This window comes from Bacillus sp. JJ1773 (assembly GCF_036962035.1).
Taxonomy (GTDB): Bacteria; Bacillota; Bacilli; order Bacillales; family Cytobacillaceae; genus Cytobacillus.
Genome location: NZ_JBALNX010000054.1, coordinates 1 through 55,279 on the forward strand (window position 1 = coordinate 1; position 55,279 = coordinate 55,279).

General features: G+C 37.4%; 54 protein-coding genes, 1 pseudogene and 1 riboswitch. Of the genes and pseudogenes, 17 read left to right on the forward strand and 38 right to left on the reverse strand.

Features of this window, described 5'->3' with window-relative positions:
* Nucleotides 1-465: 465 nt before the first annotated feature.
* The 7 genes from V7127_RS16655 to V7127_RS16685 form a co-directional block, all read right to left on the reverse strand.
* Nucleotides 466-897, reverse strand: coding sequence for an HTH domain-containing protein (locus V7127_RS16655; RefSeq protein ID WP_335487893.1), 432 nt, complete (start codon nt 895-897; stop codon nt 466-468).
* Nucleotides 898-1,073: 176 nt separating this feature from the next.
* Nucleotides 1,074-1,433 (reverse strand): hypothetical protein, encoded by a 360-nt coding sequence (locus V7127_RS16660; protein ID WP_335487895.1) that lies wholly within the window; start codon nt 1,431-1,433, stop codon nt 1,074-1,076.
* 167 nt (nt 1,434-1,600) lie between these two features.
* Nucleotides 1,601-1,936, reverse strand: a complete 336-nt coding sequence (locus tag V7127_RS16665) for a hypothetical protein (RefSeq protein ID WP_335487898.1) — start codon at nt 1,934-1,936, stop codon at nt 1,601-1,603.
* 183 nt (nt 1,937-2,119) lie between these two features.
* A complete protein-coding gene (locus V7127_RS16670) occupies nt 2,120-2,923 on the reverse strand; it encodes an alpha/beta fold hydrolase (RefSeq protein ID WP_335487900.1) in 804 nt (267 codons plus the stop codon).
* Nucleotides 2,924-3,550: 627 nt separating this feature from the next.
* A complete protein-coding gene (locus tag V7127_RS16675; protein ID WP_335487980.1) occupies nt 3,551-3,829 on the reverse strand; it encodes a DUF3658 domain-containing protein in 279 nt (92 codons plus the stop codon).
* Complete coding sequence (locus V7127_RS16680) at nt 3,819-4,586, reverse strand: DUF1835 domain-containing protein (RefSeq protein WP_335487903.1); 768 nt, start codon at nt 4,584-4,586, stop codon at nt 3,819-3,821. The genes V7127_RS16675 and V7127_RS16680 overlap by 11 nt, the downstream gene beginning before the upstream one ends.
* 205 nt (nt 4,587-4,791) lie before the next feature.
* A complete protein-coding gene (locus V7127_RS16685; protein WP_232699274.1) occupies nt 4,792-5,079 on the reverse strand; it encodes a hypothetical protein in 288 nt (95 codons plus the stop codon).
* Between the two features lie 234 nt (nt 5,080-5,313).
* Here V7127_RS16685 and V7127_RS16690 point away from each other — a divergent pair.
* Nucleotides 5,314-6,134: pseudogene (locus V7127_RS16690) on the forward strand (tyrosine-type recombinase/integrase); the annotation flags it as partial.
* A gap of 180 nt (nt 6,135-6,314) precedes the next feature.
* Here the strand turns inward: V7127_RS16690 and V7127_RS16695 are convergent.
* A complete protein-coding gene (locus tag V7127_RS16695) occupies nt 6,315-6,971 on the reverse strand; it encodes a Type 1 glutamine amidotransferase-like domain-containing protein (RefSeq protein ID WP_335487906.1) in 657 nt (218 codons plus the stop codon).
* Nucleotides 6,972-7,216: 245 nt separating this feature from the next.
* Here V7127_RS16695 and V7127_RS16700 point away from each other — a divergent pair, with 245 nt between their 5' ends.
* Nucleotides 7,217-7,429, forward strand: a complete 213-nt coding sequence (locus tag V7127_RS16700; protein WP_335354414.1) for an alpha/beta hydrolase family protein — start codon at nt 7,217-7,219, stop codon at nt 7,427-7,429.
* Between the two features lie 373 nt (nt 7,430-7,802).
* On the opposite strand, the gene V7127_RS16705 is transcribed toward V7127_RS16700, so the two are convergent.
* Both V7127_RS16705 and V7127_RS16710 read right to left on the reverse strand, forming a co-directional pair.
* A complete protein-coding gene (locus V7127_RS16705; RefSeq protein WP_335354416.1) occupies nt 7,803-8,537 on the reverse strand; it encodes a YjjG family noncanonical pyrimidine nucleotidase in 735 nt (244 codons plus the stop codon).
* A 472-nt stretch (nt 8,538-9,009) separates the two neighbouring features.
* Complete coding sequence (locus tag V7127_RS16710; protein ID WP_335487909.1) at nt 9,010-10,485, reverse strand: aminotransferase class I/II-fold pyridoxal phosphate-dependent enzyme; 1,476 nt, start codon at nt 10,483-10,485, stop codon at nt 9,010-9,012.
* A gap of 372 nt (nt 10,486-10,857) precedes the next feature.
* Here V7127_RS16710 and V7127_RS16715 point away from each other — a divergent pair, with 372 nt between their 5' ends.
* Nucleotides 10,858-11,307: a YfmQ family protein gene (locus V7127_RS16715; protein ID WP_335355578.1), complete on the forward strand. Its 450-nt coding sequence runs from the start codon at nt 10,858-10,860 to the stop codon at nt 11,305-11,307.
* 177 nt (nt 11,308-11,484) lie between these two features.
* On the opposite strand, the gene V7127_RS16720 is transcribed toward V7127_RS16715, so the two are convergent.
* The 6 genes from V7127_RS16720 to V7127_RS16745 all read right to left on the reverse strand — a co-directional run bounded on the left by V7127_RS16720 (nt 11,485) and on the right by V7127_RS16745 (nt 17,636).
* Nucleotides 11,485-12,918 (reverse strand): PLP-dependent aminotransferase family protein, encoded by a 1,434-nt coding sequence (locus V7127_RS16720; protein ID WP_335346335.1) that lies wholly within the window; start codon nt 12,916-12,918, stop codon nt 11,485-11,487.
* A 127-nt stretch (nt 12,919-13,045) separates the two neighbouring features.
* Nucleotides 13,046-13,240 (reverse strand): hypothetical protein, encoded by a 195-nt coding sequence (locus V7127_RS16725; protein ID WP_335346336.1) that lies wholly within the window; start codon nt 13,238-13,240, stop codon nt 13,046-13,048.
* A 1,444-nt stretch (nt 13,241-14,684) separates the two neighbouring features.
* A complete protein-coding gene (locus V7127_RS16730) occupies nt 14,685-14,936 on the reverse strand; it encodes a staygreen family protein (protein ID WP_335487912.1) in 252 nt (83 codons plus the stop codon).
* 49 nt (nt 14,937-14,985) lie between these two features.
* Nucleotides 14,986-15,756, reverse strand: coding sequence for a hypothetical protein (locus V7127_RS16735; protein WP_335487915.1), 771 nt, complete (start codon nt 15,754-15,756; stop codon nt 14,986-14,988).
* Nucleotides 15,757-16,255: 499 nt separating this feature from the next.
* On the reverse strand, nt 16,256-16,963 hold the full coding sequence (locus V7127_RS16740) for a hypothetical protein (protein ID WP_335487918.1): 708 nt from the start codon (nt 16,961-16,963) through the stop codon (nt 16,256-16,258).
* A 277-nt stretch (nt 16,964-17,240) separates the two neighbouring features.
* Nucleotides 17,241-17,636 (reverse strand): Hsp20/alpha crystallin family protein, encoded by a 396-nt coding sequence (locus tag V7127_RS16745; RefSeq protein WP_335487921.1) that lies wholly within the window; start codon nt 17,634-17,636, stop codon nt 17,241-17,243.
* A gap of 175 nt (nt 17,637-17,811) precedes the next feature.
* Here V7127_RS16745 and V7127_RS16750 point away from each other — a divergent pair, with 175 nt between their 5' ends.
* Both V7127_RS16750 and V7127_RS16755 read left to right on the forward strand, forming a co-directional pair.
* On the forward strand, nt 17,812-18,051 hold the full coding sequence (locus V7127_RS16750; protein ID WP_335346341.1) for a hypothetical protein: 240 nt from the start codon (nt 17,812-17,814) through the stop codon (nt 18,049-18,051).
* 17 nt (nt 18,052-18,068) lie between these two features.
* Nucleotides 18,069-18,305 (forward strand): hypothetical protein, encoded by a 237-nt coding sequence (locus V7127_RS16755; RefSeq protein WP_335346342.1) that lies wholly within the window; start codon nt 18,069-18,071, stop codon nt 18,303-18,305.
* 57 nt (nt 18,306-18,362) lie between these two features.
* Here V7127_RS16755 and parC read toward each other — a convergent pair whose 3' ends face one another.
* From parC to V7127_RS16855, 20 genes are all read right to left on the reverse strand, one after another.
* Nucleotides 18,363-20,810: a DNA topoisomerase IV subunit A gene (gene parC, locus V7127_RS16760; RefSeq protein WP_335355098.1), complete on the reverse strand. Its 2,448-nt coding sequence runs from the start codon at nt 20,808-20,810 to the stop codon at nt 18,363-18,365.
* A complete protein-coding gene (parE, locus tag V7127_RS16765; RefSeq protein ID WP_335487924.1) occupies nt 20,810-22,786 on the reverse strand; it encodes a DNA topoisomerase IV subunit B in 1,977 nt (658 codons plus the stop codon). The genes parC and parE overlap by 1 nt, the downstream gene beginning before the upstream one ends.
* Nucleotides 22,787-23,141: 355 nt before the next feature.
* Nucleotides 23,142-23,555, reverse strand: a complete 414-nt coding sequence (locus V7127_RS16770; protein ID WP_335346968.1) for a CoA-binding protein — start codon at nt 23,553-23,555, stop codon at nt 23,142-23,144.
* Nucleotides 23,556-23,682: 127 nt separating this feature from the next.
* Nucleotides 23,683-25,020: a 5'-deoxyadenosine deaminase gene (locus V7127_RS16775; protein ID WP_335346967.1), complete on the reverse strand. Its 1,338-nt coding sequence runs from the start codon at nt 25,018-25,020 to the stop codon at nt 23,683-23,685.
* Nucleotides 25,017-26,186: a M20 family metallopeptidase gene (locus V7127_RS16780; protein ID WP_335355096.1), complete on the reverse strand. Its 1,170-nt coding sequence runs from the start codon at nt 26,184-26,186 to the stop codon at nt 25,017-25,019. Before V7127_RS16780 ends, V7127_RS16775 begins: the two co-directional genes overlap by 4 nt.
* A complete protein-coding gene (locus tag V7127_RS16785; RefSeq protein WP_335487927.1) occupies nt 26,186-26,809 on the reverse strand; it encodes an urea carboxylase-associated family protein in 624 nt (207 codons plus the stop codon). Before V7127_RS16785 ends, V7127_RS16780 begins: the two co-directional genes overlap by 1 nt.
* A 15-nt stretch (nt 26,810-26,824) precedes the next feature.
* A complete protein-coding gene (locus V7127_RS16790; RefSeq protein ID WP_335346964.1) occupies nt 26,825-27,508 on the reverse strand; it encodes a cyclase family protein in 684 nt (227 codons plus the stop codon).
* Between the two features lie 87 nt (nt 27,509-27,595).
* Nucleotides 27,596-29,404, reverse strand: a complete 1,809-nt coding sequence (gene ade, locus V7127_RS16795) for an adenine deaminase (protein ID WP_335355095.1) — start codon at nt 29,402-29,404, stop codon at nt 27,596-27,598.
* A 3-nt stretch (nt 29,405-29,407) separates the two neighbouring features.
* Nucleotides 29,408-29,686 carry a EutN/CcmL family microcompartment protein gene (locus V7127_RS16800; RefSeq protein ID WP_335487930.1) on the reverse strand — a complete coding sequence of 93 codons (279 nt, stop codon included), beginning with the start codon at nt 29,684-29,686 and terminating at the stop codon, nt 29,408-29,410.
* Between the two features lie 13 nt (nt 29,687-29,699).
* The gene (locus V7127_RS16805) at nt 29,700-30,434 is read right to left on the reverse strand and encodes a hypothetical protein (protein WP_335487934.1); all 735 of its coding nucleotides are present in this window, start codon (nt 30,432-30,434) and stop codon (nt 29,700-29,702) included.
* 2 nt (nt 30,435-30,436) lie between these two features.
* Entirely contained in the window at nt 30,437-30,721 is a 285-nt protein-coding gene (locus V7127_RS16810; RefSeq protein WP_066288284.1) for a BMC domain-containing protein, read from the reverse strand.
* Between the two features lie 23 nt (nt 30,722-30,744).
* Entirely contained in the window at nt 30,745-31,200 is a 456-nt protein-coding gene (locus tag V7127_RS16815; protein ID WP_335346960.1) for a BMC domain-containing protein, read from the reverse strand.
* A 25-nt stretch (nt 31,201-31,225) separates the two neighbouring features.
* Complete coding sequence (locus V7127_RS16820) at nt 31,226-32,212, reverse strand: hypothetical protein (protein ID WP_335487936.1); 987 nt, start codon at nt 32,210-32,212, stop codon at nt 31,226-31,228.
* Between the two features lie 13 nt (nt 32,213-32,225).
* The gene (locus V7127_RS16825; protein WP_335346958.1) at nt 32,226-32,489 is read right to left on the reverse strand and encodes a BMC domain-containing protein; all 264 of its coding nucleotides are present in this window, start codon (nt 32,487-32,489) and stop codon (nt 32,226-32,228) included.
* 107 nt (nt 32,490-32,596) lie between these two features.
* The gene (locus V7127_RS16830; protein WP_335355093.1) at nt 32,597-33,934 is read right to left on the reverse strand and encodes a UbiD family decarboxylase; all 1,338 of its coding nucleotides are present in this window, start codon (nt 33,932-33,934) and stop codon (nt 32,597-32,599) included.
* A complete protein-coding gene (locus V7127_RS16835; RefSeq protein WP_335487939.1) occupies nt 33,931-34,521 on the reverse strand; it encodes a UbiX family flavin prenyltransferase in 591 nt (196 codons plus the stop codon). The genes V7127_RS16830 and V7127_RS16835 overlap by 4 nt, the downstream gene beginning before the upstream one ends.
* Nucleotides 34,514-35,104, reverse strand: coding sequence for a cysteine hydrolase family protein (locus V7127_RS16840; RefSeq protein WP_335346955.1), 591 nt, complete (start codon nt 35,102-35,104; stop codon nt 34,514-34,516). Before V7127_RS16840 ends, V7127_RS16835 begins: the two co-directional genes overlap by 8 nt.
* A gap of 95 nt (nt 35,105-35,199) precedes the next feature.
* Entirely contained in the window at nt 35,200-36,669 is a 1,470-nt protein-coding gene (locus V7127_RS16845; RefSeq protein WP_335346954.1) for a dihydroorotase, read from the reverse strand.
* A 46-nt stretch (nt 36,670-36,715) separates the two neighbouring features.
* The gene (locus V7127_RS16850) at nt 36,716-38,044 is read right to left on the reverse strand and encodes a nucleobase:cation symporter-2 family protein (protein WP_335355090.1); all 1,329 of its coding nucleotides are present in this window, start codon (nt 38,042-38,044) and stop codon (nt 36,716-36,718) included.
* Between the two features lie 258 nt (nt 38,045-38,302).
* Nucleotides 38,303-38,653, reverse strand: a complete 351-nt coding sequence (locus V7127_RS16855; protein WP_335346952.1) for a Na-translocating system protein MpsC family protein — start codon at nt 38,651-38,653, stop codon at nt 38,303-38,305.
* Nucleotides 38,654-38,802: 149 nt separating this feature from the next.
* A riboswitch (purine riboswitch) is annotated at nt 38,803-38,901 on the forward strand.
* A 297-nt stretch (nt 38,902-39,198) separates the two neighbouring features.
* On the opposite strand from V7127_RS16855, the gene V7127_RS16860 reads away from it, so the two are divergent.
* The 8 genes from V7127_RS16860 (at nt 39,199) to ade (V7127_RS16895) (ending at nt 47,887) form a co-directional block, all read left to right on the forward strand.
* Nucleotides 39,199-39,690, forward strand: coding sequence for a (2Fe-2S)-binding protein (locus V7127_RS16860; protein WP_335487942.1), 492 nt, complete (start codon nt 39,199-39,201; stop codon nt 39,688-39,690).
* Nucleotides 39,690-40,289: a nucleotidyltransferase family protein gene (locus tag V7127_RS16865; protein ID WP_335346950.1), complete on the forward strand. Its 600-nt coding sequence runs from the start codon at nt 39,690-39,692 to the stop codon at nt 40,287-40,289. Before V7127_RS16860 ends, V7127_RS16865 begins: the two co-directional genes overlap by 1 nt.
* A gap of 42 nt (nt 40,290-40,331) precedes the next feature.
* Nucleotides 40,332-41,207: an FAD binding domain-containing protein gene (locus tag V7127_RS16870; protein ID WP_335487945.1), complete on the forward strand. Its 876-nt coding sequence runs from the start codon at nt 40,332-40,334 to the stop codon at nt 41,205-41,207.
* A complete protein-coding gene (locus V7127_RS16875; RefSeq protein WP_335487948.1) occupies nt 41,204-43,525 on the forward strand; it encodes a xanthine dehydrogenase family protein molybdopterin-binding subunit in 2,322 nt (773 codons plus the stop codon). Before V7127_RS16870 ends, V7127_RS16875 begins: the two co-directional genes overlap by 4 nt.
* Nucleotides 43,526-43,530: 5 nt before the next feature.
* A complete protein-coding gene (locus tag V7127_RS16880) occupies nt 43,531-44,346 on the forward strand; it encodes an XdhC family protein (RefSeq protein ID WP_335487952.1) in 816 nt (271 codons plus the stop codon).
* Entirely contained in the window at nt 44,343-44,657 is a 315-nt protein-coding gene (locus V7127_RS16885) for an XdhC family protein (RefSeq protein WP_335346946.1), read from the forward strand. Before V7127_RS16880 ends, V7127_RS16885 begins: the two co-directional genes overlap by 4 nt.
* Before the next feature lie 83 nt (nt 44,658-44,740).
* Nucleotides 44,741-46,105 (forward strand): NCS2 family permease, encoded by a 1,365-nt coding sequence (locus V7127_RS16890; protein ID WP_335487955.1) that lies wholly within the window; start codon nt 44,741-44,743, stop codon nt 46,103-46,105.
* A gap of 30 nt (nt 46,106-46,135) precedes the next feature.
* Nucleotides 46,136-47,887, forward strand: coding sequence for an adenine deaminase (gene ade / locus V7127_RS16895; protein WP_335487958.1), 1,752 nt, complete (start codon nt 46,136-46,138; stop codon nt 47,885-47,887).
* Between the two features lie 46 nt (nt 47,888-47,933).
* Here ade (V7127_RS16895) and V7127_RS16900 read toward each other — a convergent pair whose 3' ends face one another.
* Nucleotides 47,934-49,655 carry a glycosyl hydrolase family 18 protein gene (locus tag V7127_RS16900; RefSeq protein ID WP_335487961.1) on the reverse strand — a complete coding sequence of 574 codons (1,722 nt, stop codon included), beginning with the start codon at nt 49,653-49,655 and terminating at the stop codon, nt 47,934-47,936.
* 191 nt (nt 49,656-49,846) lie between these two features.
* Here V7127_RS16900 and plsY point away from each other — a divergent pair, with 191 nt between their 5' ends.
* Nucleotides 49,847-50,431: a glycerol-3-phosphate 1-O-acyltransferase PlsY gene (plsY, locus tag V7127_RS16905; RefSeq protein WP_335355333.1), complete on the forward strand. Its 585-nt coding sequence runs from the start codon at nt 49,847-49,849 to the stop codon at nt 50,429-50,431.
* Between the two features lie 156 nt (nt 50,432-50,587).
* Nucleotides 50,588-51,361, forward strand: coding sequence for a sensor histidine kinase (locus V7127_RS16910; RefSeq protein WP_335487965.1), 774 nt, complete (start codon nt 50,588-50,590; stop codon nt 51,359-51,361).
* A 14-nt stretch (nt 51,362-51,375) separates the two neighbouring features.
* Here the strand turns inward: V7127_RS16910 and V7127_RS16915 are convergent, their stop codons facing one another.
* A complete protein-coding gene (locus V7127_RS16915; protein ID WP_335355336.1) occupies nt 51,376-51,516 on the reverse strand; it encodes a hypothetical protein in 141 nt (46 codons plus the stop codon).
* Nucleotides 51,517-51,801: 285 nt separating this feature from the next.
* Here V7127_RS16915 and V7127_RS16920 point away from each other — a divergent pair, with 285 nt between their 5' ends.
* Together V7127_RS16920 and V7127_RS16925 are read left to right on the forward strand one after the other, a co-directional pair.
* Nucleotides 51,802-52,956: a CapA family protein gene (locus tag V7127_RS16920; protein ID WP_335487968.1), complete on the forward strand. Its 1,155-nt coding sequence runs from the start codon at nt 51,802-51,804 to the stop codon at nt 52,954-52,956.
* Between the two features lie 103 nt (nt 52,957-53,059).
* Entirely contained in the window at nt 53,060-55,150 is a 2,091-nt protein-coding gene (locus V7127_RS16925; RefSeq protein WP_335487971.1) for a methyl-accepting chemotaxis protein, read from the forward strand.
* Nucleotides 55,151-55,279 lie beyond the last annotated feature (129 nt).

The following is a 55,279-nucleotide window of genomic DNA, read 5'->3' on the forward strand; positions in this document are numbered from 1 at the left end:
TTTAAAAATAAGGAAAAATAAATTTGTTCACTTATAAATTACCACTTTTTTTGGAAATAGCCTTGAAAGGCGGTCTTATATACCATAGGTAAAAGAAAACTTAAACTATGGACAAACCAATATGTAATTATTTTTTTATTGTCTTTAGTAATGTTCGCTTCTTTTTATATGATTACAGCAGGTTTCCCCAATTTCGCCGTATCAACCATATGTGATAATCCTGCGATTGCAAAAGATATTGTTTATCACCCTTATCAACAGTTAATTTGTATTTCATGTCAGACATTATAAGGGAAAAATCACAAAGGATAGGTGTGAAGTAGAAAATACTCTCAATCTATCCTTTTTTGTACTACAAATGACCTCAATTACCACAATATTGTGGTATGCTTTCTTCAACTAAAGCACCCGTTACTTTAAGTACAGTTCTTCACAAAGTCAATAAAATAATGGATTAGTTGAACTTCAATTATTCTGGTTGTTATCTGAAAACAATTTGAAAAGAAATAAAACTACAACTGCTAATCGGTAGCGTTTTTCAAATGCTAAAGAATCGAAGTCTCTCATAAATTCATCTACATCTTTTTCTTCTATTTTTGCATATAAAGCCAGTGTATTCGCTGAAATTTGAAAGTTATCATTCAAAATTTCAATGATTGCTTTGACTCTTTCATCTGCTGTCACGAGTGTCATTCCGTCTGATAATAAGCCAATCATTGACACAATATGCCCTATCTTTTCGTGAGGTAAATGAGCTAAATCAGCTTTATGATTTGAAAACTCTAAAACTGTTTTTTCATCAAGACCACTAATTAAACCAAAAGTGTTAGGAGTTATTTTATAATCCTCAAGAATGATTTTTAAATTATCTCTTGGGTCTCCACTTTTTATATCCATTTTATTAAATCCTCCCGAAAATATATGTGTTTATACGTCACTACTTCTATACCAACTGTTTAAATTCCTCTTGAAGTAACCTGCCTCGTTTGTTGAACAAGAAAAAGAGATGCCGCTACTACCTTCATTCTTAAACTCTTGTCCCCAGTACTTTAAGTAAAACTATTCACAAATCATCATTTACTTCTTAAATCAAAACTTTCGCCTGTATCGTTCCATTCTACTTTTATCACTAACTCATCTTCTGCACTCGTAGAAGGACTATTAACACTTAATGATTTGTTGTAATATACACCTTCTTTATTTAATGTAGCATCATTCGCACCGAAATCTAATACTCCGTTATTCTTTGATTCCACATAATAACGAAAAGTGTCAATTCCCTCTAAGTTATTTCCTTTGTTATTAAGCTGAATTTGATATGTTTCTTCTCCATTAGTTTGATGAACGGTTACTTCAGCTAACCAATTTTCACCTTCGCCAACAAACGTTAAGTCATTCTTATTCGTTTGGCACGCAGATAATAGAGATACCAAAAATATGATTAGTACAAATAATTTTTTCAAAATATTATCTCCCCTGTAAACAATAATTTGTTTTAGCATATTTTTTCACTAACCTGCCCCGATAGTACAATAACTTCAACAAAAATAAGCATTAATCCTTATTGGATTAATGCCCCCCGTTAGCACAATAAGACCCATTATGCTTTAACATTTGATTTTATATTTTCAACAATTACGAGTAAAAAATATAAAAGAATGAATACGATAGAACTGCCCAGATATAATTCGAAATTTGATGAAAACATTTCTATTGTCCAACCATCTTCTGGCAACAAAAATGCAGCTAAAAAATTGGAGATCCCTATACCATCATTCACTTCAGAAATTATACTTGTTGTGTAATTTTGACCTAAAGCAACACTTGAAAGAATGGTGAATGCTATCATTGGTATTACTGCTTGAGACATTTTCAGTGTTCTCTTTGAAATAAAAACTCCGACTATAATTCCGTACAACAATATAATGAAAACCATAAAGTCCCTCCCTAATTATTCCCTTAAAGTTAGTACGATATAAATGCCTATAAGTTCCAATTTTAGATTGTTCTTGTTGAACTAACCTTCTCGTTAGCACAACAAGAATAAAGATGCTGCCGCTGCACCCTTGTTTAACTCTTGCACCCGTTAGTGCAACAAGGAACTCAATTTTATAACAAGTTACACAAGTCGAAAATTTTCCGATTCAAGTCTGTTTAACCAGTTATGAACTAATGCATTAAATACATCGGTTTGTTCGATTTGTAGGTTGTGACCAGCCATATCAAGAACTGAAAAAGTTGCCCTCGGATAATCCTCAATAAGTCGCCAGACATCGTGATATCCGACTATATGGTCTTGGTGACCTGTTATAATTAGCGTGGGATATTCCAGTTTAGACGAAATATCGAAAGTAAAGCCATATCCGTTTTGACGGATGTAGTTCAGGAATTCTTCATTTGTTTGTTTAGAAGGAAGTAAAATTTCATTTCTAAACCTCTCCCATTCAGTTTGACCTTGCACTACCCCCATTGAGCAAAATTCCTCAGCATCCTCTGGAGACAAAAGAGATATCAAGTTGCTATCTCTTTTTATAATGGTCTGCTGTGGTACTACTCTGTCATTGAATTCAGGTATTGTCATTGGCGCAATCAGTAGTAATCCACGAACTGTATTCTGTCGTAAACTGGCTATACCTCTCGCAATGTACCCTCCATATGAATTACCACAAATAATAAACGGTTTACCAGGGATAAGTTGGTCTAAAAGATGTAATATTGCTTCTAACATATCATCAGAGTTATGAATAGATGGTTGTGGCTCGGATTGCCCCATTCCTGGCATATCTATGTATATTCTTTTCCATCCGCTTCGTTTCTCAAATAACGGTTCCATTGCATGTAACATTACTTGATGGTCAAGTGTCCAACCATGCAACATAACGATAGGATATCCTTCTCCAATTACCTTATGGTAAATCGACATGTATTCTTCCCCCTTTTCCTGTAAACGAGATTAATCAATAAATCAAGCATATACAAAATTGTAAAAATAATGAAGGGAATTATTCAATTAACCTAGGGTAAATCATTGCACTTGTTAGAATACCTAATCCGAAAGAACTTACAATATATCCGATTAACTTTCTATCCAATTTCATCCCCCCTTACCCAAGGATTGCACCCGATAGTCTAAGTAGTTTTCTTCACAACGTCTACCCAACATATTGAAGAATTAACCGATATAATGCTATGCAAAGTCCTAAAATACTTGCTTTCATTTTAGAAGGATGGTTTCTTTTGCTACGAAACAAGTAAAAGAAAATTACTATAAATCCCAAGGGTATCCATAACTGAAAGACACCTTCTTTTGTACTTTGGGAATAAATTGGAGCAATATATGTGCTAATTAGAAAATAAAAGAATACTGTAAACCGTCGTGTTTCTAATTGCCTGCTCCACCTTAACAAAAAGAAAATAATTATTATTGCGATTATTGTAATGTATAAAGGAGGTAGAACAATAGCACCGTTACCAAATTTGAATTCCATTCCAGATTCCCCTCCTTTTTTAGTTATCCACCCGTTAATTTAAGTACAATCCTTCACAAAGTTTAGTGGAGTAACTCTTCTTTCAATTTCACTTCATATAGTCGCATTGCACTTAAATCCCCTCGATATGCAAATATTTCTTTTGCAATTAAATCACGGAGTCGATATTCTATCCATTGATCTCCAGTGTATTGCTGCATATGACCAATAACTTCACCAATCAAACGTGCCGCTTTCATATAATCATGCTTACCTTGTTCTTTATGTAATTTCTTTGCACATTGAATTATAAAATCATCATCTCGTTCGACATCTGAATGCCAAAGCTCTTCATTCTCCAGTTCTCAAAAGACTTTCACTCAACAGTAAATTACGCCCTTCGTCAAGAAGAGCATAACGTTTTGCACAATTCATCGGTCTAAGCTCAAATTGCTCATAAAATTGAAGCAGTTTTTCTGGAGCTAGTTCTCCAGATGTACGAGGATACTGTTCCTCTTCTAGCATAGGGTATGTATAGAGCTCATGAAATGCTTTAAATGTGTTGAGTTCGAACACTTCATTTACTTTATTCTGTAATAAATAAAGGACAATACGCAGTCCTATTTGCTCAGCGGCGTTCTCACATGTCCAAATAATTATCTGTTGATAAGGTGCTATTCCATTTATTTTCTCTATTCCCTTTAACAAACCCTGTTTATATTCTTCAAGATCATTGAAGTCATCGCGATAGTGTTCCTTAAACCATTGAAAACGATTTTCTATCCCCTTTTTTGTATGTAGTGATTCTATTGGACCAACTGATAAAATATGAGGCAATACAATGATTTCTTCTGTTTTTGCGTATGGAGTATTGCGAAATGCAAATTTTAAGCTACCTGCGGGCGAATCTCCAAATACAATATGTACCGTTTGTCGATGTTCTATTTTCTCTTCATTACTCGAAACTTTAATCAATGATTTCTTCATTGATTGTAGAATTCTAATCATTCCATCTTCTTCATATTGTTCAGCACGTATAAATATTAAATTTAGAAGAGCCTTTGCCTCACGTTCATCAAGTTTTGAAATAGCTTGTTTTAATTGATTTATATTCTCCATTTTCCCTCTCCTTTTTTCTCTTAATGATAGCTCATTATGTTAATAACTGAGCGTAAAAGTAAGAATTTTTTGTATAGCCTTGTTCAAGTAAACTGCTTCAATAGTAGAAGAAGCGACAGCTTTGTTAAGCTATCGCTACCCGTTAGTTATACATAAAAACTTACACATTAATTGCATATTATATAAATGATGTGACAATAAGTCATTATTTCTTACCTTTTCGTTCTAAAAGTATAGGTGCTATATTTAGTAAGATAGAAACAATTGTCAAAAACCATAATGCCCTTTCCATACCAGGTACTACATCCATTAAAGCTGCCCAATCTTCCACTTCTACCCACACCGATACAAGACTGTATTCTGCACAAAGTGTTAATGCTGTAAATGATAATCCCATCGCCATAGCAAGCTTATAATCCTTTCCTACTTTATACATATAAAGATTTATAAAAGTTGCTACTATTGCAATAACCCCAAATATCATAAATAACATTACTAACCTCCATATATTTTTATTTTTGTCGTTTAATAATACTAATGTGCATCATCTCAATTTTTTGCATTACTTTTTTATTAGACATTAATACGTCAAATCTTATTTTATAGTAAATGCTCTTCCTTTTGTGATTTCTTATTGAACAAACCTGCTCCAATAGTTCAATACCTTACGTTTCCATTTCTACAATCAAGGCAATAATTCCTCCAATACGAAAAGGAGGAGATATTTTTGTTATTATCAAGAACTTGGGAATTATATGAATCGGATAAAAAGATCGAAGGATTCTCCCCTCACACATTAAAAGCATATAAGCTCCAAACTAAGCTACTTATCCAATACTTTGACGATGTGAATATTGAATCATTGACTCTTGATCCGCTGAAAGAATACTTAGCAAAATCCAGTGAACACCTCAAGCCCTCAAGTCTGGCTTGCTCAACGAATTCGATTTATTAAATCGATATTTTGTTGGTCGCACGAAGAAGGGCATATACCGAAAAATCCTACTGCAAAAATCAAAGAACCTAAACAAGGAAAACGGATTCCAAAATTTTTAACAGAGAGAGAAATAGAACACTTAAGGGAAGCATGTATTACGCCAATGGAAAAGGCATTATTTGAATTTATGTTTTCAACAGGTTGTAGAATAGGGGAAATTGTTTCTCTAGATAAAAATTGTATTAATTGGTCCAATCGTTCAGCCATTGTACTTGGGAAAGGTGATAAGGAAAGGGAGGTCTACTTTAATATACGGTGTGAAATCTGGCTCAAACGATACTTGGATCTTCGCCAGGATAAAGACACAGCTATTTTTGTTACTGAACGGCACCCACATAGAATGAGTATTGGACAAATGAGATATATCATAAAACGAATATCAAGTCGAGCAGGGATCAACAAAGAAATTCATCCACACCAACTGCGCCACAGCTATGCGACACACCTATTGAACAACGGAGCTCCTATTGATGTTATTCAAAGTTTACTGGGACACGAATTATGCTCAGCTAAGTGGAAGCGTTAGAAGAGAATTTTACAGAAAATATTTTTTAATAATGGATGGCAAAAAGCAACGGACACTCCGCTGCCTTTTCACTTTCGCACCCGTTAGTTGAAGTAGAAAAAATAGACGCATATTCAACACTCGCGCCAGTTCTCCTTCACTAAATTTAAAATAGAGACGGTCCATAAAGAAATTAATTCAATTAAGCCATAGCGATTCGCTACAACTAGAGCGTCTCATCCAATTTCTGAATCTTTGAGTCGGAAATTAAATAAACATTGCCAAAAACGTCGATTTTGTCTCCTTTTACACGTACAGCGCAATCTTTGTTCGACGCATAAATATTTATTTCTTCCGATAGGGGAGATAGTTCGCTTTGAACCAGTGCAATGTTATTTTCAAGATCAAAATGAGACAGGACGGAAAAATTGTCAAGACCGATTCCGTCGTAAACAGAGCTCATTTCAACTTCATATCCAAAGTTTTTCGAGCATAACCATTTAGCGGACATGTTGATTGCTCCAGCGCTTGTTCCCATCACAACGGCGCTGCTTTTTTTAATCGAATCCGATAATTCATATTCCATCAAAAAACCATTTTGATTAAGAATATTGCCACCCAACAAGAAAATGACGGAAGCATTTTGAATTATCGTTTGGGCATCTTCCTTCTGTACGCGGTAATTAATTAAATGATACTCATCAAACATAATGCCAGCCTGATCGAGCCACGAGCGTTCAGTAGCACCATCATCTTCATAAATAGATGGATTCGAGCTAATCATAGCAAGCGATTTTCTATCAGTTATATCCTCCTGTAACACCCTACCCAGATTCTCTGGAAAAAAATTGTTAAACCAACCTAAATAATAGTGAGTTTTCATAAGTACCCCCTCAGCAAAGTGTAAATAACATTTATTCCTTACGTCACTCATTCTGTTTTCTTGTCACTCTCAATATGCCCGATTGTTAAACACAATTTAAACAACACTCTTCAACTCCCTCAGTTTAATTCGATTTTCTCCCGAATGCTCGCTTATTCGCAGAATTTCATCCGCCAAGGATATTATTCTTTGGCTGTAGGAATTGAATTGAGGACTTTAAGGATGATTATGGGGGGCCACCTTGGCTGTTTCCGGAAAAGTACATGAAGCGCTCGCCAATCAAGTATGTGGCCAATGTTCGAACACCGCTCTTGATCATTCATAGCACCCTCGATTTTCGAGTTCCTATTGAACAGGGTGAACAATTTTATACTGCCCTGAAGTTTCAGGGACGTAACGTGCGCATGATCCGCTTTCTCAATGATACCCATGAGCTGTCACGTTCTGGAAACCCCTGACATCGGGTGATTCGACTGGAACATATTCTAAGCTGGTTTCAGAAACACCTTAAGTTGACTACCGGTACAAATAATGAATAAGGAAATAAAACAAAGAAGACGTTCAGACCGCGCCTGACGCCTTTCTTAATATTAATATCTTGTTGGAAGGGAACAACATCGTAGTACAGTGAAATGACGAAACTTCATTCAAGTTATTTTATGAAACATTCTAGATGAGCGCTTATCCTTACTCTGAAGTGACCCCAATTGTTAGACACCATCTAACAATTGGAGGTGCAGTTTTTTTCATGCTCTTTTTCTTGGAATAGAGGTTGCACTACATGTTACAGACTTCTATTCCCTATCTTATGAGGAGATTATTGCACAGTTTTTATATGGTTACTATGTGGTTGGTTTGATCTTTCGTTGAGCATTGACTAGTTTCCTTTACAATCTTTATAAGATCTGTTAACTCACGGATTTCATACGTTGGCTTAATACCTATATCGTTTTCCTTAAGATGCGGATTGAACCAACAGGTGTCAATCCCGTAATTAATTCCCCCTTGAATATCAGAGGTCAAGGAATCGCCTACCATCAACACCTTAGCCTTTTCTGTAATCTGTAGCTTCGAAAACGCATAATCGAAAATACCTTTTTCGGGCTTTTGGAAGCCAGTCTCTTCAGAAATAATTACCTGCTCAAAAGTATTACGAAGTGGAGAACTTCCAATTCTTGCTGACTGCACTTCCGTGAATCCGTTGGTTATTATAGCTAGCCGATGATCGGTAAGATTTTCACATAATTCTACAGCTCCATTTACAAGATGAATTTCCTCGCACAATAATCCAAGATAAACACTGCTGAATAGCTCTGCATTGATTTCAAGATCATTTTTAAGGAACAATCTCCTAAATCTTTCTACTCCTAGTTCAGATATAGTGATAAGCCCCTGCTCCAACTCGCTCCATAGTATCCTGTTGATCTCTTCGTAGCTTGCTTTATAATCTGACAACCCCGTAGGTAATCCAAACTCTACAAAAGCATTATGCAGTGCTTTTATTTCTGCCATACTAAAGTCTAACAATGTATTATCCACATCAAACAATATAATTTCGTATTTCATAGGTGCCTCCCTTAACTTAGCTTGAATTATATCCTCTTTTACGGCAAACCAGTGAGTGTTTGGGCTTGGTGTTTTAGCCCAGTATTTAACGAGTTCAATATCTTCCTCTTTACGTTCATTTGTTATCTTAACCAGTTCTTCTAATTCCTTTTTTGTAACATCTGAATCATCTGCAGGCGGGGCATCCACCTTATAGGTGTTCCCGTCTTTAAACTCAAGCGCGCTCCAATTTCCTGCTGTAGGTGCCATTGGATTATCATGAGTCCATCTCATTCCTTCATTACATATCTGTTCTTTTTTCTGCATGTCTTCGGTATCTATCACTTGGTTTTGACTTGTTGCTTGTTCTAAATTACATGCTGATAATACTAAAACGCAAGAAATTAAATGGAACGATCCGAGAACGATATTCTTGTTGCTTCATGTTGTCCACTTCTTATTTTGTAGTATATTCGCTGCCACTTATCGTTTTTTATTGAATAGCTAAATGTTCTTTAATTACCCGTATCTTTTTTAGTTCAACATCTTCTGCACCTTGAACAGGAAGTCCTGCTTCGATATTTGTCTTGGTATATTCCAAATTTTCTTTCGTGATAATTTCTCCTGGAATAAAGATAGGAATCCCCGGTGGATATACCATGATAAATTCAGCGATAATTCTACCTTCAGAATCATCAAATGGAATGACTTCTGTATCCATATAAAAAGCATCCCGCGGTGTTAACGCTAGTGAAGGGATTTTCGGCAGCAGTACAGAACTATCGATCATTTGATTAACCTGACTTTTAAACTCCATTGAAAGCTCCTTCAATGAAAAGACTAGTGTAGACAATTCCTCTTCAGAATCACCTGCTGTTACAATACAAAGAATGTTATAAAGATCAGACAATTCAACTTCAATATTAAATCTTTCTCGAAGCCACTTTTCCACTTGATAGCCAGTTAATCCTAGTTCTTTTACAGAAATGAGAAGCTTCGTTGGATCCATTGCAACTGCAGCACTAGACTCTAATATTTCGTTCCCCATGCAGTAAAGATGTTCGATTTTATTGATCTTCTTACGTGTTTCCTCTGCTTTCCGAATTGTATCCTCGAGCAAAGCTTGTCCTTCAGTAGCTAAGGATTTTCTAGCAACATCTAAAGAAGATAATAATAAATAGGAAGTTGAAGTAGTTGTCAGCATACTTAATACTGATTGTACGCGCTTGGGGGAAACAAGAGTTCCTCGTAAATTTAATATAGAGCTTTGTGTTAAAGAGCCACCTAATTTATGGACACTTGTTGCTGCCAAATCAGCACCTGCCTCCATTGCGGAAAGCGGCAACTCCTTATGAAAATGAATATGTGCTCCATGCGCTTCATCTACTAGTACAGGAATATCCTTCATATGGGCAATTTCTACGATCTTTTTCAAATCGCCAGATATTCCATAATAGGTTGGATTGATAACCAGAACGGCTTTAGTATCCGGATGTTGGGCTATAGCCCTTTCAATCGAATCTGGTGTAATACCATGTGAAATACCAAAGTTTGGGTCAACTTCAGGATGAATAAAAATGGGTATAGTACCAGAGAACACAATGGCGCTCATGATAGATTTGTGAACATTTCTCGGTACAAGTATCTTTTCCCCAGGACCGCATACGGACATAATCATCGCCATAATAGCTCCACTAGTCCCCTGAACAGAAAAGAAAGTATAATCTGCCCCAAAGGCTTTGGCAGCTAATTCTTGTGCCTGTTTGATAATACCTTTAGGCAGGTGCAAATCGTCCAAAGGACTAATGTTTATTAAATCAATTGCTAAAGCATTCTCTCCGATAAACTCTCTGAATTCTGGATCCATACCATTTCCTCTTTTATGACCTGGTATGTGAAATTGAATAGGGCTCTTTTCAGCATGTTTTTTCAAGGCAGTAAATAATGGAGTTTCAAATTGAGAAACCATATCCCTCCCTCCCTTTCATCTAAATTAAAGTAATAGATTCATAGATGTAATAGACGATTAAAGTGTTCCTCCGTTAAATATAAATAGAGCGAAGGGTGTAATTGAAAAGAGAACAGCATAATATATTTAATCGAAAAAAACTAGATAACCTACACTTCTATCATAATGAATTTAAATGTATTTTAATCATCCACTTCTACACTTTTTTCCCCATCCAATTCACACCTCGAAGTGGATGAGGAAACAAATAAAGGATTGGATGGTTATTTCTAATGAATTTTAATCTATGATAGTACGAAGGGGAAGTGGTTAAGGGATGCCTATTTATTATTTGTTTGACTTCCGTTCATTAAATTAAGGAGTTGATATGAAATGATTTGGACGACTATTGCTGTTATAGTAATTGGAATAATTTTAACATTTTCAATGTGTCCCCCAAGTGCACTTGTGGGATGGGTTTTAGGTAAATTTGCACTTCATCCAAAGCTTGATTCAAAAGATATTACTGTAACATTTAACGGAACGCACTTAAAAAAGGAAGAAAAAATTAGATTTAATGACTACTTTAATGAAGCTCAATTTTTAGGAAAAAACCATATATTTCCGGGCAATGAAAAATTGTTTTTACATCCAGAGACTAATGTTATTCCATTTGTCATCAACGTAAAAAGTAGAAAAAAAGAAATGAATTTTTATATTTATAGTTACGATGACCACGTTGACGTAGTCAAACAGTGGAAGAAGAAAGTTGCTTCTTATAGTCTTAGATCTGAGTATCTACAAAAGTTTACTATTTCAAATAGTAGAAAAAAAATGGCTTGATGTACATATTTAAGAGAACTGTTGATTCTTACAACGCCTTATGTGTATAGGTTCGCTACATTACTCATACCGAATAAAACCTGTTCACGTCATACACATAAGGCTAAATTCAACATTGTATATGAGCACAGCCTAAAATAAAAAATGAACCATGAATGAAATCAAGATTCTCTTTCTTTATCTCGCTGATTTTAGTGCGTCCGCAAACCTTTTTATTCCTTCATTGATAGTCTCTTCATTCTCTCTAGCAAAAGTAAAACGCGCATAACATTTTTTGGATCCCATCATGGACCCTGGGACATAGATAACTCCTCGCTTTATGGAGTTTTCCAATAGTTTCATTTCATCTACATCTCTTTTTAATTTGCACCAAATATGGATTCCACCTTGAGGAATCGTAAACTCCACTTGATCCTTTAGATAATGATTAAAACTTGATACAATTTGATGGCGCCGCTTTTCTAATTCCTTCACTAATTTCTTGATATGAGAATGGAAATGCTCTGATTCTAAAAAATCGTTAGCGATCCATTGGGTAAAGCTAGCATGTCCAAAATCAATTTGTTGTTTAGCATCAGATAATCTCTCTATGACCGATCTTGGTCCGATAATCCAGCCAATCCTTAAACCTGAAGCAACGACTTTTGATAAAGAGCTAATGTATAACACATTCCCATGTTTATCGAGTGATTTTAATGTTGACACTTCTTCTCCTTTAAAAGACGTTAAACTATACGGGTCGTCCTCCACTACAGGAATTCCAAGTTCTGATGATATTTCTAAAATGGTTTTCTGCTGGCTCTCTTTTAGCAAAGTGCCTGTTGGATTTTGAAAAGCTGGATTTAAAAATATCATTCTTATCCGATGTTTTTTATGTAATTCTAGTAATTCATTTGGATCTACACCATCGTCATTTACTGGTAAATAGAAAGTTTTTAAACCTGCTGATTTAAATATTGGGAGATTATAATGATAGGATGGATCTTCAATCACTACTGCATCACCAGGCTTTAATAAGCATTGAACGACTAGGTGTAAAGCTTGTTGAGCTCCCGAAGTAATGAGAATAGATGAGGGATTTGTATCGATATTTCGAAACTCCTTCACATGCTTTGTAATGGTAGTCCTTAATACTACACTCCCCTGTGGATGATCATAACCTAGCCTACCGATAAAAGACCGAGTTGAAGTAATCTCCCTTAACGCGTTCACCGGAAAGAGATCCTCCGATAATTCACCACTGGCTAAATTAATTAATTGCTGCTCTTCCATCTCTTTACGTATTCTTTGAGCGATCGGTAAATTAGGTAAAAACGTCCCTGCTTCAATGTATTTGTTCCAACTAGGTATACGCTTTTTAGTGATCCCCCATATATCCTTACTAATAGTTGTACCACTTCCACGATTACGTTGAATGAGACCATTTGATTCAAGCTCATCATATGCAGCTACAACAGTGCTTCTATTTATATTTAGCCCTTTAGCTAAGTATCTCTCAGAGGGTAGTGGTTTATCTGGAGGAAAAGTTCCATCAGCAATGCCATTTTCAATAAACTCAGCAATTTGTTTATAAATCGGTTTTTTAGCTTTTCGGTCAATATTCCAGTCCATTTATTTGCATCCCTTTTTAAAATTTTGTTTTATATATTGTAACCTAATTTTCCTTACTTTTTTCAATAATACAAATAAATACCCTATTGAGTCACACGACCAATAGGGTATTTAACATTGCTATCCACTAAACAATTTTACTAATATACACACCAAGCGCAATGACAGACAATAATATAACGATAGCATAAATGAATGTTAAGTTAGTAGTATTTTTTTTAGTTGAGCCACTATAATTCTTGTCACTCTTACTCGCTACCAGTACTGTCCCAGCCCCAGCTAGTATTGAAATAATTATGACAAAAGCAATCAATATTTTCATAGGCCACCTCTTTTTCATAATTTAATTAAAAAGTCTATCAAAACTGCCCAAAGTTATTTTTCATCTAAATCATTACTATAAAATAAATGGTAATGCTTGTACCCATCCATTATTGAATAAATTCCACCATCCACTTTATTGTATGACACCATTTCCCTTCACCTTAACCTCATAGTAAAAGCCCTTTTATCAAGATATTTTAAGATTTTTGAATTCTATTTAATAGCTAAATATCCCTTAAAAAATTTTTTTCTTATTTGAACAATACGACCTAGGCTCAGCCGCACACGCCCCTGTTAGCGTAACAACAAATATAGATAACTTGATAATTTAGTCAATTTTCAACTTAGGACTCCGAGGTGGCTCTTTTCCAATATCAATTGTAATTCCCTGCCTTTTTATTAATTCTTCTACCTTTTGTGAATAAATATAGACAGGCCCTCCTTTACAGAATTTATTATTTTCTGTATGTCGGGCAACAAAGCCTTGATAATAAATGGTCATTATGAAATTTCCACTGTAAGCCCTCAATCAAACAACGTATTTAAACGTGCAGCGCTTTCTCGTAGGATGAACGAATCCAATTAAGGGGATGCTTTTTCACATGTCGCAACAAAAACTGACAATTGTCCCCGTCACATTACATTTCAAAATTTCAATTATTACTTGGATGAGGACAATGAAAAATTACAATTAATAAGGGATTATCTTCATCAGCATGAGCAGTAGGTGAAAGCAATGTAAAAATCAATTGAAAACAGAAACACCTAAAAAAACAAATGGTATATGGGATGGGAATGTCCACATTGTTCAAAGGATACAGTTATCGAAGGAGTTTCAGAGGCATATTGCTATTTCTGTGAAAAAATTTTTATAGCTTTGAAAATAAAATATTAATGAGAACTATAATTTAAATGAGATTATTACTGAAGGAGGTTTTGCCCTAGATATGATTATACCGATAATTGATCAGAATCTATGATATATCTTAAAATAGCCACTCCTGTGTGTGCTTTTGTTTTGGTTCTTGGTAATTGTTCCAGTCATTAATTAAATTTATTTCAGGTACTTTGCTGACTTCATTTTACTGAAATTAGTTTACATAATAATGTTATTTGTCCTCTTATGTTTTTATCAAAAAAAACAGACACACTGATTTAGAGTGTCTGCTTGACCTAATTCATTCACTATTTTGTGTGCTATTAAAAAAGTCAGCATTTTCATTTCTTTTACCTTGCCGATTTTTATTTTTTCTTCATTTTTCCATCAGATTCATAACTCATTTTTAATGATTCTTCATCTTTATTTTTCATAGTTAAGTCACTCCTTTCCCTTTTATCGTGTGATTATTAAAGAATTTTATGCTTATTGCACCAATAAACAGAAAAAAATACAGGAAAGTTCCCTGTATAGAAGATAAAGAGTAATAAAATAAACTTATGTTTCAATCGGCTGCATGGCTACATTCAAATATTGGCGAAGAGTTCCAGAGACGAAATTTTATGTTTTCATGATTAGCATGGTAGCTGTAGCCAATATTTAAAAACCATTCACCTGTAGATAGAGATTGCATCAGTGTATACTTTCTGCCATCTACAGGTCTAATTTCCGTTGCAGGCGGCAAATACGTAACACTAAGCTGAGATACATCCAATTTAAGATAAGCGCCCTCCTTTACAACAAATAGGAAATCCACTTATCTTATTTCATGTCCATTTCCAGAAAACGTGGCAACTGCCTAATTTTCACTTTTTCTTCTTTTGAAGATTGGTCTCCATGACTCTTGTATTCTTTAAGAACCATTTTCCATCCTTATAAAGCCATAAGGACTCAATTATAGCGATTCTGTCTGCATGATAGGCGCCGCTGACAGCCTGAATTCCCTTTAATCCATATTGAATACTGTCAACCTTCACCGGTTTCAATGTAGAAAACGAATCTATCATTAGCTCTGTTGGCTCACTTAGTTTCCCATTTTGATAAAGACCAGTTTTTTCATAATCTTCAGCCCGATTGCTTAAATCAAATGTATAGGATTCACCAGTTTCTTGAATCGCTAAGGATGCTTTATATCCATCTAAAAATTGACTGTTAACGACGAGCGGTTCTGGCACCGTTAAATCTGTTAATGCAGAATTTTTTGCCGTAAATAAATAGTGATTTGTTATCCCGCCGCTGCCTCCAGTATCAATGGTTACGAATATATCTTTTAGACCGTCATGATTTAAGTCAACATACGTAGCTCTTGGGTTAAAACCGCCATCAAATTCTGCAGTCAATGTTTTTCCATTTGATGTAGTGATTTTCAAATATATTTCTTTTAAAAACTCGGTGTCCTCATCGTATGGCAGTCCCTTAATGATAATGGTATCCTTTTTACCATCACCCGTTAGTTCTGCCTTCTCCTTGGATACGGTAATCATTTTCATCTTATTTTCACCAGCATATGTACCTGTCATTACTGACAACGATAAAAAAAAGAATGCAGCCAGGGCAAACACTAATTCCTTTTTCATGTATCTTCCCCCCTATACTTCTATCATAATAATTTTGCCCATTATTAGGAAATTCATGTAAAATTTTTTGGTAATTTTCCTCACAATCATCGTTCTGTTCTGAACATTTTCCGGATGTCTTGCTGAATTTTATCCTTCATAGCTTTGATTAAAGACATTTTCGCCGATATTTTTCTGAATCTTGGTCCCTCTTTCCCTTGAGGAAGGATATCTGTGTTTAAAAAATCAAATTAAAAATCAATCAACAACAAAAATGCACACGATACTCCATAGGAGAAATCTCGTGTGCATTGCTATCCGTATTTAATTGATCAAGCCTCAGAAGTAAACACATTTTTTCATCCAGACAGTACTTAATCAAATTTTAATCCTCTTCCTCAATTGAAATTTCTGTAAAAGAAATCGGTTCATCAGATGTAGATTCTGTTTCCTCAGATGATTCCCCTACAGATTGTTCACTTTTGGGACTTTCCTTATCCTCTTTTATTTTTGTTAAGTCTTATAAATCTTCTTTCAGCTGTTCAGATACCTCTTTCGGCATCACGTCTCGTCCATAGGTTGCCCCAATATTCAGCGCTCCACTTAAATCTTTAATCCCTAGCTGGGCAAAATTATTATTTTGCTCATATTTATCTAAATAAAATTTATCGATGCGAATTTCTTTAATTACAACCGCTTGTTCATCATCCTTCTTATTACTCTGAAAACCTGCAAACTTTTCTTCAAGAGCATCTATTCTTGTAAGCATTGCCATTTCTCTTTCATTTTGCAAGGAGATTTTGTGCTCTAAATCATGGATATACGATATAAGAGAAGCAAGTTTTTGCTGCTCGTCTAAAGCAATTGCATCTGAGGATTCAACAACAGATACCGTGAGTATTTTTTGCTCGAGTTCATATATATAAGTTGACAAATAACGAACCTTTTCGAAAAAGGGATCTATTTTCTTAATTAACGAAGCTTCAACTGATTGTAATTCCTTCGATAAATCTGAATAATTTTGTCTTGAAAAACGATTCGACTGCTGATCTTTTGAAACTTCATCCTTCCACTTAAGAAGCGAATATATTTTTTCTTCTAGCTTTGCCAGCCTGTTCACACGAAGCTCAAGGGCATTAAGCTTTAAATACATTTTTTCGAGTTCAGCTATTTTCTTATTAATGTTTTCATTATTTTGATTTTTGTTGAATAATCCTTTTATAGGCATATGATTATCCTCACATTTTTATTGATATTTATTTTCAAAGAAGGGAAGTAATTTGATGAACCGAACAAACATCAACATTCAAGGTATAAAAATTAATAGTGTTGATCGGTATGCAAGAATCTAGGTAAGCTCCACGATGCAAGTTGGTAATCATGTAAAAAATCATCGTGTGGAAGGTTTTGTGAACATAATGGAGACCGAGGTTTTTTTCAAAATCCACAGTGGAGCATCGAGGTTTCCGACTTCATTGATACACAATCAGAGAAAAAAGGATAGCTTATTCGATCGGTACTCTTTCTTCTTGTATGTATAGCCTTTTATAGGTAAGAATTAGCAGCCCGTTTTGGAATTTTGCTTTAATCTGATTGGAATCTGTCGGTTCTGGCAAGTCAATAATTCGCTCAAATGGCCTTTGATTTCTTTCTTGAATAATGGCTTGGCCACTAACGATTAAGGAAGATGTACCTTTTAATAACAGTTTATTTCCAGAAACAGATACTTGGAGATCTTCTTTTTTAAATCCAGCTAAATCGGCTAGAACAATCACTTCAAGATCAGTCATATAAATATCAACAGAAGGAAATTTCGCATTAGACGGACGCCGCCCTAATGAGTTTGCCGCTTCATTCGGACTAATTCCGGTGGTTGGCCCCATATCCATATTTTCTTTCATAAATTGTTTAAAGGAGGATTGATCAAGCATCCCGTTCCAAAAATCACCTGATTGATATTTCCGGGGCTATTTCCAGCGACTGCTTTAATTTTTCAAAATCCATGCTCGTTTCCTCCTTTCTAAAAATCATAAAATTACTCATTCTGAATATAGTTCGATAAGGAGGTGAACTCCATTGGCAGGTGCATCTATTAACATTAACATTTTTCTATTGAAAATTAATTCCTTTGAAAACTGCTCTGCAGTAAATATTGGACAAAATTTGCTGGCCGACTGGAATAATGCCGATAAGAAAACGATGGGTTACGGACAAAACTTTGGGGATGATAGCTGCTTTTTAGGAACACAAAGCAGTGTGGATGATCGCGATCTTATCGATAGCCCATCATCATTTGAAAAAAATTTGATACCGTAAAAACAGGAGGCGGTAAAATGGGGATTTTTGGACCTGTATTCGTGAACTTGTTTGTTTTTAAAGTAAATGCAATGGACCGTGGAGCGTCATCAAGCTTAGGACCCAATCAGCATATTTACTCCTTTCTATCAAATAAACAGAATTACGGATTTGGTGAGGAAAATGGTGATTTGTGTGTGACGAATTTTCCAATGGTCTTGTTGAATGATTCAGATCTAAATGATACAAATTCCGTAAAGGTGAGTGCGATTTAATGCTTTAAAGAAATTTACTAAAAAATCCCCGCTATACAATTAAGCAGGGATTTTTGCTTATTTCTCAGTCCTATTAGTTCCTTGTGAAGCCTCTTGTTTCCAAACATCCATTACTTGTCCGCTTTCCCCTTCATCCATAATGAAGGAGCCATTTGAGTAGCGATCATTAAAGCGAATACTTGAGGCCGCCACGGATTCAATAACACCTTTTTCACTTTCAATAATGATTGAATCATTTTCCTTTATAACGAGTGAGCCAATAATTCGATGTGGGTTTGCTTTTAACTCCCTTAACATGACAAAACCTCGTTTTGCACGTGAAGTTCGTTCAAACTCAGCAAATTTCATCTTCTTAATAGCACCACGCTGGGTAACAATGACAACTGACTGTTCAAGTGAATTCTCAACTATCTGTCCGCCCGTTACATAGTCATCGTCTTTTAAATTAATCCCTTTTACTCCTGCTGCCCTTGTACCAACGATACTGATTTCTTCCTCAGGGAACCATAATGCATAGCCATTGTATGTAGAGATAAACAGATCTTTAGAGCTATCTGTTTCATGGACATCAATCACTTCATCATCATCTTTTAAATTAATGGCGACCAAAGGTTTAGAATAACGCTGTGCCTTGTACAGCTTAAGCTCTGTTTTCTTCACCATTCCATATTTTGTGACAAAAAGTAAATAGGTTTCTGTATCGAAATCCTTCACAGGAAGAGCCTTTACAATTGATTCGTCACCGTCAATTGGAATGATATTAGCAACATGCTGCCCAAGATCCTTCCAGCGGATATCAGGGAGCTGATGGACAGGGCAATATAAGTAATTCCCTTTGTTTGTGAATAATAACAGAACATCTGTCGTATTCATATCTAGCTGTGCTAGCAGACGATCTGAATCCTTCATGCCGAAATCCTGTCCATTGGAGGCTGCAAAGGAACGAGGACTTGTCCTCTTCACATAGCCTTCCTTTGTAACTGTTACAATAACATCCTCACTTGCGATCAGAACTTCCAAATTGATTTTGATTTCTTCAATTTCAGCCTCTATCACTGTGCGGCGATTATCAGCAAAACGTTTTCTCACGTCTTTTAATTCTTTTTGAATGACAGAATACAGCTTTTTCTCGCTCTCTAGAATAGATGTTAGCTCGGCAACTCTTTTTGATAATTCTTCTGCCTCAGCTTGGAGTGCTGTAATATCCGTATTCGTTAAACGGTAAAGCTGCAATGACACGATTGCTTCTGCCTGAGGCTCAGTAAATGCAAACTTGGCAATTAAATTATCTTTTGCATCTCTTTTATCCTTCGATGCTCTAATGGCGGCAATCACTTCATCAAGAATAGATAAAGCCTTTATTAAGCCTTCAACAATATGCTGCCTGGCTTGGGCTTTTTCCAGATCAAATGCTGTTCTTCTTGTGACGACCTCTTTTCGATGCTCGATATATGCATCTAATAACTCTCTAAGTCCCATTAGCTTCGGATGTCTGTTATAAATGGCGACCATATTAAAATTATAGGGTACTTGTAAATCACTGTTTTTGTATAAGTAATGAAGGACACCTTCAGGATCAGCGTCTTTTTTCAATTCTACAACTATACGTAACCCCGTTCGGTCTGTCTCATCTCGAACCTCGGCAATCCCTTCGATTTTTCGATCTAGCCTAAACTCATCGATTTTCTTGACAAGATTTGCTTTATTGACATCAAACGGTATTTCCGTAATGACAATTTGTTTCTTCCCGCCGCGAATTTCTTCAAATTCAGCTTTCCCTCGGACAATGATTTTTCCTTTTCCAGTTTCATAGGCCTTCTTTATTCCCTCAACACCTTGAATAATCCCGCCTGTTGGGAAATCAGGCCCTTTTATATATTTCATAAGGTCATCTATTGAGCAATTTGGGTTGTCCAATCGATGAATGACACCATCTATCACTTCATTTAAGTGATGAGGAGGAATTTCTGTCGCATATCCAGCAGAAATACCAGTAGAGCCATTTACTAAGAGACTTGGGAACATAGCTGGCAAAACGGTTGGTTCATTCGAAGTATCATCGAAGTTCGGAACAAAATCGACCGTTCTTTTTTCAATATCCTTTAGCAATTCTGAAGAAATAGCTGAAAGTCTCGCCTCCGTATAACGCATAGCTGCAGGAGGATCCCCATCAATACTTCCGTTATTCCCGTGCATTTCGACAAGCAAGTTTCGTAGCTTCCAATCTTGACTCAATCGAACCATTGCATCATAAACCGATGTATCACCATGAGGATGGTAGTTACCAATTACATTTCCAACTGTTTTTGCAGATTTTCTAAAGCCTTTTTCATGTGTATTTCCTTCCACATGCATGGCATATAAAATTCTTCGTTGAACAGGCTTTAGGCCGTCTCTTGCATCAGGTAAGGCCCTTTCCTGAATAATGTATTTACTATAGCGGCCAAAACGATCACCAATAACGTCTTCTAGAGGGAGATCGCGGAATTTCTCTTGTGTAGCCATTATTCAATCTCCTCCTCTAAGACTGATATATTTTCATTTTCTAGTATACTTGCATCCTCTTCTAAACCAAATGCTACATTTGTTTCAATCCACTTTCTTCGTGGTTCAACCTTATCACCCATTAACGTTGTTATGCGGCGTTCCGCTCTGGCTGCATCATCTATTCTAACCCGGATTAAGGTGCGTGTTTCTGGATTCATAGTCGTATCCCATAACTGATCCGCATTCATTTCGCCTAAACCTTTATAACGCTGGAGCATATAGCCTTTCCCAACTTTTTTTATGGCGTCCTGCAAATCATCTTCGGCCCAGGCATACTCAATAATTTCTTTCTTGCCTGTACCTTTGCTGACTTTATATAAAGGGGGTAGTGCAATATAAATTTTACCGGCATCCAGCAGCGGCTTCATATATCGATAGAAAAAGGTTAGGAGAAGAACTTGAATATGAGCACCGTCTGTATCCGCATCGGTCATAATAATGACCTTATCGTAGTTTACATCTTCAATGTTAAAATCCGCTCCAACTCCAGCACCAACAGCATGTATGATCGTATTAATTTCCTCATTCTTAAAAATGTCCTGAAGCTTTGCTTTTTCAGTATTAATAACTTTCCCTCGCAATGGAAGAACCGCTTGAAAACGACGGTCACGGCCTTGTTTAGCTGAGCCGCCAGCTGAATCTCCTTCCACTAAATAGATTTCATTTTTTTGAGGATTTCTTGATTGGGCAGGTGTTAGTTTTCCAGAAAGGACCGCATCCGAGCGTTTTCTTTTTTTGCCGCTCCTTGCATCCTCACGTGCTTTTCGGGCCGCTTCTCTCGCCTGATAAGCTTTAATTGCCTTTTTTATCAAAAGAGAACTTATGTTCGGGTTCTCTTCAAGAAAATAAGATAAATGCTCGGATACTACCGCATCAACTGCCGATCGTGCTTCACTTGTACCAAGCTTTCCCTTCGTTTGTCCCTCAAACTGGAGCAAATCCTCTGGAACACGTACAGAAATAATTGCAGTAAACCCTTCACGAATATCGGCTCCATCTAAATTTTTATCTTTTTCCTTTAGAAGATTAACCTTTCTAGCATATTCATTAAATATACGCGTCATCGCTGTTTTAGAGCCAGCCTCGTGTGTCCCGCCATCTTTAGTCCGAACATTGTTAACAAAGGAAAGAACATTTTCCGAGTAGCCATCGTTAAATTGGAAAGCAAAATCTACTTCTATTCCATTTTGCTCACCCTCAAAGCTAACGACTGAATGCAAAACATCCTTTTCTTCATTTAAATATTCAACAAAAGCTTCAATCCCATTTTCATAATGAAAGACTTCCTGAAGACTATGCCTTTCATCGATAATTTCTATTTTCATTCCTTTTAATAGGAATGCCGATTCACGCAGCCGCTCACATAATGTTTCATAATTATACGTAGTTACTGAAAAAATGGATTCATCTGGCTTAAAGTGGATGGTTGTTCCTGTTTGATTTGTTTTTCCTATTTTTTCAAGAGTTGTTACCGGTTTGCCGCCGTTTTCAAAGCGTTGTTCATAAACAATCCCATCTCTTTTAATGGTGACGACAAGCCATTCAGAAAGAGCATTCACTACAGAGGCACCAACACCATGGAGTCCTCCGCTTGTTTTATACCCGCCCTGGCCGAATTTACCTCCAGCATGCAAGACGGTTAATATCACTTCAGGAGTTGGTTTGCCCATACGATGCATTCCAGTAGGCATCCCGCGCCCTTTATCAATAACACTTATTGAGTTGTCTTTATGTATTTTGACAATGATTTGTTCACCGTAACCTGCCAATGCTTCATCGACAGCGTTATCGACAATTTCATATACTAGATGGTGTAGCCCTCTCGCATCTGTACTCCCAATGTACATACCCGGGCGCTTTCTAACTGCCTCAAGCCCTTCGAGTACTTGTATGGCATCATCATTATAGTCAAAAGCTTCCTGATTTCTTGCCACAAACATACCCCTTTCATTACTGCAAAAAAGAATTGCTAATAAAAAAATGATCAATACTTTGCTTTTGTATCTATATAAAGAAATGAGCGTAATCATTGAAACAAAATTGATTATACATTCATTTAGCGTATTCGTCTAAAAAATAATTATCCTTTATATGATAGAAAAAGCGGATAAGAACGAGTGTTCCTTATATATATTTTACCATATTTTATTCAGCGTCTATGCTTTATTGTATCTATTTATTCAAATTTGGCAAATAAGATTTTTAATTTTAGCTGATTTATGGCTGTTTCGATAGCTGCTTTTTCAAAAAATAAAAAATGAGACCTATAAAGATCTCATGTCTTTTGCATTATTTTGTTAATGCATGTTCTACCTTAATACAGCGATCCATAACAACTGTGTAGCCCTTTTCCTTTAAGAAATTATAGGCATTCTCATCTATGCATCCGAGCTGTGACCAAAATACATCAGCATTTATTTCAGCAAACTCTTTAGCTACCTCAAGCAGATGCTCTGAACGGCGAAAAACATTGACAATGTCAACATGACCATCAATATCCTTTAAGCTTTTGACAGACTTTACACCGAGCACTTCATCAACTGTTGGATTAACAGGAATAATTTCATATCCTGCATCCTGCATAGCCTTCGACACCATATAGGATGTTCTCTCAGGATTACCGCTTAAACCAACTACCGCAATTTTTTTTGACTTTTTGAGAATAACACCGAGCTCTTCCCTGCTTGGAATTTCAACAGACATAATATGTACCCTCCTACTAATAGCTTTACTTGCTTATCTATATCATACCGAAAAGTAGGTTATTTTACTAATAATGGACTCTTCTTGGCTGAAGGGAGGGTACATGTTATTTAAAATCGAAACACCTTTAGTACAATACTGTTTCCAACTTTTTCACTAATCGCTTTATGGATATATCTGATTCTCTCAATATAACTGCCTTATCAATCGTAATCATCTGTCTATTTTCCATTAGTACTTTTCCGTTCACAATCGTTGTTTCAACATCCGCTCTTGTGGCTGAATAAACAATTCTGGAAATTGGATCAATTTCTGAGGATGGATATGTGTGGAAATCATTTAAGTTCAAAATAGCGAGATCAGCCTTCTTCCCTGTTTCAATACTGCCAATTTCATTTTCCATTCCAACTGCTTTTGCTCCCCCGATTGTAGCCATTCTAAATACAGTTCTTGCATTCATGGCTGTTGGTCCATGGATAGGTTTTTGAATAATAGCAGCGAGTCTCATTTCATTGAACATATCCAGATTATTGTTACAAGGTGCTCCGTCAGCACCTAGACTTACATGTGCATGTGAGTTAAGTAATGACGGAATTTCAGCAATTCCTGAAGCGAGCTTAAGATTAGATCCTGGACAGTGGCTGACCTTAACTCCGCGCTCTCTAATAATTCTTTTCTCTTCTTCATCCAGCCACACACAATGTGCCAGAATTAAACGCTCATTCGCTAACCCAATGCTATCAAGGTAGACAACATTTCTCATTCCATGTTCTTTTTCTACTAACAAAATTTCAGTGGAATTTTCAGAGGCATGTGTGTGGACTCTGACATTGTAATGCTTTGAAAGATCCCTTACTGTTGTTAATAATTCCTCCGTACATGAAACAACAAAACGAGGGCAGAAGGCATATTGGATTCTGCCGCCATCATGATTATGCCATTTTTCAAGCAGATCGACACTTTGCTGAATGGATTCTTGCGTATTTTCCCTTAAGAGAACTGGAACTTCATCTCCCTTATCCATCATGACCTTCCCTGCTAGGGCGCGAATTCCGCTTTCCGCAATTGCTTTAAAAGCAAAATCTGTATGATGAACAGTTTCCATATCTACAACTGTTGTTGTTCCACTTTGTAATAGTTCCCCAATGCCAAGCATCGCTGAGTAATAAATGGATTCCTCATCATGAGATGCTTCCAGAGGCCAAATTTTTTGCTTTAACCAATCCATTAATTCAAGGTCATCAGCCTGCCCTCTAAATAATGTTTGGCATAAATGTATATGAGTTTGTATAAATCCCGGTATCACCGTGCGTCCTGAAGCATCAATAATTTTACTTGCATAATGGCGGAGATTTTGTCCGATTTCAACAATTTTGTCATCTACAATATAAATATCTCCTGTAATAATTTCTTCCTTCTCATTCATCGTAACGATTTCTGCGTTCCTAATGAGAATGCTGCTCATTTTACACCTCCTTGTAACTGGCTTGTCATATCGGCTTTCTTTTCGTCAAAGTTCAAAATTAATGATTTATAAAAATCGATCGATCTTTTATAGGCAGCAATACTTACCCATTCATTTGGCTGATGGGCAAGCTTCTCATCACCTGGTCCATAGATTAATGTAGGGATTTCGCTTCTTGGATTTAATACAGCTGCATCTGTATAATAAGAAACACCAAAGCAATTTGAGTCCTCTTCATTTTTTATTTCTAATGCACAGTGAATAATATCTGATGAAACAGCGGTAAGAATAGGTGGACGGTCTAACACTTTCGTTATCTTGAACTGATGGAGCTCGTTATTTTCAACAAGTTTATTAAGTTTTTGATTTAGCTGTTCTATTAAATGGTCATGTGATTGTGGAGGAACTGTACGTATATCCACCCGAATTGAACATCGATCCGGAATGACATTCGTTTGAATCCCCCCATTGATCATTGTAACCGCAAGGCTACTGCTTCCAAGAGGTTCCTTTTCTAGTTTCCACTCAACTTTTAGTGAATCTAACACATTTATTATTTGCATCATATGATCAACAGCATTGATTCCTTGATCTGGCATAGACCCGTGAGCGGTTTTTCCATATGTGCTAATTTCTAACCAAAGTGCTCCCTTATGTCCAACCACAACCTTTTCATTTGTCGGTTCACCGATTACTAGTGCATCAATGACTCGATCGTCATTTCCTTCTAAAAACGCCCTAGCTCCGCAGCTATCGACTTCTTCACCAGCTGTTGCCAAAAATGTAATAGTGGCTGGAGGTGTCTTTTTTTCCAAAATTAAAGATTCTAATGCTAAATACATGGCGGCCAAGCCGCTTTTCATATCTGAAGCCCCTCTGCCATAAATCCTTTCTTCTACAATGTCCCCTGAAAAAGGGGCATACTGCCATTCAGCCTCTCCAGGGGAAACCGTATCCATATGGCCGCACAGAAATAAATGCTTATCACCACTGCCCTTGAGTGTCACCTCAAAATTGCTCCTATTTTTCTCAAGATAAGTCATTTTAAAGGGGATGCCCTTCATCTTACATCGTTCAATAAAAGCCTCAGTTACCTCATGCTCATTACCTGGAGGATTTGAACTATTGATCCGCAGAAGCTCCTGAAGGAATTGAATATCATCCATTATTCTGCCTCCACTATTTGCATTTTTAGAGATGTAACCTTCCATCCGTTTACAGGTGCCATATCTTGCGAACATGTTGTACAGGCGATGACCACGTCCTCCAAGGCCTTGAGCCTCACATAATCTCCTGGCTTTGAAAGTGGCTCTTCAATCACATAATCGCCTTGATCGTCCAGCACATTATTCATAAATAGATTAATAGGATCTGGAACAATAGCTGGATGAATATTAAACTTCTTTAAAGCTGTTTCTAAATTGTCATAGCAATTTGGATGATCATCGTGATCAAAATCCATTTTATACCGATAATAATCGCAGGCTGGAAAAAATATATCGTGGACACTGACAGTATCTTCTACTAGCTGCATAAGAGGTCGGCGTCTATTGCTGTATAATAAATCGCCTTTTTTTAACCGAATACTGCTTAATGATGCTCTCATATGAACGGGGGATACATATTCTTGAGGATCTGCATGATTAAAACAAACAAAATCCCCAACCTGCTTCCCATCCAGATCAATGATAATAAGCTCTTCGCCTTTTCTTAAAAAAGCGCTTCTGCCTTCGTAGGGAGGAATGACTATTTCTTCACGAATTCTGTCCCTATTAAAGATTTCTCTCATAAAATCACCCTCCGTTTATTCAATAAAAACAGCAACTGCCCGGATTGGGGAGCCAGTTCCTTTCCGAATCCTGAGCGGAAGCCCGAAGTATAAAAATCTCATACCGGCTATTTGGTCCAAATTACAAAGGTTTTCCGTATTGGTCATGCCATACTCCCTGCAAATTAGGTGACCGGAATACTTGGGATCATCAGGATGATCGATTGCCGGAGAATCGATGCCGATATTGACAACGCCTTTCTCTGCTAGCCACTTAGCTGCTTGGTAATCAAGACCTGTATAAGTAGTTAACCATGCATCTGTGCCATACGACCTGTTATAATGGCCAGTATAGAGAAGAACGATATCCCCCTTCTCGATAAACTGACCCGATTTATTTAGGGCACTCTCAAGATCCTGACTCGTAATATAACGATTTGTCGGAACATGTGAGACATCAAGGCAAACGGCTGGACCATAGAAATATTCTAATGGCATTTCATCAATGTATTTCCCATTTGGATCATACTCGTATGTAGCATCACTATGGGTTGGCCCATGTTCATTAATGATTAAATTGTTTGTTGCAAATGGAAACCCTATCTTTTTTTCCGATTCTTCATGTGTAATATTAGTAAAAATCATCGTAGATGGATGAAGAGGGAAGACTGGCATCCCATGATAGATTTCCTGAGTTAAGTCTACTAATCTGACTCCCATAATTTTTCCCTCCAATTCAAAAAGCGTAAGCGCCTTCGGAACAATCAAAGGGCGATTGTTCCTGCGACGACTTTTCTTGATGTATTTTTAAATAATCGTAGGAATAACCTCAAACTTGTCTACATCAATCAATCCCATATCAGTAATTTTCCACTTCGGACTTGTGACTAGTGACCAGAAGGATAAGTGCATGAATGGAACCTCCATTCCGCAACCAAGCTCTTCCTTTGCAAGTCTGGAAAGCTCATCAACCTTATCACTCATTTCCTTACCGGTTAATTCATCTGTCATAAGACCACCTACACGGAGCGGAAGATCTCCAACCACTTTACTTTCCTTGATCATGGCAATTCCACCTCCCATTGCAATGACACGATTGACTGCGGTTACCATATCCTCATAATTCGTCCCTGTCACAATAATATTATGAGTATCATGGGCAACACTTTCTGCAATGGCTCCGCTCTTTAAATCAAAGCCATGCAAGAATGTTTTCCCTACTTTTCCTGTTCTTCCGTGACGTTCAACAACAAGTAATGGCAATACATCCTGCTTCAGACAAGGCTGGACAATTCCATCCTTTACATTCAGAGTATACTCGCCCTCGCCCGTTAAATTTTGGAAAGGGATGGCTTCAATAGCTCTTACCCTTGCACGGGATCCTGTAGCATTAATAGTGAGTTCATCTTTTGTAACTGCTTTTCTTTTAATCGATTTCTTAACACTTTCAGGATAAATATACGGGGCTATGTCGATAGTTAGTTCGCCTTTTTCAGCAGCTTTTTTACCACTGAGATATACTTGATCGATCGTCATATTCATTAAATCACTAATAACGGCAATATCTGCCCTTTTACCAGGTGCGATCACTCCTACATCCTTAAACCCGAAGTGAGTAGCCGGATTAATGGTTGCCATTTGGATGGCTTCGACAGGATCAATTCCTTCCGCGATCGTTCTGCGGACAATATCATTCATATGTCCATATTTCAGGAGATCTGCAGGAACCATATCATCTGATACTAAAATCGCTCGTCTCGAATCCAATCCATCCTCTGTAATGGCACGGATACACTCTGCCATATTTCGTTGGGAGGATCCTTCCCTCATAAACACACTTACTCCATAACGCAACTTTTCAACCATTTCTTCCTTCGTAGTCGTTTCATGACAAGAAACATGTGTGCCTCCGCTTATAATATGTGCTGCCAGTTCTTTCCCAAATAATCCAGGAGCATTTCCCTCGACAGTTTTACCAATACTGTTTGCATAGGAGACCGCTGCCACTAGATCATCTATTAATTCAGGGGCATGTTGATAGACTGGCTGGATATTACTAAAGCTTTGAATTTCGCCTATCCCTTGAACATATGGATCATTCAATAAGTCCTTCATATCCTTCGCTGAAACGTCATACCCTGAGGTTTCTAGACCAGGCGCATCAGGTACGGCACAAGGAACAGTGAATAAGATACGATTTGGAAGGGTTTTAGCTTCTTCAATCATCGCTTTCATTCCATGAACACCGAGAACATTTCCTATCTCATGCGGGTCGCCAATTAATGTAGTTGTCCCTGTCGGAATGGAGAGCTTGGAAAATTCTGTACATGTCAGCATGGCACTTTCGAAGTGCATATGAGAATCAATAAAGCCCGGGCTAATAAATTTCCCCTTAACATCTTCTATCGTTGTTTTCGGACCAATCAGATCCTTTGCATCTCCGACCATTAAAATATATTGTCCTTTAATGGCAACATCTGCTTCATATATTTCACGGGTGATTACATTAATAAAATACCCGCCTCTAAGGACTATGTCCGCATATTGATGTGGATGCAATAATACATCAATTAATTTCCGATATTGTATAGCTTCTTTTATTTTAAGAGCGTCCACTGTTTAACCCCCTGTCATCGTTCCTTCCAAACTATCAATTATTCCAATAATTGCAGCATCTATGGGTGCATCTTTATTCCTGATCGCTCTTGAAGCCATGCTTCCAGTCACATAGATCACTCTTTCACCTATGCCGGCTCCAACAGTATCAACGGTAATAATAGGGTTTGGCAGTACCTGTCCATCTAATCCAATCGGCTGTGTAATTAATAGCTTCGTCCCTACTAGATTTTCATCTTTTCTCGTAGCAGTTACCCGGCCAACCACTATTCCCATGTGCATAAAGATCGTCCCCTTATTCTGTAATGATTGCAATATTCAACTCTCTTGCCATATCCTTGGCAAGGGGAGTAATGATAGTCTGACTTGTCATACTCAAAGTATGTTGATTTTGCCCATGCAAATATCGTATTGTTTCTGCGGTAATAATTGATTTTTTTAGAGAATGATTAAGAAAAACATCAAAATTATCATCTTCATTGATTAGTTCAATTCCTAACCCTTTGAGCTGAATCATTTGGTCCTTCAGTTTTCTTTTAAAAGCTTGAGATCCTTTATCCAAACCCTTCACCCGCCATAGCTGATGATTAGCGTCTATCCCTATTTTTAATGCAATGACTTTCTTACCAGTCATTAAACTATGAAGAATCAGACGGACAAAAGGTCTTTGTTCATTGAAGGAAAGAATATCTGATACTAGCGAAAATGACAGGATTGGGAGAAAGACTATATCAATCTTATTTTTTTCTGATAAATGCTGATGACAAATCCAATCATCATTGCCAATTATTCTCGCAAGGTCATTTCTTTCGTCATGTGAGTAAATCGAATCTTCCACTGAGATTCGAAGCATGCATTGTTTACTAGTTAGGTCTTTTAAATATAAAAGTCCTGGTTCCATTCCAATCAAATGAGAGGTAATTAGAGCCAGGACATATGGTCTTTTCTGTAGGCTCTTACTGTAGCTGTTTCGGTTAGACAGCTCGCGCAGAGTGTGTTTCATCATTACACTCTGCTTATTTGAGCTCATATTTATTCACCAATCGTTTTAGATAATAGGGCTCTTTCCACTTCGCTGTGAGGTCTAGGGATAACATGGACAGATACCAATTCTCCAACACGGCTTGCCGCTTCAGCTCCCGCATCTGTCGCTGCTTTAACAGCCCCTACATCTCCTCTTACCATGACAGTTACAAGTCCAAAGCCAACCTTTTCATAGCCGCAAATTTCTACATTTGCTGCCTTAACCATTGCATCAGCAGCCTCTACTGCACCAACTAAACCCTTTGTTTCTACTAATCCTAATGCTTCACCCATGATTTATTTCCTCCTCATAATGATTAATTTGATTTGTTATTGTCTTCCTCTGATTGACTGTTTTCCGTTATATCATTTTCCGCTTTTTTAGTGGTTCCCTTTTTCATTGAGCCTTTTATATTTTTTCCCTTCGCTTCAGCTCTCTCCGTATTCTCCTCAGAGCCTTCCTTCTTAATTAAGCTCTTCTCTTCAAGTTTAAAATGAGGTAATAGTTTACTTGCTACTTCGTTGTGAGCCCTTGGAATCACATGAAAGGAAATTACCTTTCCAATACGATCTGCAGCTTCCTTACCAGCATCCACAGCAGATTTAACTGCGGCGACATCCCCGCTGAAATGGACCGTAACACCCAGATACCCATTTACGCCAATTACTTTTTCGATGCCTACAATTTCTACATCCGCGGCTTTAACTGCAGCGTCTGCAGCAGAAACAGCTGTTAAATAGCCCACTGTTTCTATTAATCCTAGTGCTTGCAATTACATAGCCTCCAGTCATATAAAGTTATTTAAACCTCTCAGCTTCCTTAAGTAATTCGGCAGAGACTTCTGAAATCGTTATGAATGGACCATAAAGAAGTAAATATCCTTTCTCTACGGTATAGTTGAAATTTATATTTGGTGATTTTTTCAATAAACGATCTAATATAAGAATGGATGAATAATGATTTATTCCATCAAGTACAGCGACCCCATCTACATGAGCATTCAAATTAAGCTGTTTTGTTAACCATGGACTAGGAGAATGAACTTTAAAAAGCTGTAAAGGCTTATAAGAATGGTGAGAAAGTTTTTGAAATAATGTTTTTACGGCCTCGGTTAGTTTGGCGGTATCTTCTTCATACAATTCAAGAATAAAGCCACTGCTTTTTTCTTTTTCCCATAACAAACTATATTTCATGGCCGAATACTCTCGTAAAATCTCATTCACTAGAAATAACTGGCCGATTGACGATTGTTCACTTGAAATGACCCCAACGGAATGTGACTTTAGCGGCCTCTGAAATGATTCCATCAGTTTTTCAGATAGACCAGAATAGACCCAAGCTTTTATTCCATTTCTCGTTTGGCCGATAAACTTACTTTCTTCATTAAAATGGTTATTTACATATGAACCTTTTTGAGGCTTATTTAATGGTTGGTTACCTTGTACAAGAGAGATTTTTTGCAGTTTAGATATGGAACCTGTAATGGAATCACTACTCCCCGTTTTAGTATGAACATTTCTTTGTTCATTTTTGGATGAATGATTGATTAGATCTTTATTAGTATTAGCAGGCACTCCAGCTAATCTTTTTTGGATATTTTTTTGCTGATAGTTTGGACGATTTATTCCCGCTATCGATTGTTTTGAAGCTTCTTGTTTGTTGTCATTGACAGTGGATTTCGAATAAACAAACCTTGAATTCCCCCCGTTAAAAAGAGGATTCTCTCTCGGCTTATTATCTGGCTTTAATACTTCCTGAACAATATTTTTCATGAATTCTGACAAGCGTAATCACCTCCTAGAGAATCTTAGCAAGCTCTGCATGCGGTCGAGGAATGACATTAAAGGATACTAACTCTCCTCCGGTCTTAGAATTAGCCGTTTTCCCCACTTCAACAGCGGCAGTTACAGCTGCAACATCTCCTTCTACAATTACAGTCACTAAACCAGAACCGACTCGTTTTAAATCTACTAAACTAACATTGGCTGCTTTGGCCATGGAATCAAGTGCTTCTATAGCAGCTGTTAATCCCCTTGTTTCAATCATCCCAATTGCCTTCATTTCCATCCCCCTTTCCAAGGTCAATATGATGAACTAGTTAAATGAACTTATATTTTTTTCATTCAGGTAGAAAACTTTAACAGTTTCATTTGATTTTTCTAGTTCCTCTATAAATAATCTTCAAGATTGACTTCAATTGGAATGGATGTTCTTTTAAACATTTCTTCCTCTCCTAAAGGATATGTGGCGTCTATTCCCATTTTATCGGAAACACCTCTTAGGTTATGGGAGGATTCGAGTGGAGAACCTTTAGCTCCAGGTACAATAAATACATCATTAGAGGCCTGAACCCTAGTTGCAATCGCCCATTCAACATCGTCTGAATCGAAAATATCAACATCATCGTTTACGACAACGACATGCTTTAAATCTTTATCACTAGCAAATGCAGCAAGTGCGGCTTGCTTTCCATCCCCTTCAGACTTTTTCTCGATTTGAATGACAGCATGGTAGCGAGCAACACCTCCCATCGGAATATGTACACCTTTAATATTCGGCACGACTTGCCTAACAGTACTTAATAAGGTCGCCTCCCGAACTAGAGCCATTGGCAGTCTTTCTTCATAGCTTGAAGGGAAAATGGTCTGGTTTATGGCTTGATTCCGATAGGTTACAGCAGATATTTCCACGATTGGCTGAGGGGATCTAAACCCATAATAACCGGCCAATTCTCCAAATGGCCCTTCCATCTCACGTTCATTCGGTAACATTCGGCCCTCAAAAACAATTTCCGCTTCTGCTAGAACATCTATATCCACTGTCTTACAGCGAACAACATCTAAGGATTGTCCAAGTAAAGCCCCCGCAACGTCTAATTTATCCGTATGATATAGGTGTGTGCTAATCTGGGAACTCAAAACGACAGCTGGCACTACCCCAAACATAACGGCCACTTCCATTGGCTCACCCAGTTTTTCATAATATGAATACTGTTCCAATAACTCTGGCGAAGTAATTAAAATATTTGTTCGATTTCCGCCTAGATACTGCATTCTCCTTATAGATGTATACCTTTTCTTTCCTGTTACATCCTTTACAACAAGTATCCCTGATACATAATAGGCACCTGAATCCCCTTCGTGAAAGGTCGGTATTGGAAACAGGTCAGCTAAATCGAAATCGCCTGTTACTAAATTTTCCTGTACAGGTCCAGTTTCCTTTAAAGTTGTAGGGATTGGATTAACAATGGAGTTAATGATTTTAGGGATCAGTTCCGAAGCATGTATTCCCATGCTATCAGCAACTAGCTCACGATCTCCGCCTAATCCTGCTGCCATTGCTGATTGATACCCTTTGACTTTTTCAAAGAGGAATGGCTGCTTTCCATTTTTCGTATTTACAACAGCACCTAATTCATAGCGGGGATCTACTTCTCGTTTAATTCGATATAGGAGGCCTCTATTCTCCCAGTCATCTAATAATGCTCTCATTGTTACAGGTATCATGAATTTTCCCCCCACCTTTCCAGCAGTCGATGATCAATATTAAGCATGTCTAAAATTCGGGCTACCATGAAGTTTGCCAGCTCCCATATTTCTGTTGGCTTATGGTAGAATCCTGGAGAGGCTGGCATGATACATGCACCTGTCTCAGCAAGCAGTGTCATATTCCGTAAGTGTATTAGATTAAATGGGGCTTCCCTTGGAACGATAATAAAATTTCGTTTTTCTTTTAAAACTACACCTGCCGCTCTGCTTAGCAATGTATCGCCGACACCATTCGCAATGGCCCCAAGTGTATTCATGGAACAAGGGACTATAACCATCCCGTCTGTCAAATAGGATCCGCTTGCTATCGATGCAAACAAATTTTTATTACTATGGACAGTGGCATATTCTTTAAGCTCCTCCATCTTAACCCCGCACTCAAACTGCATTACTTTCTCTCCCATTTCCGTAACAATTAAGTGCGTTTCTATTCCTAATTGATGAAGAGCGCGGATCAAAGTATATCCATACAATGATCCGCTAGCCCCAGTAATACCCACTAAAATTCTTCTTTTTCGGTCTGTATGAGTGTTAATATTAAACAACCTTTTCGTCTAGGGAGAATTTATTTTTCGCTGCTTCTTTATATTCTTCTGTTGTCATGATATCTCCGAAAATATCAATATCTCTTAATCCGGAAACATGCATATCATCATCTTGAGACGCTGTTCCATCGGAAATACAGATTACATTATATCCATGATATAGAGCATCAGATGCGGTGCTGCGAACACAAACATTTGTCCATACGCCTGTTAAAACGACTGTATCTATTTCCTCTTCCCTAAGGAACAGATCAAAATCGGTATAGCTGAATGCACTATGTCTTCTCTTCTGAACGACATAGTCACCCTTATCCTCTTCCGGCTGCAGCTCAGGTATGAACTCTGATCCCCATGTGCCTTTTACAGCATGAACAGGTCTTACACGGAAATCCCTGTCATTTTTTCGATGAGCCTCCTGTACGTGTACTACCTGAATATCTAAATCGTGAGCAAAATCGATTAGCTCCCTAATTTTAGGGACAATTTTTTCACCACTTTCACAGCGAAGAGCTGCATTTTCACCAATAAAATCATTGAGCATATCAATTACCACAACACAATGTTTCTTTCCTTTAAGTTCCACTTATCTTTCATCCTTTCAGAAAACTGATTTCATTTTTCTTTTTGTTATATCAATATATGAAACTATTCGAATCTACATGATTGAAAACTAAAACATCAATTTTGTGTTACAGCTTCAGCTTCCTTTGTTTCTACTTTTACGGCTTCATATTTTTCATATTTTAATGTTCTTTCCAGTCTCTGAATACTTTGACGAGGCACGTACTCTCCATAGCCTGCTTCTCCGACAATTCCACCGTTATCTTCATCGAAAACAACGTTTCCGCGGATTATTGTCTGTACTGGCTTTCCTTTTAATTTCAAGCCATGTAATGGATTATACTTCGCCATTGATTCGGTTTTTTGTTCATCAATGACATATTCCTTTTCAAGGTCGATTATAGTGAAGTCAGCATCACTGCCAATTTCCATTGATCCCTTTTTCGGATAAATGCCATAATGAATGGCAGCATTCCTGCTCGTAACCTCTACAAAACGTGATAGTGATAGACGGCCTTTATTTAGTCCTTCACTTACTAGGATAGGGACCATTGTTTCTACTCCTGGAATACCAGGGAAAGTATTCCAAATCGTCGCTCCTGGATATTCTTTTTCTGTTGCTATTTCATATGGAGCGTGGTCAGTTCCAACGAAATCGATTGTTCCATCGGCAAGTGCCTGCCAGTGAGATTCATTGTCTTCCTTACCGCGCAATGGAGGAGCAATTTTTGCATATGAACCACGTTCTGACATTGAGTCCTGTGCGTTTAGTACGAGGTAATGAGGGCAAGTTTCAGAAGTAACTTTAATCCCCCGTTTCTTAGCGGCCCTCACTAGCTCCACTCCCTCTTTTGTACTCATGTGCACAACATGGACACGGGCATCTGTTGCTTCGGCAAAGCTTAGAATTAATTCGATTGCGACCTTTTCAGCTAGACTGGACCTGGCCTCTGCCCATGCTGGACCATCTAAACGCCCCTCTTTTTCTAGCTTCTTAGAGTTAAAAGTGCAAATATCATAGTTTTCAGCATGCACACCTATTGGCAAACCTGTTTTTGCCACATGTTTAAAGATTTCAAGCATTTCAGCATCTGAAACCTTTGGGAAAGTTGGTACGGAAGGTGTCATATACACTTTAAAAGCGACAACCCCTTCATCAATTTGCGGATAAATATTATCGATCCAGCCTTCACGGGCATCTTCTCCCGTCATTCCTCCCCAAAAGCAATAATCTATATATGCTTGGTCACGAATCGGACCTATTTTCTTTTGGAAACTATCCCCATCCCGAACAGAAGGCTTGCTGCAGCATGGCATATCAATGATCGTTGTCAATCCGCCAGCTGCTGCTGAACGGCTTCCAGTTGCAAAAGTTTCTCTATGAGTAAAGCCTGGATCCATAAAATGTGTATGCGGGTCAATACAACCAGGAACAACTAGCTTGCCTTCAACATCAATAACCTGTGTAGCATTTAAGAAGCTAATGTCATTGGAATACCCAATAATTTTTCCATCATTTACTAGTATATTCGTTAAGACTTGGCGATCTCCTTGTGGAATATTCGCATTTTTCAGAATTAAATCCATAGTTTATACCCCTTCTGCTATTTTTATTTCTGCTTTATGCAGATTATTAAAGGACATCCATTGAGTGTTCAGTTTTTAACTGATTCATTTGCCCATCTTTAGATATATTTAAATCCTTATAATTAAAGACCACATTTAGTAAAATGGCTGTCAAGCTTCCTATTACTATTCCATTTTCAACGAGTAAACGGGCACCTGTTGGAAGACTGCCAAAGATAGCAGGAACTACCGCAGATCCTAATCCAATTCCAACGGAACAAGCAATAATTAAGAGGTTTTCGTTTTTAGTAAAATCTACAGCTGAAAGCATTCTAATCCCTGATGAAATCACCATACCAAACATTGGAATCATGGCACCGCCCAGGACAGCCATAGGGATGACGGTAGTTAGAGCTGCGATCTTAGGCAAAAGTCCTAAAATCATTAGTATGACCCCAGCAGAGATTACAACGTTTCTAGTTTTTACTTTAGTTAGAGCTACAAGGCCAACATTTTGAGAGAATGATGTATAAGGAAAAGCATTAAATATTCCTCCAATTACAACTGCAAGCCCTTCTGCTCTTAATCCCTTTTTAATATCCTTGGATTCTAGTTTTCGTTCACAAACATCCCCTAATGCTAGAAATACACCAGTGGACTCTATCATACTTACAATGGCGACTAAGGTCATTGTCAAAATAGCTGAGGCATTAAAAGTAGGCAGACCGAAATAGAAAGGCTGAACAATATGAAACCAGGAAGCATTAGCAACCTCCACGAAGCTAACCATTCCCATAAAATATGCGACTATTGTTCCTGCAATTAGCGATAGCAGGACAGAAATTGCTTTCATATATCCTTTGAAGAAACGATTCATTAAGATAATTAGAATCAGTGTAAGTATGGCTAAGAATAAATTTTTGGAGCTGCCAAAATCGGGAGAGCCCAGCCCACCAGCAGCATTATTCATTGCGACTGGAATTAAGGAAACCCCAATAATAGCAACAACTGAACCAGTGACAACAGGAGGGAAAAAACGCATAATTTTACTCATAAACTGCGATAATATCATGACGATAATTCCGGAGACAATGATGGCGCCATAAATCGCGGTTATTCCTTGTAATTGTCCAATGGCTATCATCGGCCCTACCGCTGTAAATGTACAGCCCAAAATGACAGGTAATTTTATACCGAAATGCTTTCCGCCTATGACCTGTAATAATGTTGCTATCCCACATGTAAATAGATCAATCGAGATTAAATATGCAAGTTGTTGAGCATTCAATCCAATTGCAGGTCCTACAATTAAAGGTACAATGACAGCACCTGCATACATTGCCAATACATGCTGAAATCCTAAAGTTCCAATTTTAACAGGATTTAGCTTTTCCAAGGTCAGCCCCCCATATTTACAAAATGTATCTTCTGTATAAACTCGGGATGCATTTCGCTATTTTCCTAATAAATCACCTCCAAAAATAGAAATTTGTATATAAAAAACCGCAGTAATAGAAAACATCTTCCATAAGATGATGATCTACTACTGCGGTTTCATATAACTTCCGTTAAACAAAAGCTAAAGGAACCGCTTTCAAAATGGTTAAGAGTAGTTGCGGCTTGCACAGCTCTCCCAAACAAAATTGATAGCTTATTATTCTTTAAAATAAATGATTGTACATGATTCTTCCGTAACAGGATCGTAATCTTTTAAAATGGTCTTCACTTTAAAAGGCAGCATCTCTTCAATCTGATCTTTAAATAACGATTTGAATTCAACACTTAATGCTGAATCAACCGAAATAGTCAAATGTTGGAAATTTTTACTAAGCATTTGAAGCGACTGGACCCGTTTATGCTGAGCAAAAATGATTACCATGTCATCAAATATTTCTATTCGCTGTTTCTTTACTCCGACACCGTGAATTTCTTGGTTGACTCGGTTATAAAGATGAGCAATATCCTTTTTTAAAGATTGATGGGTATGTATAGAAATAATAGACATAATTGCCTCCCGTTACTCACTATATTAAACAAAGCAAGTTTTATTGTCAATAGTATTATCTGAAAATTTACACTTGACAAAATATTGACATGGCTATTACACTACAAATCAACTTAAACTTTTTTAAAATTTTAACATTTTTGGTCAAATATATCTAATATTATTATTTTCGTATAACCTCAAAAATCGGTTTGAGGGTTTCTACTAGGGACCGTAAATTCCTAACTACGAAAGGGTTTCTTACGTGTGAAAATTTCACGGCAGCCTTTTTGTATGGGAATTTTTTTGTTCCTTAGCCTGAATGCTAAAAAAAGTACTGTTTTAATCCAATGAACACAAACTAACTGCTTATTTTCCTGCAAAATAATGTTATCTTTCAGACACCCCGTGACAGCTACACTCTTCCAATTGCAAAATTTCCTAATACAAAGTCCATTTACCTAATATTCTATTTGAAAAATCAATATAGAAAACACTATTTAACAGTACACCTTATAAAGATTATTCACCAATAAATGAGAAACCAATTATATGGAGGGAAACTAATGAGAGAAATAAATTTTACTGTTAATGGCTCACCTTGTACTGTTTCGTGCCCACCGGCCAAAACTTTGCTGGACGTCTTAAGGGAGGATCTAAAGCTGACAGCCAGCAAGGAATGCTGTGGCAAAGGGGAATGCGGATCATGTTCAGTTTTATTAAACGGTGAAGTGGTCTGCTCCTGTTTGATTCTCGCAGGTCAAGTTGTAAATCAAGAAATAGTAACTTGTGAAGGAGTCGGATTAACTTCAAATATGGATGTTATCCAAGAATCCTTTGTAGTAGAGGGTGCCACTCAATGCGGGTATTGCACGCCAGGCATAATTGTTTCTGCAAGAGCCTTTCTAGATAGAATCGATTATGTGCCAACGACTGATCAAATTAAAACAGCATTAGGGGGAAATCTTTGCCGATGTACCGGCTATACAAAAATAATAAAAGCCATCCAAACTGCAGCTGAAAAGGAAATGAAATTAATAGGAAAAGGAACTACGTAATGAAGGTTTCAGCCATTTTGCTTTCTGCAGGGTTATCAAGCCGTATGAGGCCGCTCCCTCATAAAGGATTGCTTCAATGGAAAGGGAAAACGTTAATCGAACACCAGATTCAAATGCTGTTAAATTCAAATCTGTCAGAAACAATTGTTGTTGTTGGCCATGAGGCTGAGAAATTTTTTCCCATAACAAATCTATACCCCGTTAAAACGGTGTATAACGAGAATTTTCGTCAAGGAAAATGCTCTTCTATCATTAAAGGGCTTCAATCGATCGATCGCGACTCTGACATGATTTTAATTTCAGCTGTTGATCAGCCAATTGATAATACTGTAATTAATCAGCTTATTCAATCACTTCAAGATTCAAATTGTTTAATTGCCATACCGTTAAATAATGGGAAAAGAGGGCACCCTATACTATTCTCGAAAAATATTATTCATGCTCTTCTATCGATACGGGAAGAGACGCAAGGACTGCGTAATATTATTCGCAAATATGAAGACCAAATAGTGGAGTCTGTCATCGAAAATACCCTTATTTCTCAAAATATTAACACTCCGATGGACTACCGAATTTCTCTAAAAATAAGCAATTCTTAGTAGGCAAAGGAAATCATTCAGATTATGTAAGGAGGTCTCTAAATGCTAGTTTCAGAAATTGACGTAATTTCTCCAGCTACATTAATGGAATGCCTTTCGATTATTTCTAATAAAGGCAAAAATTCAAGACTTATAGCTGGAGGAACGGACGCTGTTGTCCGTATGAAGGATGGAAAATGGCGTCCAGAAACATGGGTTAATATTAATGGTTTAAAGGAACTGAGATTCATCCATGAAAAAAATGGAGAAATTCACATTGGACCGTTAACAACCCATACAGATATCGTCCACTCCCCTTTGCTTCAAGAAAAAGCAGATGTGCTTGTAGAAGCATCTAGAGAAGTTGGAGCGATTCAGATGCAAAATATTGGAACAATCGGTGGAAATATTGGCACTGCCTCCCCTGCTGGAGATACAATTCCAGCACTGTATGTGTTAAATACAATATTGGAGCTAAGCTCGTTAACAAATAAACGACTCGTTCCTATTAATGAGTTTTTTATCGGACCAGGCAGAACCGTCCTAAAGGAAAATGAAATGATTACAAAAATCATTATTCAGCCCCAGGATGAAAATGAAATAGGGATATTCCAAAAGCTTGGACCGAGAAAAGCACAGTCAATATCAATTGTAAATGTTGCTATTTCATTATTAATGGGAGAAGGCCGTCAAGTTTTAAAAGGCAAAATTGCCTTCGGTTCCGTAGCCCCAACGATTATTCGTGCAAAAAAATGTGAATCGATTATGACGCTAACTCCATTGACAGATGAATTAATACAAAACATTGCAAAAATAGCCTGGAAAGAGGTTATGCCAATTACGGATGTAAGAGCAACAGCGGAGTACCGCCGTGATATGGCAAGTGCCCTTTTAGAGCGAGGACTTTATCGACTCATCAGGAGGTGGGAGAATAAATGAAACATACAAATGAACAAAGCAATAGCTGGGAATTAAATTGGATCGGAAAAAGAGTAAGAAGAATCGATGGACCTGAGAAAGTAACAGGTGAATTAAAATACATGACAGATTACCATTTTGACAATATGGTTTGGGGAAAGGTTTTGCGCGCCAAATATCCTCATGCAAGAATAAAGTCTATTCAAATTGAAAAAGCTGAACAGCTTCCTGGTGTCGTTTGTGTCTTAACACATAAGGATATCCCTGGATTTAATGGGTTTGGAATCGTTATCCCGGACCAGCCTGTTCTATGTTCTGATATCGTTCGCTGCACGGGTGATGCAGTAGCTTTAGTCGCAGCAGAAACTGAAGAGATTGCTGAACAAGCGTTGGCATTAATTGAAGTTGATTATGAACCGCTTGAGTTTGTGATAGATGCTGAAAAAGCGATGACCCCTTCATCCCCTAAATTGCATCCGGATGGAAATATTCATAGCCATGTCATCATCAAAAATGGCGATACTGAAAAAGCATTTGAGGAAGCAGATATTATTGTCGAGAATACATTCTACTCCCCTCGACAAATGCACGCTTTTATCGAAACAGAAGGCGGATGGGGTGTAATGGATGAGGAAGGCTATATTACCATTCGCTGTCCTGGACAATATGCCCACCGTGACCGGGCGCAAATTGCACGGGCCATTGCATATAACCCAGAAAGGATTCGAGTAATTTCCAGCCCTATAGGCGGTGCCTTTGGAGGCAAGGATGAAATTACTGTGCAAATATACCTAGCCCTTCTTGCCATGTATACAAATGGGCGTCCTGTAAAGATCCATTTAAGCCGAGAAGAATCTGTGATCGCCGGGATTAAAAGGCATCCATTTAAGGTACAAATGAAAACAGCAGCAAAAAAGGACGGTACTTTAATTGCCAATGAAGTAAGAGCAGTAGCTGACACGGGGGCTTATGCATCATTAGGCGGAGCTGTTATAGCTCTAGCCATTGAACATTCATGCGGACCTTACAAAATTCCGAACGTAAACCTTGAAGGGTTCTGTGTGTACACAAATAATGGCATTGCAGGTGCCTTTAGGGGTTTTGGAGTTAATCAGGTTTGCATGGGAATTGAAACTCATATGGACATGATAGCTGAAAAACTAGGGATAGATCCGATTGAAATTCGAAAGAAAAATGTTTATCACCAAGGCGAAATGTCTAGTTTAGGCCATATCGTCCAATCAAGCGTTGGCACGTATAAAACGCTTGAAGCCGCAGAAAATTGTGACCTCTGGAAAAACCGTGAGAAATATAAAAAAGAAGTAAGTGAACCATGGAAAAAGCGAGGTGTTTCGCTTGCCACATCCTTTCACGGAATTGGGATGGGAATTGGATTGCCTGACTATGGTGCAGCTTCCATCGAACTCCTTCCGGATGGCAAGTTTTTAGTGGCAGTTGGCTGTGAAGAAATTGGCGGAGGAAATAGCACCGCCTATGCACAAGTGGCAGCCGAATTATTAAATTGTGATATTCACTTAATTAAAGTCGTCCAGGGTGACACCCTTCAAACACTTGATGGCGGTACGGTAACCGCTTCCCGCTCCACGTATACAGGAGGGAGAGCAGTTGCAACAGCAGCGCCAAAAATGGTAGAGCTGTTAACCGAAACGGCAGCTCAGATACTTAATCTACCCCTAACAAGTATTGAAATTAAACAAAACTGCCTTACAGCCAATGGAGAAAGCCTAACCTATCAACAAATATATAATTACCTGCATGAACAGCATCGGAATACAAGAATTGAAGGACATTTTATTCTCCCAAAAGAAAAGACTGAAATTAAAGGATCTGGCGGAGCCCCCCATCACCTGTACGGGTATTTAACCCATGTTGTTATGGTTGAGGTTGATACATTGACCGGGGAAACAGACGTTCTTCACGTAGTATCTATTCCTGATGCAGGGAAAGTTATTAACCCGCAAGGACTTGAAGGTCAAGCTGAAGGCGGTGCTGTAATGGGTATTGGCTACACCCTTTATGAGGATATAGTGATTGAAAACGGCTATCATAAAACAAAAAACTTTACTGACTATATTATTCCAACTATTAGAGAAACACCTATTATTGAAACCATCCCTGTAGAGGATGCCCCTGAACAATCAGGACCATTTGGCGCTAAAGGAATTGGAGAGGTCGTCATGATTCCAATTATTGCCGCTATCATGTCAGCTATTTATGATGCTACTGGGGCAAGGATCTATCATTTGCCTGCAACACCGGAAAGAATTTTTAATGCCTTAAAAGATCTAAAAAAACAAAAGGCTCATTCTGCTAGGTGATCATAATGATGAATCAAAAGTTATACAATCGATTAACCGAATCACTTAAACAGCGTCAGGATGTCTTTTTCATTACAATTACTGACCATTCAAATTCTTATTTGATAGGACAAAAAGCATTACTATGGCCAAGTGGGGGTATCTACTCTGAAACTCCCCTCTCCCCTGCTCTGCAAAATAAAATGTTGGAAAGCTGTGAAAAGCTAATTCGAAGAAAAAGATCGGGTTTGATTTCATTCCTTTTATTCGGGGATAACGTTGAATGTTTTGCTGAATACTATCCTATTCCAATTCACCTTATTGTAGCTGGTGCGGGTCATGTATGTGAGCCAGTCGTGGAAATGGGAAAAATGCTTGGTTTTTATGTCACTGTCATTGATGATCGAATTGAATTTGCCAATTGGGAGCGCTTTCCCAATGCCGATGAGGTTTGCTGTCAATCGTATATTGACTATTTTCGTAATGTGAAATTAACGGATCATACGTATATCCTTCTAATAACTAGAGGTCATAAATATGATGTATTGAGTTTACAAGAGCTATTAAAGCGGAAAGATAAAGCTGCCTATATTGGAATGATTGGAAGCAGAAGGCGAATTTCTGGTGTTTTCAACGAATTATTGCAGGACTTTCCAGGTGAAAGCTTTGATCATTTATTTACCCCAGTAGGGCTTGATATCGGTGCGGAGACCCCTTCTGAAATTGCAGTTAGTATTATGGCTGAAATATTAAAAGTGAAAAATCGAACATCAGGCAGCTCCTTAAGCAGCAGCATTCGGGAATATGCAAAAATGGGTTTTCATGAGGGGGCAGTAAATTGAAACCATTACAGCTTTTGCAAAGAACAATTGATTTACAGAAAGGGGGTGAGAAAGCAGCTCTAGCAACTGTTATTAGAACTAAGGGTTCGACACCAAGAAAAGCGGGTAGTAAAATGATTATTTTCCCGTGCGGAAAAATTGAAGGTACGATTGGAGGTGGATGTGGAGAGGCGGAAGTCATTGAAAAAGCTTATGAAGTAATTAATAGCAGCAGACCAACTAAATATGTTGTAGATCTTACAAAAGGTTTATTGTATGAAGATGGCGGAATTTGCGGCGGCATTATGGATATTTTTATCGAACCGATATAGTTGATCATCATGGAGAAAAATATGAACCGAGTTGCACTTTCTTAAAGCATTTTTGGTTATTAAAAAGTTAGGAGTGAGCATTCATGTCCATGATTGAAAAGGGTTTAGGATCCAACCTCCCACCAACTAGAAATAACCTATTGGAAAAACTGTTCAAGCTCTCTGAAAGGAAAACAAATGTAAGAACTGAAATTCTTGCCGGTATTACTTCATTTTTAACGATGAGTTATATTATTTTCGTCAACCCTGCCATTTTAGCTGATGCTGGTATTCCGAAAGAAGCCGCACTTGCCGCAACCATTTATGCAAGTGTTTTCTGTACAATCCTGATGGCTCTCTGGGCAAATTACCCAGTTGCAGTTGCTCCTGGCATGGGCTTAAATGCCTTTTTTGCCTATACTGTCGTTCTCGGTCAAGGACTTACATGGCAAACAGCACTTGGAGCCGTATTTATTTCAGGGGTTGTGTTTTTGATTTTGACTGTAACAGGGGTCCGGCAAAAAATCGTTGATGGTGTCCCAGATGTATTAAAATCAGCAATAGCCGTTGGAATTGGTTTATTTATTGCATTTATCGGTTTAAAAAATGCAGAGCTCGTTGTTGCTAATGAGGCTACGTTTGTCGCTTTAGGAGATGTAACAAGTCTTGGCCCGCTATTAGCATTATTAGGATTCATTATTGCAGCCATATTAATGGCCAAACGTGTAAAAGGTGCCCTCCTCATTAGTATATTAGCAACAAGTGTTATCGCAATGATCGTAGGCTTCATTAGTTTTCCGAAATCCATTAGTGATATCGTTTCTTTAAACCTTCCAAGTATGTCTGAAACCTTCCTGGCTATGGACATTATGGGTGCTATTGGATACGGGGTCCTCTCTGTTATTTTCTCATTCACAATTGTTGAATTATTCGATAACCTAGCAACCTTAATTGGATTAACGAAGAAAGCAGGTCTTACTGATGAAAACGGTAAGATTGAAAATTTAGACCGTGCCCTTCAGGCTGATGCGATTGGGACTATGGCAAGTGCTGCTTTTGGAAGCACTGCATTAAATGCCTATGTGGAGAATGCAACCGGAATTTCAGAAGGCGGCAGAACAGGCTTAACCGCTTTAACAGCCGGTGTCCTCTTCTTTTTGGCTTTAATATTTGCACCATTAATTGTTTTCATCCCTTCTGTTGCTACTGCTCCAATCTTAATACTTGTTGGAGCATTAATGATTAGTGAAATTAGGCATATTAGCTTTGATGATTTTACAGATGTCATTCCAGTGTTTTTAACCATTGTTTTAATGCCACTTACATTTAGTATTGCAGAGGGCTTGGCATTTGGTTTCATTTCATATACACTCTTAAAACTTCTAACGGGAAAAAGAAAGCAAATTCATTGGATAATGTATATCGTAAGTGCAGCTTTTATTATAAACTTTATAATGAGTGGACACTAAAGCGATAAATAAGTGAAAGAAGGGTATTGATTGAAGTTAACAAAAGAAATCATGAAACGAAGAATTGATGTAGCAGCTAGAAGAAAACCTGCAGATTTGGTTATAAAGAATGGGAAGATTCTAAACGTTTTCACACGAGAAATTATTGTAGACGATATTGCCATTGTTGACGGCTATATTGCGGGGGTTGGCAAATTTGAAGGATTTGAATCCATTGATGCAACAGGAAAATACATTGTTCCTGGGTTTATTGATGGTCATGTTCATATTGAATCTTCTATGGTCACCCCTCCAGAGTTTTGTAATGTAGTCCTGCCTCATGGGGTTACAACCGTTATGGCTGATCCGCATGAAATTGCCAATGTTTCTGGAACAGCTGGTATTGATTTTATGTTGCAGGCGTCTGAAGAAATTCCGCTCGATGTTTTTTTAATGCTGCCATCCTGTGTTCCTGCTACTCCATTTGAAAATGCTGGTGCAACATTGAATGATGAAGATTTAAATCCTTATTACGAACACCCAAGGGTTATTGGGCTTGGCGAGGTTATGGATTACCCTTCTGTCTTCCAAAATAGCGATGAAATGCTTAATAAACTAGAGAGTGCCAGTATAAAAGGAAAATGCATTGACGGCCATGCATCGGGACTTGATGCAAATGGTATTAATGTTTACATGGCTGCTGGGATACGAACAGATCACGAATGCGTAACAGCGGATGAAGCTCTTGAAAGACTTCGAAAAGGAATGTATGTTATGCTGCGTGAAGGTTCAGCCGCAAAAGATTTAGTTGAACTATTACAGGCAGTTAATGAAAATAATTCACGCCGTTGTTTATTCGTTACCGATGATAAGCATTTGGATGAATTAATTGATGAAGGAAGTATCGATTTTAATATTAAGGTAGCTATTAGGGAAGGTATTGACCCAATACTTGCTATTCAAATGGCAACTTTAAACGCAGCAGAATGCTTCGGCTTAAAGACGAAAGGGGCAATTGCTCCAGGATATGAAGCTGATATCTTAGTCTTAAATAATCTAGAAACAATTGAGATTGAACAGGTTTTTAAAAGCGGAAAGCTTGTTGCTAAAAACGGGAAAGTAATCTCCCCTATCAAGTCAAAGGCTGCTCCCCCTCCTACTATTATTAACAGTATAAATATGAATCAGATAAATAGTGAGGATCTAACAATCAGCCTTAAAGATAGCAGACGGGCCAATATTATTGAGATATTACCAAATATGATTGTAACAAAGCATATCATTGAGGAAGTTGTGAGTGAAAATGGCCTTTTTCAAGCAAATATTGAAAAGGACCAATTAAAATTAGCTGTCCTTGAGCGTCATAAAAACACAGGCAACATCGGTCTTGGAATCATCAAAGGCTTAGGAATTATTAATGGTGCAATTGCTTCTACTGTTGCGCATGATTCACATAATATCGTGGCAGCGGGCACAAACGATCATGATCTTGTCAAGGCTATTAACTTAACTAGAGAGATGAACGGAGGTTTAGTTGTTGTCCAGAACGGAGACATTCTTGCTTCTCTTCCATTGCCTGTAGCTGGTCTCATGTCAAATTTGAATTACGAGACAGTTAATGAGAGAATCAATGAGTTAAATAAAGCCTTAATGACCATTGGCTGTTCCATGGAATTTAATCCGTTTGTAACCCTTTCTTTCCTGGCTCTGCCTGTCATTCCCGAATTAAAGCTGACAGATATCGGATTGTTTGATGTTAAAACCTTTAAACATATAGAGGTTGGAATAGATTCATCACATTAATTTACAAAAAAAGGTGGTTCACTATTAAATAGCAAACCACCTTTTTTTATTTTTTCGTCAATTGTTCATTACCAAGTGATAAAGCCGCCCAGGCTGATTCGTCAGCAAAATATCTTGACCAGCTGGCAACCCCAGCTAAATTGTATTTTCTCGCTAAATCAGCCCGTTTCTTTAAGGAAAGCTCATCCTCAAGCCAGATTTTATAAGTCGTTTGTTCCTTTTCCGAATATATTTCAGCATAGTTTTGACCGCTCGCTTCGTCATAAACAGGAGTCAGTTCATTTGCTTTCAGCCATTGCTTTACTTTCGCCATTGATAGAGCTTTAGAAGAAACTTCCCCATTGTCTTTCTGCTCCCACAACCTTGTATATAGCGGAACACCAAGAATTAGCCTGTCGTTTGGTACAACTTCAAGCAGCCTTTTTAGATTTTCTTCAACCCATGGCAAGCTAGCTACACTCCCCGCTTTTGGAGATGTGCCCCAATGCTCGTCATATGCCATGACTACCATATAATCAACGAGATTGGCGAGCTTATCTCTCTCATAAAAAGCAGACCAGTTCCCGCTTGAGGAAATAAAAGTAATATCCATGGAAACTACAAGACCTGCTTCATGAAAATATGGAACAGCTTCACGTACGAACTGAGTAATAAGAGGACCATCTTCAGGATTCACATTTTCAATATCCAAATTTATGCCGTTTAACTGATATATTTGGCTAAAATGGAGAAGCTGGCGAATCATTTTCTGTCTGGTTTCAAAATTCTTGAACGCCTCATGTGTTAAGGCCGGATCAAATGCATTGGAAAATAACCCCCAAACTTGATAGCCCTGATTTTGTGCCCAATTGACAAATTCAAGAGAACCGAGGTTTTTTATTCCCCCTTCCGGATCAGCTAATTCAAACCATGTAGGTGAAATAACATTGACGCCTGACATAATAGGCATTTGGGCTGTGTCTGGATTCTTCGTATAAACGGCCTCCCAAGTAAGCTGGATTGGCCCCTCAATTTTAGGTACAACCACTTCTTCATGAGCACGATTAATGGTAACTATTTCAGTCTCCCCAGTGGTTATATAATCTTTTTTTATATACCCTGCCACACCATTTTCTTTTCTAGCAAAATAGTAATCTTCCTGCTCACTTTCAACAAAAAGCATCTCACCATTCTCTACTTGCCCTGTATAAGGTGCCTTTAGACTGGCATCAGTTCGTAAACGAAGCTTTTCTTCATTCACTTCCTTATTGATCACCTTAGCATGAAGGATTTCCTGATCATTTTTCTTTATCCAAATAGCATTTGTTTCTGGCATAATCGTGTACTCGAATGGATAATAAGTGAGTAATGGTTCAATTGCCAGATACATATCATGATCCTTAGTTTTAAACACAGAAAAGTGTAATTGAACAGGTTCTTCGTTAACATAATAGGTAAGCGATTCGGAAGGCATTTGAATAACTTTATTTTTTGTAGTGATAATGACGGAGTTTGATTTTTCATCAAAAGTGATAGCATCATCAAAATTTTCTTGTATGAAAGAGATTGGCAAATATACGCTATTTCCTTCAATTATGGCATTTCCAGATTGTATACCTTCATATAATATTGGGTTTTCCCCATGGAAATAAGATTCAGTTTCTTTTGATGCAAATGGGTATAAAAGTAAGATAATACTTGAAATGATTAAGAAACATGCAAACAAAAGCCCACCTGCTATCCATTTCATAGATAGAGGCTTCTTTTTATGAAATTCTATACGAGCCATTCCCTTTCCCCCTTAGGTCTATCGTAACGAAAAATTCAACTAATGGGAAGGCATTTTAGTGGAATTAGGCTTCCTTTATTCACCAAGTCCAACCATGGCTTTAAAAATAGTAATTTTTCTTTATTGACATGGCGTGATGAATTAAAAACATGGTACAATTACTCGTAGATATTATTGAAGGAGAATTTTTTATGGTAATAAACGGAATCATTATTGTTTTAGCTTATTTACTAGGGTCCATTCCATCCGGCTTAATTATCGGGAAGGTGTTTTACGGGGTCGATATTCGCCAGCATGGCAGCGGAAACTTAGGTGGAACAAACACTTTCAGAACTTTGGGAGTTAAAGCGGGCATGGCTGTAACAATTGCAGATATATTAAAAGGTACGGCTGCTGTTTTACTTCTCTTATTTATCGATGGTGACATACATCCGTTAATCGCTGGTATTTTTGCGGTTATCGGTCATATGTATCCAATATTTGCAGGATTTAAAGGTGGAAAAGCTGTTGCAACTTCTGGAGGTATTTTATTAGGCTATGCCCCTCCAATGTTTATCATCATGTTATTGGTTTTCTTTATTTGCTTATACATAACAAAGTATGTCTCACTTGCTTCCATGCTTGCGGCTATTGCAGCTGTCATTTATGCCTGCGTCATATGGGATCCGCCTCTCATAATTGTCGTATCACTACTGGCTTTCTTTGTCATTTATCGACATCGTGCCAATATTAAACGAATTATGAACAAATCGGAACCGAAAATAAAATGGCTTTAACAAATGAAAAGTTATTAAACAGCAGAAATCTAATTCTGCTGTTTTTTTCTTTATAAGGACTCAACTTTCATTTCTCAATAAATGATACAAAATAATACATATCCCGCTTTTTTTCGTCATAGATTAGATAGAAAACAATTTTAGAGGTGATAAATCTTGGTTTCTGTCCAATCCAATTTTCAAAACTTACAAGAAAATAGTGAGCTTTCAAATCCAGAAATTCATCAGGTCCCGAACATTACCGATAATCTGTCAAATGTAAGCAATCTAGCGGCAGTGATCGCTCATGAAATTAGAAATCCTTTAACAACAGTAAAGGGATATATCCAACTTATAAAACCTTATTTATTCGAAATGGGTATAGAGCATTATGCCGATATTGCGTTAGATGAGATCAACCGGGCGAACGAACTGATCTTTGACCTTTTGAATTTATCGAAACCTCAAGTTAACCAAAAGAAGGCGGTTTCATTAAATCAGTTATTAAAGGATGTAACTAGGCAATACGAAGGTGAAAAAATAATAAACAATATAAAAATGGAAGTTCAGCTTTCCTATGAAACTCTCATTATCCTTGCGAATGATAAGCAATTGAAACAAGTGTTAACAAATATAATAAAAAATGCAATCGAAGCGATTATGATAAAAGGCAATGAAAATTGTAAAAAAATCACTCTCTCTTTAAAAAAAGAGACATCCCAAGCCTACATCATCATTGAAGACAATGGCTGTGGGATGACAGCTGAAATACTCGAACATATTTTTACACCGTTTTATACGACAAAGGAATCCGGCACAGGAATCGGGCTCTCCATATGCAAAAAAATTATTGAAGCTCATAATGGAAGCTTTCATATTAGCAGCTTAGCTGGAAAAGGCACTAATATACAAATAAAATTGCCTCTTTATAATCAGAAAAGCGGAGCCTAATGGCTGCCGCTTTTTCACACTTTTAATAATTGAAATCTGCCCGTTCCAAAAACATCTTTTACAAAATCCAGCTTTGTATGTTCAAAATAGACTAAATCCTTTTGATGAATTAATAGGTGAATCCCTTCCACTGTAAACTCTTTGTCCTCACTCAATGGCCGCTCTTCCAGAGACAGCTTTAATTGGGGGCCGCCTCAGCCAATTCCCATTGATAAACGGATATACAACTTCTCCGTTTCATCCTTCTGTTCCTGCTTAATGGCATTCTCCATAATATTTACTGCACTTGCTGTCAATTTTATCATGTTATCACCTCTACTTCCTTAGTATATCGTATTTCCTTTCTTTCTTACGAGTATTCTAACTCAAGTTTAAAATATTGTCGAAAAATTCCTATTTTTGTATTATAGTAGATTTAATATGGCAATAAGGAGACTTTTATGAAAAAGAAATTATCGATTATTTCCTCTATTGTTTTTTGTTTAGCACTAATTATTTTATCAACTGCTCTGATTCTTAAAATGTATAATGAAAACGAAAATAGTAAAGCTTTTCCATTAACAGTTCAAGTACATGCAGCAAAACAAGCATCTGTTAGCCATAAGCAAATAATTGAAACAGTAACTCTTGGAGCAATTGGTGATATTCTAATTCATGATTGGGTTTATAATGATGCCAAAACGCAAAGTGGTTATGATTTCACCCCAATGTTTCAGCCTATTATACCTATTCTTCAGGAACCAGATATCCTTCTCGCCAATCAGGAAACAATATTAGGAGGAGAAGAATTCGGCATTTCTAGCTACCCTCTTTTTAACAGTCCCCAGGAAGTCGGAGATGCATTACTGCAAGCAGGTGTAGATATAGTCTCAACAGCAAATAATCACTCACTTGACAAAGGAGAAAAAGGGCTATTGGCTTCCATTGACTATATGGATAAAATCGGACTTCCTCATGTTGGCACATATAAAAGCCCAGAGGACCAGAAATCACTAATCATCCTCAATAAAAATGGAATTAAGGTTGCCTATCTGTCCTATACTTATGGGACAAATGGGATACCCATTCCTAAGGGTAAGGATTTCCTCGTTAATTTAATAGATAAAGAAGCAATGAAAGAAGAAATACACCGTGCCAAACAAGAAGCAGATGTCGTTGTTATGAGCCTGCACTGGGGAAATGAGTATCAGCGTTTCCCCACTGCTGAACAAAAAGAATTAGGACAATATTTAATTAATGAAGGAACAGATATTTTATTTGGTCATCACCCTCACGTATTACAGCCGATGGAATGGCTAACAGCACAAGATGGAAGAAAAGCACTAATTGTATACTCATTAGGTAACTTTCTTTCCGGACAAAATTGGGATTACAAGGATATTGGCGGGATGGTGACCATTAATATTACAAAAAAGGTGAATGAAAATGGCGTCTCCATTACACTCGACAACCCTAATTTTTTCCCAACCTATGTCTCAAAACAAAATCTTAGAAACTATCGAATCCTCCCACTAATCGAAGCAGAAGATTTCGGTTTAAAAAATGCACAAGAGAAATACTTAGAAATTCAGCAACATATGATCGGCAGTCTTTAGAAAACTTGAATTATTAGAAAATGTAATACAACTTTCAAATTTTCGGATTAGGTCTTCCTCCCTATCATATATAATACAGTTAGTAGAGCTTAGGGGGGATTTCATGTCACTAAAAACAAAACTCATTTTTGGTGTACTATCTACAATGATACTTATCATTGCCATTAGTACTGGTTTTACCTATATTTCTGTGAATCTATTTTCCGAAAATGGCCGGAAGTTAACAAATGGCCTTTCAACGGACGCTCAAAGGGATGTAAGTGGTTTTGCTGAACATTACGCAGGTACTTTGACCTATCACGAAACGAAAAATGTTAAAGCATCTATAAATCAAATCATTTCACGTGCAAAGAGTGATTTAGCAACGATCGCTAGTTTTAATGAAGTTTATTCAGATAGTCCAGAGGAATTGGTCATTTTATTTGAAAAAATAGCAAAGCAGAATGATCTTATTTCTAATATGTACTTAGGTACTGAAAACAAGGAATTTTTCATTTATCCAAGCGACTATAATCTCCCTGATGATTATAATCCGACAGCTAGGCCGTGGTATGCACCTTTAAAGGAAAGTGGGAAAAATGACTACTTTATTACCGATGCTTATCTTGATGCCGGCACAGATACATATATGGTAACTGTCAGTATGCCTCTTTACTTAAATGACCGATTGTATGGTGTTCTTGGTGCAGATTTATCACTCGAAAAATTAACTGCATCTATTGCAAATACGAAGGTTGGAAATACTGGATATGTGATTTTAACCGATAAAGAAGGTGCCCTCTTAGCCTATAAAGAACATGATCTTGTTGCAAAAAATCAAAATATCTCTTCTCTGCCGATATTTAAAGAAAAAAGCAACGGCAACATTTATTTAGATATTAACGAAGTGACGTATGTTAGTGAAAAAGATGAGGAAACAGGCTGGCAAATTTTTTCAGTTCTGTCCCAAGATGAGATTAAATCCTTTTCCGAACAGATTTCGCAAAACATGAGTAATCGAATAGCAACTGCCGATAAGGAGCTTGAAGGCATCTTTTCAAAACTATTATCTATTCAAATTATTATTGTCCTGATCCTTCTCGCTATGTCTATTTTAATCAGTTTCTTTTTCGCTAAGTATTTCATCGGGCCTATAATTAAGCTATCCGATTTTCTAAAATCTGTAGCAAATGGTGATTTGTCTATGAAAATGGATATTAAGTCAAAGGATGAGATCGGTCATCTATTTCATTCTGTCAATCATATGATTGATAGCTTAAGATCGATGGCCAATAAAATGAGTCAGCTTATACATAATGTCGAAAATGATTCTAAGATTCTAAATGAACAGGCAAATATTTCAACACATGTAACCAATACAGTTAGTTCTGCCATGGATGAAGTAGCGAGTGGATCTGAGCAGCTTGCTTCTGATATGGTAAATATCTCTACGCATGTAGAAAACAATGATCTAGCTGTCCGTTCGATGTCTGATCGAATCAGTAAAATTGTAGATCATGCAAGAGAGACGAAATCTGTTACATCAGAAGGACAGGCAGCGATGGAAAATATGAATAATAAAATGAATATGATTGTCAGTCAGTCTAGGGATTCTGCGACAATTATGAAAAAGCTTGATAGTAAACTGCAAACGATAAATGATATTACCTTACTTATCCATGATTTATCTGAACAAACTAACCTCCTCTCCTTAAATGCTTCTATCGAAGCGGCTCGAGCTGGGGAACAAGGAAGAGGTTTTGCGGTAGTAGCACAGGAAGTAAAGAAACTGGCTGAGCAAAGCCGCCAATCTGTTGATGAAATATCTAGTCTTATTTCAGAAATACAGCTGGATTCATCAAAAGCTTTGGAAAATATTGATCTTGGCAGAGAATCAGCTGTTGAAGGTGCAGTAATGGCAAACGAAACCGCGAAAAGCTATTCTAAGATGTTTCGCTTTATTGAGAGTCTCGCTCATGATATCGATGAAATCGCCAATGCAAGTGAAACACTTTCTGAAAGCAGCCAATCAATTTCTTCTTCAGTTGATAGCGTTGTATCCATTTCTCAGCAAACATCTGCAGGTGTTGAGGAGGTTGCAAGTATAACTGAAGAACAGAAACAATCTGTTCATGAAGTCAAGAAAATTTCTGAGAATTTACGTGAGCTGACAGACGAATTAAGAAAGTCTATTGAGCATTTTAAAATTGGTTAGTAGAAATATTCAATATTAGATTTATAAATGAGCCTGGTAAACCCATGGCTCATTCTTTTGTATAAAGTGAAACTTCAATCAGTGGGGGTTTTCTTTCATCCCCTACTGATTGTTAGTTGCGGCCCACAG

Coding starts and splice junctions, on each gene's coding strand:
- V7127_RS16685 (WP_232699274.1), bottom strand. CDS start 5,079: ATGTTATTTATGATATTTGGGGTTATTGCAATAGTAGCAACTTTTATA.
- V7127_RS16665 (WP_335487898.1), bottom strand. CDS start 1,936: ATGGTTTTCATTATATTGTTGTACGGAATTATAGTCGGAGTTTTTATT.
- V7127_RS16790 (WP_335346964.1), bottom strand. CDS start 27,508: ATGGGAGTCAGATTAGTAGACTTAACTCAGGAAATCTATCATGGGATG.
- V7127_RS16725 (WP_335346336.1), bottom strand. CDS start 13,240: ATGAAAATATTGATTGCTTTTGTCATAATTATTTCAATACTAGCTGGG.
- V7127_RS16695 (WP_335487906.1), bottom strand. CDS start 6,971: ATGAAAACTCACTATTATTTAGGTTGGTTTAACAATTTTTTTCCAGAG.
- V7127_RS16855 (WP_335346952.1), bottom strand. CDS start 38,653: ATGTCTATTATTTCTATACATACCCATCAATCTTTAAAAAAGGATATT.
- V7127_RS16880 (WP_335487952.1), top strand. CDS start 43,531: ATGATGAATCAAAAGTTATACAATCGATTAACCGAATCACTTAAACAG.
- V7127_RS16860 (WP_335487942.1), top strand. CDS start 39,199: ATGAGAGAAATAAATTTTACTGTTAATGGCTCACCTTGTACTGTTTCG.
- V7127_RS16755 (WP_335346342.1), top strand. CDS start 18,069: ATGGGGATTTTTGGACCTGTATTCGTGAACTTGTTTGTTTTTAAAGTA.
- V7127_RS16655 (WP_335487893.1), bottom strand. CDS start 897: ATGGATATAAAAAGTGGAGACCCAAGAGATAATTTAAAAATCATTCTT.
- V7127_RS16680 (WP_335487903.1), bottom strand. CDS start 4,586: ATGGAGAATATAAATCAATTAAAACAAGCTATTTCAAAACTTGATGAA.
- V7127_RS16670 (WP_335487900.1), bottom strand. CDS start 2,923: ATGTCGATTTACCATAAGGTAATTGGAGAAGGATATCCTATCGTTATG.
- V7127_RS16780 (WP_335355096.1), bottom strand. CDS start 26,186: ATGGATGATATTCAATTCCTTCAGGAGCTTCTGCGGATCAATAGTTCA.
- V7127_RS16715 (WP_335355578.1), top strand. CDS start 10,858: ATGATTTGGACGACTATTGCTGTTATAGTAATTGGAATAATTTTAACA.
- V7127_RS16900 (WP_335487961.1), bottom strand. CDS start 49,655: ATGGCTCGTATAGAATTTCATAAAAAGAAGCCTCTATCTATGAAATGG.
- V7127_RS16785 (WP_335487927.1), bottom strand. CDS start 26,809: ATGAGAGAAATCTTTAATAGGGACAGAATTCGTGAAGAAATAGTCATT.
- V7127_RS16720 (WP_335346335.1), bottom strand. CDS start 12,918: ATGGACTGGAATATTGACCGAAAAGCTAAAAAACCGATTTATAAACAA.
- V7127_RS16825 (WP_335346958.1), bottom strand. CDS start 32,489: ATGAAGGCAATTGGGATGATTGAAACAAGGGGATTAACAGCTGCTATA.
- V7127_RS16925 (WP_335487971.1), top strand. CDS start 53,060: ATGTCACTAAAAACAAAACTCATTTTTGGTGTACTATCTACAATGATA.
- V7127_RS16745 (WP_335487921.1), bottom strand. CDS start 17,636: ATGAAAGAAAATATGGATATGGGGCCAACCACCGGAATTAGTCCGAAT.
- V7127_RS16705 (WP_335354416.1), bottom strand. CDS start 8,537: ATGAAATACGAAATTATATTGTTTGATGTGGATAATACATTGTTAGAC.
- V7127_RS16870 (WP_335487945.1), top strand. CDS start 40,332: ATGCTAGTTTCAGAAATTGACGTAATTTCTCCAGCTACATTAATGGAA.
- V7127_RS16845 (WP_335346954.1), bottom strand. CDS start 36,669: ATGGATTTAATTCTGAAAAATGCGAATATTCCACAAGGAGATCGCCAA.
- V7127_RS16865 (WP_335346950.1), top strand. CDS start 39,690: ATGAAGGTTTCAGCCATTTTGCTTTCTGCAGGGTTATCAAGCCGTATG.
- V7127_RS16810 (WP_066288284.1), bottom strand. CDS start 30,721: ATGGGTGAAGCATTAGGATTAGTAGAAACAAAGGGTTTAGTTGGTGCA.
- V7127_RS16735 (WP_335487915.1), bottom strand. CDS start 15,756: ATGAAAAAGGAATTAGTGTTTGCCCTGGCTGCATTCTTTTTTTTATCG.
- V7127_RS16740 (WP_335487918.1), bottom strand. CDS start 16,963: ATGCCTATAAAAGGATTATTCAACAAAAATCAAAATAATGAAAACATT.
- V7127_RS16775 (WP_335346967.1), bottom strand. CDS start 25,020: ATGAGCAGCATTCTCATTAGGAACGCAGAAATCGTTACGATGAATGAG.
- V7127_RS16770 (WP_335346968.1), bottom strand. CDS start 23,555: ATGTCTGTTGAAATTCCAAGCAGGGAAGAGCTCGGTGTTATTCTCAAA.
- parC (WP_335355098.1), bottom strand. CDS start 20,810: ATGGCTACACAAGAGAAATTCCGCGATCTCCCTCTAGAAGACGTTATT.
- V7127_RS16830 (WP_335355093.1), bottom strand. CDS start 33,934: ATGATACCTGTAACAATGAGAGCATTATTAGATGACTGGGAGAATAGA.
- V7127_RS16875 (WP_335487948.1), top strand. CDS start 41,204: ATGAAACATACAAATGAACAAAGCAATAGCTGGGAATTAAATTGGATC.
- V7127_RS16805 (WP_335487934.1), bottom strand. CDS start 30,434: ATGAGCTCAAATAAGCAGAGTGTAATGATGAAACACACTCTGCGCGAG.
- V7127_RS16890 (WP_335487955.1), top strand. CDS start 44,741: ATGTCCATGATTGAAAAGGGTTTAGGATCCAACCTCCCACCAACTAGA.
- V7127_RS16800 (WP_335487930.1), bottom strand. CDS start 29,686: ATGCACATGGGAATAGTGGTTGGCCGGGTAACTGCTACGAGAAAAGAT.
- V7127_RS16710 (WP_335487909.1), bottom strand. CDS start 10,485: ATGGTTTCTCAATTTGAAACTCCATTATTTACTGCCTTGAAAAAACAT.
- V7127_RS16920 (WP_335487968.1), top strand. CDS start 51,802: ATGAAAAAGAAATTATCGATTATTTCCTCTATTGTTTTTTGTTTAGCA.
- plsY (WP_335355333.1), top strand. CDS start 49,847: ATGGTAATAAACGGAATCATTATTGTTTTAGCTTATTTACTAGGGTCC.